Raw genomic sequence first — 57,671 nt, forward strand, 5'->3', positions numbered from 1 at the left:
TCTCCTCCTGACAAGGTCGCCGGGAGAAGATGCAGTCGATGTCCTAAGCCGAGGTCGCTCAGTAGTTGCTTTGCGTCGATCTTACTTGTCTCTTGAATGAGTTCGAGTTGTTCGAGCACCGTCAGATACGGGATTAGATGAGCTTGTTGAAACACGAAGCCTACTTCATGTAGCCGTATAAGACGACGTTGTTCTTCATCTAGTTCGAACACGTCGCGTTCGTTCATCAAGAAGGTGCCTTGATCCGGTTTTCGCAATAGACCGAGGATGTATAACAATGTACTCTTCCCGCTACCACTCGGACCGACGATGGCAACGCATTCCCCTGGCGATACATGTAACTCGATGTCATTCAATACGAGCTGACCGTCAAACTGATGTGACACATGGCTTAACCTCATGATGCTTTTCCTCCTATGATTTCAATTGCGTCGACTTGACGTAGTTTCCATAACGGTAACAACGCGCCAAGAACAGATAAGAAAATGAACATGGACCCGAATAGCGCGACATGACCGAAGTCGACGAGAAACGGTAACGATGATGGAATCAACGCATCGACGACGTACATGAACCCGATCGATGTGGCCACTGCGGCAGATACGATGACGATGACCTGAAAGAGCAGTGCCCGTCCGATGATTCGAGGAGAGAGACCGATTGCCTTCAGAATTCCGAGTTCAGGTAACTTTTGAAGCGTGAACAAATAAAAGAATGCGGTCAAAATAAACGTTCCGATCACGAGCAGAAAAGCACGCATCATCGTGAATGTGCTTTGCTCGGCACTATATCCAGGAACCGACTCAATCAAATCTTGTTGACTCATGACGAGCGGATTGGACATCGTGGATTCCGTTCCAATCTCAGCCGATACATATGGACGTTGTTCGGAGTAATCCAAATAATCGAACCACGTCTCGTTCGTCGTGTAAATCACTGGTCCATGACTATAGCGTCCATGCGATTCCCCAGCAATCGTAAAACGATAATCAGACACGAAGTCTGTCAAGGTTTCACCAGTTCCAAGATTATCTGAAAGACTGGGATCGAAAACGACCTCACCTTTTTTAAGAGCGGAAACAGGACCGATATTGCTATCTTTTGGAAGAGCGAATAGTGTCACTTCTTCTTTTTTTCCATTAAATGTGACCGTGAGCGGTCGAACACTCATCGTTTCATTTGAAGTATCCGCTGTGACGTCTATAAACGATCGTGTCAATTGACCTTCTGAGTCCGGATCAAGCTGGTACGTTGAAGCATTCAATTCGTGCAAGGCAGAACCGTTATCATATGCCAGACCGTCTGCTAGCCCTGTAATGAGTGTCGTCAACATGACAATCAATAATGTGATCACAAATAGCATCGAGAATTTTCTTTTTTGTCTCCACATCTCTTTCCAACCTAACTGCATAAAAAAACCTCCTTCAAGTGCTGATGAAGGAAGTGTACTTCAGTAATATGAACAGAATATGAACAGAATCAAAAATGTAGATGAATCGTGGTGCCAATTCCTTCACTCGATTCAAGTGTGATCTGACCGCCATGTAAGTCAAGGATATCTGAGGTGATGGCGAGACCGAGACCGGTTCCTCTGCTTGTCCGAGCCGTGTCGCCACGATAAAAACGGTCGAAGAGATGTTGTTTCGTTTCCTCGTTCATGCCAATCCCTTCATCAGTGAAGGATATAGTGACATGTGGTTCTAAAGTACATATGATTTGAATCGTACCCCCTTCGTGAGAAGCATGTATGGCGTTCACCAATACGTTATTCCATACTTGAGCGAGAAGGACCGGGTCGCTCGTCAATTCGACATCATTCGGAATATCTATGATGACAGCAATCCCTTTTTGATCGAGCAAGAAGGCGTTTATTTGAATGACTTCAGATACCGATTGGAGCACATTCACTTTCGTCTCAAGGATTGGTGGATTTTCATCCAGACGTGACAAAAGAAGGAGCTGTTTCGTCAATTGGGATAGACGTCTCGTCTCCTGTTCGATGACGCGCGCATATTCGTTTGATACACCGTCCGTTCCGTCAACTAATTTTTCAGCATAGCCGACAAGGGATGTCAGTGGGGACTGGAACTCATGAGAGACGTTCGATACAAAACGCCGTTGTCTCGCTTCGGTCTGATCGATTGTGTTGGACATGTCTTGAAACTGTCGTGCTAGCGTCCCAATCTCATCTTGTCGTTCTATAGGTAGATCTTCAGGCTCTTTACGCATAGCGACAGAAGTGGTCGCTTTTGTGAGTGTCTTTAACGGACGAACGAGTGAGCGTGTCGAAATAGCAATCAAGCCGAACGCTAGGAGCGTGACGAGGGCGAAAAACATTCCGACGAAAAGATGTAACTCCCGGATTTGGGCACTTAAGTCCGGGCGGATAAAGATAATGTCTCCGTTATCGAGTGCAAATCCATACGTGTTAGTCAATTCGTTATCAAATAAACCTAACAAGAAGAGGTGAAACGGAAAGTCTCGCATTCCTTGATAAGGAGTACCTTCTCGTACTGCTTCGATTACATTGTCAGAAATAGTTTCGTCACGAAACGCACCACCATAGCGCCGGAGTCCATCTGTCGAATCAATGACGACCAATTGATAACCTGCCGCTGCTAAAAACATATAAAATGCATCAGCATCCTCATCGGTGTGTTGTTCAAAATAGATTGACGCTCCATTAGCAACCGCTTCAGTCTTCTCGCTATAGGAGGGTTGCCACCATCTATAATAGGCTACGTTACTAAATAATAGTGAAACGGCTCCTGATAGGAGTAAAATCAAAAACATGGTGACGATGATTCGTGTATAGAGTGTCTTCATGCGTTCACCTCGAGTGAATATCCAACGCCTCGAATCGTACGAATAAACAGTTCAGGATGGTTGAACCGGTGACGAAGTCGTTTAATATGAACATCAACGGTCCTCTCATCCCCCTCGAAATCGAATCCCCAAACAAGTTCAATCAACTCCTCGCGACGATATACCCTCCCAGGGAAGGAGGCTAGTTGAAATAAAAGTTCAAACTCTTTTTTAGGAAGATAGAACAATTGCCCGTCAAGTTTCACCTCATATTCTCTTATATCCAAATGCAGTGGTCCTGTTTGAATCTTTGACGCGGACGAACGTTGATATCTCCGCGAAACGGCCTGTAAGCGGAATAGTAATTCCTCGGGGATGAACGGTTTTGTCACATAATCATCTGCCCCATGCTCGAAACCTTGGCGTTTATCTTCCCATTCATCGAGAGCCGTCAATAGGATAACTGGAATATCGAGTGTCCCCTTTAAGCGCTGACAAAGCTCTCGACCGTCCAATCCAGGAAGCATGACGTCTAGAATTGCTGCATCAATCGGACGGGTCGTGTATAGATGCTCACCTATTGTGCCATTTGTTGCGATTAAAACCTCGTGCCCTGCATTTTCAAACGTCTCCTTCACAAGTCGTAAAATAGCGGGATCGTCTTCGACGATGAGTATACGCATGTCAATCGTTCCTTTCAAAAAGTTACTGCAGGAAACGAGGTGACCTTTTTGGGGTCACCTCGAGTCGGATCAGCTCAACTGTTTCGTCATTTCTTGATGCAAGGAACGAAGCGCCCGGATGAATGCATCTTTGAAGTATTTGTCTTCTTGTGTCTCTAATGTTTGGATTGCTTTTTGGTCACCATTGCTCGCCTTGACGAGTAGGTTGACGACAGTTCCCCAACGTTTCACATGTTCTGGGCGGGGATGATTTAATGCGGTCGTAAGTGTGAACCAGTACGGCTGATCACGTCTTTGAAGTGTGGCAATCATCCGTTTTGCGAGGAGCGTATCTTCTTCAGAAGGAATTGTTGCTGTAGCGAACCAACCGAGCATCGAGGCGCTCATGGATTCGAATTCCTGTTTCATAGACGGTTCGATTGCTAAACGACCGAAGTCTGTCACGTTGACGAACACCAATCGGTCTTTAAGATCGACATGTGTGACCCAACCGGATATAGATTTCAGCTTCTCTCGCTCTTTTGACTGTGCTTTACACGTATAGCCCTGCTGTTTCCCGATGTAGATTCGGAATTGCCCCCGATCAATATGCTTGTCTACCTTGAATTCAATATCTTGTCCCACTTGAAACGGTTGATTTCGTTTATTCAATGTTTGTCCCTTTTTCAATTCTGGTCGTTTTGAGATATGCCGTAGCGCTTCTTGCTCAGTCCGGTCATCCAACGTCCACAGGTTGTGAGGGGTCACATTTTTAAACCGATGTCGTCGTACATAAATGTACTGGTCGAGCGCTTCAATCGCATCTGCAGAAGTGAGCTTTCCAGTCAAATAGTCATCAGCGATGTCACGTAAGGTGAGTGATTCGAGACGATCGATATGTCCGGCATATGGGACGGTTCCAACAACGAATAACGCGGTCGCGACCAACTCACTTTCACGAGGGGTCAACGGTCGTTTGGCCATGGTGCACTTCCTCTCTAGATTCATATGATTAGTATAACAAAAACACATTAGCCGTTGCGAATTCAACTATGATTTGGAAAAAAATGAGGAATGGAAAGGATTCCACTTACTTATCTCGAATAGTGACTTGTAGAGAATCAGACGAAGGATTGAAAGAGTGAGGTGAGACGATGAAGCTCTCTATCGAGCCAGGGGATTACGTTGTGTTGATTGAAGTCAATAAAGAAGTATTGAAGTGTTCCTCCTTTGAGGAAGTCGATCAGGCGGATCGCATTAGATATGAACTGGTTAGTCGGATGAGTGAACGTTTACCAGCTGAGGTCATCGTCCCATCCATCATCGATTATATTCGATTTGGTAGCGGATACATTGGGGACCACATCATCTGGGATGCTGAAACAGAGTCTTTTTTTTGTCAGCAGTTTGAAACCATTGATGGTTCTCCACTTGGAGAGGACTTAGAAGGATTTCGTCCTGACCCGAGTCGGGTTGAATTGGCGCGATATTATACGTACTTGACGATTGGACGAATTATTGAATTCGACATGCTACATCCGGATGAATCGAATTATTGGTAAGTTTTTCGGCAACTTTTTATTCAAAAAAAGGGAAATCTAATCCAAAGTTTGAGATAATGAAATCACTTTATCAGTTTGGAATGGAGCGGAAGGAATGAAGAAGATTGCCCTTTTGACAGCAGTTGCGCTTTTACTGCCTACGACGGTAGGTGCAGCCAAACCTGTCATCCTTGAGAAGCATGGTTATGTCGTCTCAGAACCTCGTATATCGAGTCAGTATTATGTTCAACAAATCGGAACCGATTTGGCCTGGAGTAAAACGAGAGGAGCCTCCGACATCGTCGTGGCACTGATCGACTCATCTGCCGACCGGAATCATATGGATTTGAAAAATGTTCCTCGTGTCGTCAACTCAATGAAAGGACCCTACAGCGCTGACATTCACGGGACGCATACTGCAGGCATTTTGGCCGGTAAACATAATCAGTTCGGTATTGCCGGACTCGCACCGAACGTACGATATCACTTTTACAATGTGTTCTACGGAAAGAATTCAAAGTACACTGATTCATGGACTGTCGCGAAAGCTGTGGATACGGCAGTCGCGAAAGGTGCAAATCTAATCAACCTGTCTCTTGGGGGGGATGATTATGACAGCCGATTGGCCACATCAATCAAGCGGGCAAGGGCGAAGGGTGTGATCATTGTCGCATCTTCTGGAAATGATGGGCAACGCAAAACGACCTTTCCAGCAAATATGAAAGAAGTAATTGCGGTCGGTGCGATCGATTCCCGGCATCGTATCGCCGACTTTAGTAATATGGATGCAAACGTCAAAATCGTTGCGCCAGGCGTCAACGTCTTGTCTTTAGGGGTCAACAATCGTTTTGTCTATATGGATGGAACGTCCATGGCAGCACCGATGGTCACTGCTAGCCTAGCTCTTGTCAAATCAATCAATCCTTATTTAACTCCGGGAGAGATCGAAGCTTTGATTGCAAAAATGCCTCGAGTGTCCGGAACAACACATACCGAACTAAATACGATGAAATTGCTTGAAGCGACAAGCCGTCCGATTCATATTTCTACACCTTCTGTTTGGAAAAGTCGATACGTCAAAGACGTGAAATTGAGTGTCATGAATCACTCGAATCTCAAATCATCGTTCACACTCTATCAAGGAAGTAAAAAAATTAAAACGTTCTCACCGAATCGTACGTTCACAATGTATTCGAGCGGAGACTGGTTACCGAGTGGACAATATCGGATTGTCGGACAAGTGACAGATGGGAAATATAAGCGCTACACGAGTCGAACAATTGACTATGTCAACACGTTAAAAACATCTGTTTCGGTCGAAGCGACAGATGAAAAGACCTTTACGTTACGGACGTCACGAAAAGGGATGGTCACGGTTCTTGATGTAGATGGAAATGTACTATATGAAGCCCTTCATATTGCCGGAACGTTCCCAGTACGAGGGGATACGACACGAGGCTTGACTGTCATCCTGAAACCGACCGATGTACGAGAAAAAGTCGTGACAACCACTTACGACGCTCCTGAGATTGAGGAGGAGCAGCCCGTCGTCGAAACACTGTAAAATTAAAAGCCGCCTACTCCTGAAGAGAGGCGGCTAATCTTATTTAGTCAATGGTGATGGCTTCTCCACACCAACGGATACTCGCTTCTAAGACATTTCCCTGGTCGTCGATATGCTCAAAACTAAGTTTACCATCTCGGATGATCTCACATAAACCGACTCGAACACGGTCACTCCATGTGCGACGCGTTTCATGCGTTTCATCGAACACTGGGATCGCGTCCGGGAAACGCTCTTCCAAGTGTGTTAAATTGTGATGGTCAAAATGATATGATCGTTTCGAGAGTTCGTTCGGTGCTTTAATGTCGAACGGTTCAAACCCTCGAACGAGACGATTATTCCGGTAGAAGGCGAACACGCCGTTGTTCGGGTGGAGCACTTTAATGTCATCGATTTCTATTACATAGGTTAGACGTTGAATCCAACCGTTTTTTGCATCCTGATGCATCAAAATCCCTCCTTATTCAATGAACACGCCTTATTTTATCGCTGACTGTTCGTAAAATCAAGTTTCGAATTTCAGTTGTCAAGCATTGAAATATCCGCTACAATAGTTGAAGTGACTATGAAGTCTGGACAATCGCGGGACGCAAGTCTTGAGGAAAGTCCATGCTCGCACAGCCTGTGATGGCTGTAGTGATCGTGCTACACGAAAAGATAAGTGTAGGCAACGCAAGTTGACGGCAGAAGAAACACCTAAGTCCTAGGATACGGTGTACGCTTCTTGAAAGTGCCACAGTGACGGAGTCTGATCGGAAACGTTCAGAGTGGAACGAGGTAAACCCCACGAGCGAGAAACCCAAACTATGGTAGGGGAACTTCCAGACCGGAATCGAACGGGACGGAGGGCGCACTTGTGCGTAGATAGATGATTGTCACTCCATCGTGCCAGGGAGACCGTTATGAGCACCGGAGTACAGAACATGGCTTACAGGACAACATAGTCTCAACTTACAACGACAAGGAGTTCAAGCACATATACTTGAACTCCTTTTTTCATGAACTTTTTATAACTTACAGATTAATGAATGATACCTTGTAGAAAGAAGGCGATAGGTAATGGCAAAACGTAAACTGATTGCGACAGCAGCGATGGGGATTGAGGCGCTCGTAGCAAAAGAAGTGAGAGATTTAGGGTACACGTGTGAAGTGGAAAATGGACGGGTCTATATCGATGCGGAGATGGAAGACATCCCTCGCCTCAATATGTGGTTGCGGACAGCGGACCGAGTCAAACTCGTCGTTGCAGAATTCAAAGCGACGACGTTCACCGAATTGTTTGACGGGGTCGTGGCATTACCATGGACGGAACTCATGCCATGGGATGCGGCGTTCACGGTTGACGGACGTTCTGTCAAGTCGAAACTGTTCTCGATTCGTGACTGCCAGAAGATCACGGAGAAGGCAATCGTCGAGGCGATGCAACGTGGTTACCACAAGGAAGGCGAGTGGTTGCCGAAGTCAGGCGCAAAATTTCCGATTGAAGTCGCACTATTAAAAGATGTGGCGACCATCACAATCGATACATCCGGTCCGCTTCACCGTCGTGGTTATCGAGAGCTTCATTCGCAAGCTCCACTCAAAGAGACGATGGCAGCGGCGATGATTCAATTGACGAACTGGCGTCCGGACATGCCGTTTTATGATGTATTCACCGGTTCAGGGACGCTTGCAATCGAAGCGGCGATGATCGGACGTAACATTGCTCCGGGTATCAACCGCGAATACTTCGCTCAGGACTGGGCATGTATCCCGAAGAAAGCCTGGTATGCGGCAATCAATGAAGCGAACGAGAAGGCAGAGTGGGATAAACCCCTAAAAATTTACGGGATCGATCTCGACCCACGGATGGTGAAGCTCGCGAAAGATAATGCTGAACTCGCAGACGTTCGTGATGCAATCACGTTCGTCCATAGTGACGCGGCCGCGTTGAAGCCGAAAGAAGAGTACGGTGTCATCATCGGCAACCCACCATATGGTGAGCGACTCCAATCTGAAGAAGAAATCATCGACTTGTACGAGCGAATCGGGGCACAATATGCGAAATACCCTGGATATAGTGTTTATATGTTGACGAGCTATGAAGACTTCGAGAAAGCGTACGGTCGCCCGGCGACGAAGCGTCGTAAATTGTACAACGGAAACATTGAGACACAATATTATCAATTCTTCGGTAAACGTCGTCCACGTCCGGATCGTGATACGAATCAAAAATCTGACTAATGTAGAGAATGACCGTTCCATCGAGCGGTCATTTTTCTAATTTCCTTCACTTACTCAATTGTTTCATCATTCGATGAACAGGTTATACATATCATATGTATAATAAAAAGGGGGACATGTGATGCAGACGTATACCGTCGAATATCAGTTACATGCGAAAGAACAGACCACCCGCACGGTAGATGTGGAAATGAACCGGGCGCCAAACTTGAATAATCAAGAAGAGCTAAATGCTGCCTACCAAATTGTTTCGGACGCGATTCGTGAGCCGATCACTAGTTTTGAGATTGTATCCATTACGTGAGCCCGAGGCAATCGCTTCGGGCTTTCTACATATGACTGAAGGAGTGAACAAATTGAATATTTTAGTAGTCGGAATTGGTGATGTGGCCCAAAAAGCATATCTGCCAGTGTATGCCGGATTAAAAGACGTCAACGTATACCTCGTTTCAAGGGATAAACAGAAGCTCGACGCTATGCTGTCAACGTATCGTTTCCAAGGTGGATACACTGACCTTAAGGAGGTGACGATGTCAGAGATGGATGCTGTCATGATTCATTCGACGACATCAGCACACTTTGAACAAGCCGAGTACTGTCTTCTTCAAAAGAAACATGTCTTCATTGATAAGCCGATCACGTTCATGCTTGAAGAGACGGAACGGCTTGTCATGTTAGCCAAAGAAAACGATGTTCATCTCGTCACCGGCTTCAATCGTCGATTTGCGACTGCGACACAAGCGTTGAAACAGATTGGACAAAAGAACATGGTGTTCATTCAAAAAAACCGAACTTATAAACCGGCGACGCTTCGTGAATTCGTCATCGAGGATTTTGTTCACGTCGTTGATACACTCCGCTATCTAACCGACCTTCGTCCGGTCGAACGGTTGCGTGTCACTCCGCGTTATGACGGAGACGTTTTGAAACAAGTGGTGATTCACTTCACTGCAGGTGGGATTGAAGCAATCGGTTGGATGAACCGTGATAACGGTTGCACCGAGGAAGTGATGGAGGTCATGTCTCCGAATGTGAAGCGTGTCAGCCGTGACGTCGAGCGGATTGTGGATTATGGACCCGACGGGGTAAGAGAATGGGTACTCGACCCGTGGGAGTCGAACTTGAAACGTCGCGGATTCATCCACATGGTCGAAGCGTTCATTCGGTTAGTAAACGGAGAACCGAATACGTCGGTCATTGCCGAGGATAGTCTTGAGACGCATCGACTGTGTGAAGAGATACTCACACATGTGCAGTGAATCGTCTGTTTCTGTCAGATTCAGAGCGGGTAAAAACTCGATAACCCGATAAAAGGAGGCGATTTTGTTGGATGTTCGTGAACTGATTATGCAAATCAATGACTATTTATGGTCGTACCTACTCATCTTTGTCTTGATTGCCGGAGGACTTTATTTTACGATTCGGATGGGATTCGTTCAATTTCGAATGCTACCTGAAATGTTTAAACTGCTATTTGTGAAAGGACTCAAGCATGAGAAAGGTCAGGTATCTTCCTTCCAGGCGTTCGCAATCGGGACGGCAGCTCGTGTCGGTACGGGAAACATCGCCGGTGTGTCGACCGCCATCGCATTAGGAGGTCCTGGCGCCGTGTTTTGGATGTGGCTCATCGCATTGATTGGAGCGGCATCAGCCTTCGTCGAGAGTACTCTCGCCCAAGTATATAAAGTGCATGATGGCAAAGCTTGGCGTGGCGGACCAGCATATTACATCGAGCGGGCATTAGGGGAGCGCTGGTTAGGGATCGTCTTTGCCATTTTGATTACCTTTGCATTTGGATTTGCTTTCAACTCGGTACAGGCGAATACGATTGCGCTCTCTGTGAACAATGTATTTGAGATTGATACGATATGGGTCGGGCTGATTTTAGCCGCCCTCACTGCAATTGTCATTTTCGGCGGAATTCGTTCGATCTCGACTTTGTCGGGAATTATTGTACCAATCATGGCGGGTGGTTATATCCTACTAGCGATTTGGGTCGTCCTCACGAATCTTGATGTAGTGCCACAAGTATTCTCGGCCATCTTCTCAGAAGGTGTCCTCAGTTTCCAACAACTGTTCGGTGGAGCGGTCGGAGCAGCTGTCCTTCAAGGGATTCGCCGTGGATTGTTCTCGAACGAGGCAGGGATGGGTTCAGCACCGAATGCCGCCGCTACGGCTGAAGTTAGCCATCCTGTCAAACAAGGATTGATTCAATCACTCAGTGTTTTTGTCGATACATTATTCATCTGTACGGCGACGGCGATGATTGTCTTGATTTCGGGTGTGGAAGGTTCTGAGGAGTTTCAAGGAATCGAGCTTGCCCAAGAGGCGCTCCTCATTGAGATCGGTCCGATAGCAACGACACTCATGACAGTTGCGATTCTTCTTTTTGCTTTTAGCTCGATCTTGGCCAACTACTACTATGGAGAGACGAATATTGAATTTATTTCTGAAAAAAAACGATATCTCATCACTTACCGGATTGCTGTTGTCGGTATGGTCATGTTTGGTTCGGTACGCTCGGCAGGACTTGTCTGGTCGATTGCGGACATCTTCATGGGGTTGATGGCACTTGTCAATATGTACGCGATTTTCCGATTAAGTACAGTTGCTAAGACGCTCCTCGATGATTATATACTCCAGAAGAAAGATGGCAAAGACCCAGAATTCTTAAAAGATGATGTAGATTTACCTGGCAAGGAGCATATTGAAGCGTGGGAAGCAAAAAAAGAAGAAATCAGTTGAACGATATATGGGAGTGCTTCCGATTCAGGGAGCATTTTCTCCATTCACTTATTATTATTTCAGATACCGTATTTATTTTAATTAAAGAAAGTAGAGAATTATTATGAAACAAGTAATCTTGACAATCGTCAAGCGATTTTTTGTAGAACGATTTTTTGATCAAGCTGCTATGTTAGCCTATTACTTCATTCTTTCTACATTCCCGTTCTTGTTGTTCGTGTTGGGGATTGTTGGACTTTTACCTTTTTCAAGTGGCGATGTGATTCAAGCATTGTCGCTCATTATGCCAGAAGCAAGTTATCGTCTATTAGAAGGAAATATCGAGGCGATTTTTGACAATTCAAAATTGAAATTGGCATCATTCAGTATCTTACCCGCACTTTGGATTTCATCGATTGCTGTCCAGTCATTAGTCCGGGCCTTGAACGATGCCTATCGGGCAGTCCGAAACAAGGCGTTTTGGAGAGGGATCTTACAGGATATTGCCATCACGTTAGCACTCATGTTTGTGCTTCCATTTTCTTTGCTCGTACCGGTGATTGAGACGGCGCTACGCGAGGTATCTTCGTATATCCTATTCATCGATGAGATTGTCACAACCTATGCTCAAATTTGGTTTTACTTTAGATGGATTATCGGAACGAGTCTTCTATTCATAGTATTCGTATTCGTCTATAAGTGGTTGCCAAGTGTTGTTGGTACTTTCAAGAATAGTTGGGCTGGAGCAGCATTTGCGACTCTCGGAATACTAGTTGTGTCAAATGTGTTCAGTTACTATTCACAGTTTGCGAACTACGAACAGTTTTATGGACAACTTGGAGCGTTCATCGTCTTATTGATTTGGTTTTATCTAGCAGCCTCTGTGATTTTACTCGGAGGCCTCTTAAATGCGACACTGATCGAGAGGGAAGAAAAACTTCGTTAGACTTGTAATTATTAGTTATCATTCAAAAGAATAGGGAATGGTAACGTAAGGTCACATCATCTAAGCGGAGGTGGGAAACATGAATATGCAACGGCTCGTTCACAATCGTCGTTTCATCGATCAATCATTGTTTTACCTCGCCTTACATCTGTGGAAGTGGATTTTACTATTACCTGTTTTATTCTATTTGAACGTATCGTTTCAGCAATCACCATTTTCGGAGTACTTGATGGTCAGTATCATCCTGTATCTCATGTTTCGAGTCATTCAATATGTCGTCGCCAGTCGTGCTTCTTTCATGGAGTTAGTGGAATTCGGATATGCGATCTTGTCACTCTTACTCGTCTTTTCGTTCTTGATGGAGATTGGGTCGCCGCCAGTCGCCATTGCATTGATTGGCATAGTATACTTGAGCCATCCTATGCTAGCGCTTCATCACTATCAGAATTTCTCAGAACGGAAATGGCTGAACAAGCAGTTCCAACTATTTAGCCCGATGTTACGGCAAGGAGAAGTGCCAGTTCACGTTCTAGTATTGACGGAAGATGAGATTGTAATTACTGTAGAGAGTGGTAAAGAGTTTACGTACCGTCATATATATTGGGGCGGTTTTTATGTAGAAAATCCTTCCTAAAAGGTGGTTACACAGTTGTTTAGCGGATTCGATAATGTGATTGTCATTCTATTTTGGATTGCGACATTCATTGCGTTCTTTAAAGGAGCGTATGATATGTGGCGTGAGTATCGATCAACGAAAGAAAAATCAGTGCTCTATTATTTGATCGCATTGATCATTACTTGGTTTTGGTTCAACCCATACGAACTGGTCGCGCTTCATCCGTTCGTATTGATGGCGTACTATTGGAATCGGAACAAATGGATGCGTAACGCGATGCTCGTATTAGTGCTCGTTCCATTCGTGATTCGTGTATGGTTAATAGCCGCTTCCATGTAAAAAACTCGGTCCCTTTAAGGGAACCGAGTTTTTGTTTGTGGTATTATTCTTTTTTCGCAGCTGCCAATTCAGCTTCCATTTCGCCGAATTCACGAGTGATGCGTTTTTGTTCTTTCTGGCTTGTAAAGTTACTGACAAGTACGATTGCCAACATACTTAAGAAGAAGCCAGGGACCATTTCGTAAAGGACAGTTGAGAGTCCAGTCACAATCCAAAGAATAACTGTGATGGCACCAACGAGGATACCAGCGAGGGCACCTTGACGTGTCATCTTCGTCCAATAGAGTGACAAGAGAATTGCTGGTCCGAAAGCTGAGCCGAATCCAGCCCATGCATATCCAACGAGTGTCAAGATTGTGCTAGATGGGTTGAGAGACATGAGTGTTGCTACGAACCCGACGACCAAGACACCGATACGACCGGCGCGTACCATTGTTTTTTCACTTGCTTCTTTGTTGAAGAACTTACGATAAAAGTCTTCTGTCAAAGCAGACGACGTAACGAGCAATTGTGACGATACGGTCGACATGACCGCTGCAAGAATCGCAGCTAATAAGAATCCAGTGATGAACGGGTGGAACAAGACTTCAGAGAATTGAATGAAGACTGTTTCTGGGTCACCAAGCGGATTTCCTTGACCGCGGAAGTATGCGATTCCGACGAAACCTGTCATGACGGCACCAATAATCGATACAGTCATCCAGCTCATTCCGATACGACGAGCTGTTTTCAAAGATTTCACATCACGAATGGCCATAAATCGGACGATGATGTGCGGCTGACCAAAGTAACCGAGTCCCCAGGCGAGGAGACCGATAATCCCAAGTGTTGTCGTACCTTTAAATAAATCAAACAAGTCGGCATTGATTGCTGTTGCAGAGTTGACAGCAGTGTCTACTCCACCGAGATCTGTTAATGCGACGAAAGGAACGAGCACGAGTGCCAAGAACATGATGACGCCTTGAGCGAAATCCGTCCAACTAACTGCTGTGAACCCACCGAAAAGGGTGTACAAGATGACGACACTGATTGTGACGATGACACCTGTCTGATAGTTCAATCCGAATGAGCTTTCAAACAACTTCCCGCCAGAAACGAGTCCGGCTGACGTGTAGAACGTGAAGAAGATGATGATGACGGATGCGGATAGGATCCGTAGCCAGTTCGAGTGATCTCGGAACCGATTCTCTAAAAAGTCTGGAATCGTAATCGAATCGTTCGCCATCTCTGTGAAGACGCGAAGTCGTGGAGCAACTAACAAGTAGTTCAAGTAAGCTCCGATGACCAATCCAACGGCTAACCAAATTGCTGATAGTCCAGTTGCATACATTGCACCTGGTAGTCCCATTAACATCCAACCACTCATATCCGAAGCCCCGGCTGACATGGCTGTAACTCCTGGCCCCATTTTACGGCCACCTAACATATAATCTGATGAATCGGTCGTTCGCTTATACGCGACGTATCCGATAAGAAGCATCATCACGAGATAAAGCGCGATTGATACCCATTCTTGCCATAGCATTGAATTACCTCCTATTAAGTTAAAAAAATCTATCTCATCAACTCGTTCGCGATTGTGTGAAGTCGTCACACAGTCAAATACAAAAGTTGAAAAGGCGAACTTGTGGTTTACCTTACAGAACCTTTGGAATGATTGCAAACTGTCATCTTTTCATAAAAACGGCTCTAAAGCCTATCATATCAACGGATAAGAGCAAATTTCTTTCATTAAAAAGTTTAAATATTCTGAATATTTGAAATGCTGCAGACTTGTTGTTGTAACATTAATGTAATATTAAATCATATCTTTTCAGAAAAAATAAAAAAGAGCATAGATTAAATGCTCTTTCTCATCATTATTGAAATGCTGTCTCTTCAACGAGTCGCATCGTCGGGAATGTCTGCCCAGATTTTGCTTGCATTGTGACTAAGATATACGTCTCTTCTTCATGTTGCATGATGAACACCATCGTATAACCGGATTCGTCGGTGTAACCTGTTTTAGTAGCCGTCACGTATTTCGAATAGTTAATGCTTCTTTCATTAACAGCGGATCCGAGATGATACCACCAACGCCGTTTGCCGTTTCCGTCAATGTCGTCAAATTCAGCTTTGTATTCATAAGTCCCGGCAATTTCAACAAGTTCAGGGTATGTACTGAATGCGAAGGCAATTTTAGCCATGTCGTTCGCCGTTGTATAATGATTCGGATCTGAGTATCCGTGTGCATTCATAAAGTGAGTGCCAGCTAATCCTAAAACTTTCGCACGGTCGTTCATTAATTGAACAAATGCTTCGGTAGACCCACTCGTATATTCCGCTAGACTATTCGCAGCATCATTTCCCGATTCGAGAAGAGTAGCATATAAAGCCTGGCGTACCGTCAATTTATCACCAATTGTGAGATGGGCGATGTGACTATCCCATGGAATGTCGAGTGTAGATGCTTGGATGGTGATAACTGATTGATCGAGCTCGTCTGCGACGGATGCTTTTTCGTAGGCGAGCAGTGCCGTCATCAGTTTGGTTGTGCTCGCTGGGAACACGCGATCGTCTGCGTTCTTATCGATTAAAATTTCCTGCTTCGTTACATTGATGAAGGTCAAAGCTCCAACGGAAATGTCATCGTTTGATAATATAGTTGATTCACTGGGATGCCATGACCCCATCTCAATATTCGGAAAGACCGGACCTTGTTTCATCGGTTCCATTTTCGGAGCGGCTGCCTCTGCAGGTGTTGGTGATTCCTTGTCTTGTTTAAATCCGACTAAGGTCGGGATCATTGCGATGATGCTGAGCAACACAACCGCTGCAATCATTCGTCGCATGATGTACGTTCTTCTTCGGTGTCTCCTTTTACGGGTCAACAAAAGTCCCTCCTTTTATCATTACTCATTAAACATAATAGAAAACGCTCTCTTTTTTCGCTATTAAAATAAAGAACTAGGTCAATGATTGATGAGGAAACAATGAAGATTTGGGTAAAGACGTAGAGATACTACTATGAGAGGAGAATTTACCATGCATCGTTATCCGTTCACGAATTCTATTTGGCGACAGCATGACACGGGGCCCTTGTATCCCTCGTTAAATGTTTCAGAATCAGCTGACGTCGTAGTCATTGGAGCCGGGATTACAGGACTTGTCTGTGCTTATGAGTTGCAGAAGCGAGGGAAGCAAGTGACGCTTTTAGAAGCGTTAGAGATTGGTCATGGTACCACTGGTCATACGACGGCCAAATGTTCTGTTCAACACGGGTCGATTTATCAAAAATTGATACGACACTTCGGTGAAACGGTTGCGCGTCTTTACTACGAATTCAATGCTGAAGCACTTGTCTATTTACAGAATCAAGTAAACGAAGGATTCGATTGCGATTTTTCTTTGGAACATTCGTACTTATATGCGACGGAACCAAATGACGAACTCGTAAAAGAACTCGATGCTTACCGCCGTCTAAAGATTGATGGGGGAGAAGCGACAGAGGAAGTGAATCATGCACTTCCATTTACAATCGAACAAGCTTTAGTAATTCGCAATCAAGCACAGTTTCATCCCGTCAAGTACTTACGTGAATTAGCTGAACGCTTTGTCCGACTCGGCGGAAATATCTATGAACAGACGAGGGCGATGGAAGTGAGTCAAGGTCCACGACCGATTGTCACGACTGCTACAGGAAGACGGGTTCAGGCAAATCAGGTCGTGATTGCGACCCATTATCCGTTCAATGACCTACGTGGGCTATACGTGTCTAAATTTTCAGTAGAGCGCTCCTATATCGTTGCTTGTGAAACGGATACAGATCCGCTGAAAGGGATGTATTTAAGTGTCGATCACAACAGTCGATCGTATCGGTCATATGTTGATAATGGAAAAACATATTTACTAATTGGTGGAGAAGGACATTTAGCGGGACAGGTGACGGACACCCGAAGTCGTTATGATCGTCTGGAGAGCGATGCCCAACATCATTTTGGAACGAATCGGGCGACGTATCGTTGGTCTTCTCAAGATCTCATCACATTAGATTCCCTCCCGTATGTAGGACAGATGTTTAAGCGGGAACCAGATATCTTCGTGGCGACAGGATTTTTAAAATGGGGGATGACTAACGGAATTGCAGCAGGGAATTTACTCGCAGACCAGCTCACCGGTCATCCGAATCGTTTTTCAGATCTGGTGTCTCCACTACGAAAAACTGTCAAACCGACAGATGTCGGCTCATTTGTCAAAACCAATCTCGATACGGCAACACAATTTGCAAAAGGGACGATGGAACGCGTACTCGAACGTCGGGGCGTTGAGGACCTGCAACTAGACGAAGGTGGAATCGTACAAGTGGACTATCAGACAAAAGGGGTGTATCGAGATTTAGACAACCGCTGCCATGTTGTCAATCTGACATGCACCCATCTCGGTTGTACGGTGAAATGGAACAATGCGGAACGGACATGGGACTGTCCATGTCATGGATCGCGGTTCGATACAAAAGGAGCCGTCCTGGAAGGACCTGCGACAAAACCACTTCCCTACAAGAAGCGAGAAGATTTGTAAACTAGTATAGGCAAAGGTTGACAGCTATAATAAAGTAGAAAGAGAACAGACCAACACATAGGGGTGAATGACTGATGGAACTAACAAAAGAATGGCGTGAGCATTTTAAACAATTGCGTGCGTTCGATGAAGCAATCTCTCTCTTATATTGGGATATGCGTACACAAATGCCGGAACAGTCGGCACCGCTCCGTGCGGAAACAATCGGATATTTATCGACCGAGGCGTTCAAACGACAAACGAGTGAGTCTTTCGCTTCTTTATTAGAACGCATGACTGAAAAAGGTGGACTGTCTGAAGTCGAATTGCGTTCACTTGAAGTTGCAAAAACGCAATATGAACGAAACGCAAAGATTCCTCATGATGAGTATCAAGCTTACGTGACGCTTGTATCTGAAGCGGAAACCGCTTGGGAGAAAGCGAAGAATCAAGATGATTGGGAGATGTTTGCTCCATATTTGAAAAAGATCATCGGATTCCAACAAAGATTTGCGGAATATTTCGGTTATGAGAAGCATCCGTACGATGCACTGCTTTATGACTTCGAACCCGGTATGACGGTTGAACTCTTAGACGAATTGTTCGCCTCGCTCCGAGATGAACTAGTTCCCCTCATTCAGCAGCTTTCAAAAGAATCACTTTCACTAGACTGGTCGATGCCGGCAGACGTTCAAGAGAAAATTTGTCACGACTGGATGAATGTTGTCGCCTACGACTTGTCGCGCGGGCGTCTCGATGCAACCGTGCATCCATTTGAGATCACAATCAACCGTCGTGACGTCCGAATCACGACGAAGTATGATGAAGCCGATTTTCGGAATGCGTTGTTCGGTACGATGCACGAAGCGGGACACGCGACGTATGAACAGCAAATCGACCCAACCCTCGATGAACTCGGTTTAGGAGGGGGTGCATCAATGGGAATCCATGAATCTCAGTCGCTCTTCTTTGAGAACTTCATTGGACGCAGCGAGGCCTTTTTACGGCGTGTCTATCCGCAACTCAAACAACTGCATCCAACATATGCTGATATCGACTTCGATACATTCTATCGTGGGGTGAATGAAGCCAAGCCATCCCTCATTCGAATCGAGGCAGACGAGTTGACGTACAGTCTCCACATCATCATCCGCTATGAACTTGAGAAAGCGCTCATTCAAGGAACATTATCCGTCGATGAGCTGCCAGCGGCGTGGAACGAAAAATATAAAGAGTATCTTGGTCTCGATGTGCCGTCGAATGCCAAAGGGGTCCTTCAAGACGTCCATTGGGCAGGTGGTTCATTCGGTTACTTCCCGAGCTATGCCCTCGGGTTGATTTATGCGGCGCAATTGACGGAGGCTTTGAAGTCCGACCTTCCTCAATTCGAGACACTGATTCAAGATGATGAGATTGAGCCGATAAAAGCATGGCTACAGGAGAATGTCCATCAATATGGAAAACGTCTGACGCCGAATGACCTTATTCGACAAGTGACCGGTCAAGAAATCTCGGTGCAACCTCTTGTTCGCTATTTGATGGACAAGTATCAGACTGTTTCCAAATGAAACGATTCGCACATCGTGGGGTGATGGCACTTCGACCTGAGAATACGATGTCGGCGTTCAGACTCGCGCTGGATACGGGGGCAGATGGAATCGAGACAGATGTTCATTTGACCAAAGATGGTGAGCTTGTTCTCATTCATGATGAGACACTGGAGCGAACGACGGACGGGAGCGGTATGGTGTCTTCATACACACTCAACGAACTGAGAAGATTTAACGCCGGAGTTCAATATTCTCAACAAGAGGTCATCCCGACACTACAAGAACTTCTCGAACTTGTGAGGGATGAATCAATCCGATTAAATCTTGAGGTGAAGACCGATGTCCTTCGCTACGAAGGGATTGAATCCCGCATCATCGATACAATCGAAGTGGCAGGAATCGACCCGTCTCGTATCCTTTTCTCTTCATTCAACCATGAGACGATACATCGGTTGAAGCAAATGCGTCCAGATATCGAGTGTGCGATTTTATTGGCACAACCCTTATATGACCTTGTCGGATATCTTAAATTTGTGGGAGCCGACTCGGTCCATCCACATATCAATCGCATCACAGATCAAGAAATCGAATGCTTAAAACAACATGATATTCCTGTAAGACCTTATACAATCAAGACAGCTAGTGAAATGAAGCGCTGCCTAGCTCTTCAAGTCGATGCCATTTTTGTGAATGATATCGAATGGGCAAATCAAACCTCTTAGTCGCAGACTAAGGGGTTTTACTTAATCGAGATTGGGAATCTAAAGTAGTGTAGAGGTTGCGCTTTCATTCCATAACATATCGGAGCACATTCAGTACAAAGTGTCCCCTTTACGTCACTGTCGGATTGTCTTAAGTTTAAGATGTCACCGAGCTACATAGCAATCAGATGTAGCACACCATGTAGCACTGCATCACACTTATTGTATGCAAGTCGTAGGTTACCGTAGAAAAAAGGAGGATATTTCACATGAAGAAGTTGATGTCTTTACTTGGTACACTAGCACTGGCTTTCGCGTTCATCTTACCGGTTAGCGCCGATGGACATGAAAATGCGATGGTCCGTGTGCTACATGCTTCACCTGATGCACCGGCAGTTGACGTGTATGTGGATGGGGAAGTCGCGGTCGAGGGAGCAGAATTCAAAGACCTCACTGACTACTTGACTCTTCCTGCTGGAGATTACAACGTTGAGATCAAGCCAGCAGGTGACGCAGAAACAGTCGTCGTCGCAGCAGACCTCTCAATCGAGGCAGGCAAGTTCTATACAGCCGCTGCGATCGGTCAACTTGAAAACATCGAAATCGCTGCAATGGAAGACGATGCGAACTTCGAAGACGGTAAATCAAAAGTTCGCGTTGCTCACTTCGCACCGGATGCTCCGGCAGTTGATGTAGCACCTAAAGGTGGAGACCCACTATTCTCAAACCTCGAGTTCAAAGCAGTAAGTGATTACGGCACACTCGATGCCGGTACGTATGACCTTGAAGTTCGTCCAGCGGGAGCGACTGATGTCGTCAAAGCTCTTGATGGTGTCGCACTCGAAAGTGGTATGAACTATACGGCATTCGCTATCGGACTCCTTGAAGGAGAACCAGCGTTTGAAGTGCTCCTCGCTGCAGATGGCGGAGAAATGGCGATGGCTCCTGAGACTGGACAAGGTGGTCTCGCTCAAACAGCATCAATGAACTGGTTGCTCGCAGCAGCGGTAGTTGGAGCTGCAGCGGCAGGATTCTACGTCTTTCGTCGTCAGAAGCAAGACGCTTAAGCTCATCTTTTTAGGAACCATCACATTTTTCCTATTGAGTGCTCAGGCCGATGCACCTGATCGATCATTCGTCATGCCGATGGCTGACTTCGCTAAACCAATCGTCTTGACGTCAAAACAGGTCGATCGTCAATCCTTTCATTCGAATAGTTTCGTCCCGTCCCGGCTTGTGATTCCATCAATCGATGTTGATGCATCGATTGAAGCAGTCGGGAAGGATGATGCTGGACGGATGGATACTCCGGCTGACGTGAATCAAGTCGGTTGGTATCAATACGGAGCCAAAGCAGGCGCAACGGGGAATGTCGTCCTATCTGGTCATCTAGATGATCTGAATGGTCCAGCTATCTTTGCGAATCTGGATCAACTTCCGATCGGAGAACTGATGACGCTCCAACGGAAAGACCAAGTCGCAACATATGAAGTCGTCAGTGTAAAACAATATCGCCTTGAACAAGTTCCGCTCGCTTCGATTTTTGCGGCCACTCAAGCAAAACGGATTCAACTGATTACTTGCGCGGGACCATACGATGAGAAGCTAGGATATCGTGACCGGATCGTTGTCACAGCACACTTGATTGAAACGAAATAAACAAAGGAGATGCGAATCAAAGATTCGCATCTCCTTTTAAAGTAAAACAGACCCCGCCCGTCAAGGGTGAGGTCTGTTTATAGTTTAAGCATCCATACGATCTAATAATTTTGAGAGTAAAATGAGTTCGTCATCTGAAAAATCAGTAAACACTTCTAACAAATATTCGATTTTCATGCTCTCTAGCGTCTCAAACAACTCACGACCGGCATCGGTCGCCTGAAGTTCAACGACACGGCGGTCACGCTCGCTACGCTCGCGAGAGATTAAGCCCTTTTTCGTTAACTCATCAGCGAGTGCTGTAATCATTGAAGCCGAAAATTGAAACTCGTTTGACAGTGCAGAGGCGATTTGAGGACTCTGTTGACAAAGAGAACGTAGAATGAAGAATTCATTGCGGGTCAAGTATTGTGAGAACATCGAACGGAGATTTTTTTTAACTCCGCGATAGTTCATTCGGATTCCACGTTCAGCATCAGCGACGAGCTGACGACGTGAAGTGGTCTGTACAGGTGTGGTCATCCTCTAAACTACCTCCTAGTTTAATATTATTCATATATACTTCAGAACATAGAAACATTCTACATTAAAAAGGTGTTGTCTGTAAAGTTATAGCGGCTCGTCTTTCACTCTAATTTGTTGAATGATGTCTTCGTAATGCTTTAGGTCCGGGTAGAAGCGTCTAAAGAAGAATTCGATTTGCGATTCATCTCCTTCTGCCAGAAGTTTTGCAAGCACGGCGTAAACAACTCCCATTCCTTGTCTTGGTAAAAGAGAAGAAGGAAGAAGCGTCGCACATTGGATGGCTTGCGTGAAATAAGTTGAGAGCGTATCACTTAAGTCTTTGAATGTTCGAATATCTGCGTAATGGAACATGCGTGTCAGTTCGACGATGGCCGAGAGGTCGGTTTCGAGTAGCCACTCACTCTTAAAGATGGCGTTATCCAACTTTTCAACGACTTTGTCATTCGCGATATAATAATTCAAATTATCACGTGTAATCGCCACTTTCTCAGGAGACTCAAGAATCTGTTCCACCGTTTCTTGTTCGAATGTCCTTAATTGTTTCCGGATGTTCACGAACTCAGAATCAGCAATTTCCAACAGACCGGCGACACGGCTGAAGCTGCGTTTAATCTCAGGCGGGACAGCGTTGGGATTTTTGTATCCAAGGTCATGCTCAATCTCAGCCCAAGCATGTTGCAAAATCGAGCGGACTTGAATCTCTGCCTCTTTTTCCGCAAAGCGACGATATTCGCCAAGTGCGAGTCGTTTGTCACTCAACTCCACGACGTAATGTACAGAAAGATAACCAAATTCATTGGAGTCAAGCAATGTCGATTTATCAATCGATTGTTCTCGATCGATGGTGAACTCATCTTCTAAAATTTGGGCAACAGTCCTCACATCATCATGAAAGTACGTAACAATACGAATTCCTGCCAAATCCTGTACATCACGTAAGGACCGATATTGGTAAGGTTTTCGGGATAGCTTCGCAAATAGACTATCTGCTTCTTTGGCACGGGCAACGATTGAATGAAACTGAATACCGGCTTCTGTCAATAGTTCGCTGAGGAGTGCTTTCAGCTTCGTCGCAAATGCTTCATAGTCTTCCTTTTCATTCAAATATTCGAGCATGATTGTATTTAGATCTTGTTTAGGCACGAAAATCACTCCTTTTCTCTATCAATAGTATATCATCTCAAACGAGAAACGATATGGTAGCATACGTATGATGAGAGGTTTGGAAGGAGATGATATATATGCATGTCTTTCAATCTGCAGAGAAAGAGAAGATTGAAATCATCGCAGGCTTATTGCAACAGGCAGGATATCGGATATCCCGTATCCGAGAAGTCGAGAATCAGTTCACGGTAACCGCTCGATTAGAAGGGCGAACAGGGATTGAGGATGAATGTGAGCGAATTCAGGGAATCGTACAACACTTTGATATCGAAGTGTGGACAATCCACGAATAAACCATAGGGTTCATGTTTATCACCTCACTTTTGGGGAATAGTAAAAATAGTAAAATTATGAGTGTGAACGTCTAGGAGGATGGGGCATGATAGAAACAAGAGTAGTGAATGATATGACGACAGTCGACCATGAAGTAAATGAAATGGTTTCAGGAGGTTGTGTGAACGAACACATCTATTTGTTCGCAAAAGACGAGGAATTGACAGTTCGATTGGCTGCAGAGGCGGGTGTTCAATCGTATCGTATCCCTGAGAAGGGAATGTTTGAGTCGCTTCTCTCCAAATTTACAAGCAATTCAGATGATCGAATGGAACAGATGGAGAGCCTTGGGTTAACAAAAGAGATGGTAGATTCACTCGAACGTGAGATTCAGGACGGTAAAATTGTTTTAGTTTGCGATAAATGACGATGGACCGGTACCCCGGTCCATTTTTATTTTGTTTGGTAGTATGCATTCACAATGCGACGTAATGATTGATGATCGAGTCGAAGTGGTGAAAATCCTGCATCCCGAAGCAACTGCTTCGTATTTTCATCATAGAACTTAATATTGCGATTCAAGTACGGATTGAATACTTTGACCATATCGTTAAAAGACTGTTCGATGGAACTGAGTGTGGATGTCGGTGTCTCAGAAATCATCAAATGTGGGAAAGATAATGACTCTTTCATAAAATCGAGCATCGTCTCATTTCGTGGGGGCGTATCATTCGTCACGTTATAGATGGTACCCGCTTTCGCATGCTCAATGGCTGCTAAGAGCACATCTGTCACATAATCGACCGGAACGAGGTTCGAAGTACCTGTTGCAGATCCAATCAGGCGAAGGGACTCAAAGTCGTGACCCCGGCGCACAAGTTTGCGTTTGAATAGCTCGAGGGCGCGCATGTATCCATACATCGTAAATTTTGAATCAGCCTCACCTGTCTTTGAGTCGCCGACGATGATCGCCGGTCGGAAGATGGAAACCTCAAGCGCTTCACGCGAGTCCCAGACCGCCCGTTCGGCGTGCGCCTTGCTCTCTTCGTATGGGTTTAAAAATGATTGCGACACATCGTACAAAGTCTCACCACCGATTTCTTTTGCGCCGAGCGTATAGGCCGTACTCACATGGAAGAAGCGGCGGCAATTGAGCGCCTTAGCCAATCGCAGGGCCTCTTTCGTCCCGGTCAAATTGGTTTCAAACAGAGCTTCACGTAGTTCTTCATCAAATTTGACGAGTGCCGCCATGTGTAGAAATAAATCAACCTTTCTTCTGTGAGAGTCGATGAAGCGTTCATCAGCACCGAGTGAATGCGCCGTCAAATCCCCTTGCAATACATCTATCATCTCACGTTCCTCAGTCGTGAACTGAGCGTTTACCTTTTCTGGCGTTCGTGCGAGCATACAGATGCGATGCCCACGACCAATCAACTCTTTGGCGAGACGTCCTCCTAAAAATCCAGTTCCACCAGTCATAAATATATACAATCGCGTTCTCCCTTTCTGTGACATTCTGCATCCATCATATCAAGTCTCGGCTGATGTAGCCACTTTGCCTCTTTTGAAATTTCATGTTTAGAAAAAAACGAAGTCGGTTATGAACTATAGAGAAGCGTACGAACGGTGCGTAAAGACAGCTTGCCTGTCAAATCCATTGAAGTGAGGTTTTTTTGAATCATGGCAAATCTATTCGGAACAGACAAGGATGACGCAAAGAAGAAGCAACAAGACATTGAGAAAACGGTACAAGAGAAAAATGTTACCCAAATCCATCTATACTTTTCAGATGTACTCGGTGATTTGAAACTCTTGACGCTTTCGGCAAAATTGTTGCCAGAAGTATTTGAAGGAAAAACAATGTTTGATGGCTCCTCCATCAATGGGTTCTCTTCCATCAAAAACTCTGACTTATTCTTGAGACCGGATTTAGATCGTCCACGGTATGAACAAGATGGTGATGAGAATATTTTGGCATTCTTCTGCGATGTTTGCACACCAGAAGGCGAACGATACGAATATGATCCCCGGAACGTATTGAAAGATGCGCTCGAACGTGCCGCCAAAGACGGCTATTCGGTATTCGTCGGTGCAGAGCCAGAATTCTTTATTTTTGACGAAAACGGCGAGTTTTATGATGAAGCTGGTTACTTCTCGACACGTTCAGAAGACAAAGGCTATGAAGTACGTCAACATATTGCGAATCGGTTGAGTGAAGTCGGATTTAATATTGAAGCGGTCCACCATGAAGTCGCCCCGGCACAACATGAGATTGGCATCAAATATGACGATGCACTCCATACTGCGGATAATATCCAGTTCTTCAAAGAAATCGTCAAGATTGCTGCGAAAGAAAAAGGGGCATCTGTTTCGTTCTTACCAAAACCGTTACGTGACGTGAACGGTTCGGGAATGCATCTTAATATCTCGGTATGGAAGAATGATGAATCCGGTAACCCGACAAACAATGCGTTCGACGAAGTTGATGCGGACTATGGCCTCTCAAAAACAGCTCGTCATTTTATCGAGGGAATTTTAAAGCACGCCCGCGCCACTGCCATCTTTACAAACCCGCTCCCTGAGTCGTACGAGCGTCTCGTTCCTGGATTTGAGGCTCCAGTCAATATTTGCTGGAGTCCATCGAACCGCAGTTCGATGATTCGTATCCCGGCTTCTCGTGGAAGTGCGACACGTGTCGAAGTGCGTAATCCTGACCCGAGTGCGAACCCATACTTGGCACTTGCTGCGCTCATTTATGCTGGACTCGAGGGAATCGAACAGCAACTTGTTCCGTCTTCTCCGAATGAAGACGACTTGTTCGAATATTCAGCAAAACAGATTGAGAGCCAAGGAATCGCATCACTCCCGGCGACGTTCCATGAATCGATTCAATCCCTGAAGCAAGACAACTTTCATGACTACTTTAATCACAATATGGTCGATCGTTACTTGTCACTCATTCAAGTACGAAAATAAAAACAAGCCAGCCGCTCTTCAGCGGCTGGCTTGTTTCATGATTAATGAATACCACGCATGTACACTTTGATTTTTGGTGCGAGCGCGAATAGGATCAAACTTAAGACGATGGCAGCACCACCGATGATTCCGAAGTATAGCATTTCATTCTCTGGTGAGTAAAATTTGACGAGCTGTGCGTTAATTCCTTGTGCAGCAGCATTTGACAAGAACCAGAGTGACATCGTTTGAGCAGAAAATGCGGCTGGGGCGAGTTTTGTCGTAGCTGACAAACCGACCGGTGATAAACTGAGTTCACCCAAGACGACGATAAAGTAACTCAAGACGAGCCAGAGCGGGTTGACGAGGGCATCTGGACCGCTGAAATAAGCAGGAAGTAAGATGACCAAGAAACTGATTCCCGCAAACAAAATCCCAAATGCGAACTTCGTCGGGATGCTCGGCTCGCGATCTCCTAGACGTACCCATAACCAAGCGAAGATCGGTGCGAGTAAGATGATGAAGAGCGGGTTCAATGATTGGAACCAAGCCGGTGACAATGTGAAACCGAAGAACTCAAGGTCAGTCCGTGTGTCCGCATAACTTGCGAGGATTGTTGCCCCCTGCTCTTGAATTGCCCAGAACATGACGGAAGCGATAAAGAGCGGGATATAAGCAATAATCCGAGACCGCTCGACTTCTGTTGTTTTTGGACTGCGATACATCATAATGAAATACAATGTCGGAATCGCAATTCCGAATACTCCGACAAGCGAGATGAAGGTATTGATCGTGAACCAACCAAGTGGAATCAAAATCGCAAGTAGGATAGCGATTGCGATAGTGGCGATACTGACGATTCGAATTGTTTTCTTCTTCTCTTCAGGCGTCAACGGGTTTGGAACATATGACCCGGCTAGACCGAGATTTGTCTTACGGGTCAGGACGAAGACGACAAGACCGACGAACATTCCAATCGCGGCAAGGGCGAAGCCCCAATGGAAACCATAGTCTTTTTGTACTTGTCCGACGATGAGTGGTGAAATAAACGCCCCTAAGTTAATTCCCATGTAGAAGATACTAAATCCAGCGTCACGGCGGCGGTCCGTCTCGCTATACATATCTCCAACAATGCTTGATACGTTTGGTTTTAATAAACCAGTACCGATGACAATTAACGCCATCGAAATGAACAAGAAGACGACACTTCCCGGAATTGAGAGGACGATGTGTCCGAGCATGATGAACACACCACCGTAAAAGACTGCACGTGACGTCCCGAATATACGGTCTGCGAGCCATCCCCCGATGACTCCTGACATATAGACGAGCGCACCATAGACGGACATGATCGATAGCGCGACGTTACGGTCGAGCCCGAGTCCTCCTTCAGAAACCTCATAGTACATATAGAATACGAGGATGGCACGCATTCCATAGTATGAGAAACGTTCCCAAAATTCTGTGAAAAACAATGTGAACAATCCTTTCGGTTGTCCTAAAAAACCTTTTTGTGGAACACTATCCACAATTGTCTGTTTATCGATCCTTTCCATGAAAGATCCCTCCTTAACCGTTTTATCATAAAAAGGATTATTATGATTGTAAAGTGAAATTGAAAGATAATTTCAAATTTTAATAAATATGAAAAGAAATAAAAGACCACGTCTCATAAAAATAGAGAGTGGTCAATGAGTGATTAAGCAGTCTTTTGTTTTGCTTCGGTTGATTGGACGTAGCGTCCGAGTTGCCAGTAAATAATGCCTGATAAGCAACTCGCACCACCAATCAAGATTAGAGCGATGTGCCCGGCACGATTATCAAAAAAGACACTTGCGATGATCGGTGCCGTGACTCCACCGATCAGCCACTGAACACTGGCAGCGCCGTTGTAGGCGCCGCGCATATTCTCCGGAGCAATCAAGGCGATGAACGTTTGTTGAACAGGGGACATGATCATCTCACCTAACGTGTAAAAGGCATAAACGGCGAGTAAAATACCTACGAGAGGAACATATGGCGTATCAAGTGCAAACAAAGTTCTTGGCACAATCGCCAATAAGATCATGCCGATACCAAATACGGTCGCTCCGGCCAACATGACTTTACCAAACGGTCTATTCCCAAGTTTTGATGCGATCGGGAACTGGAAGAGTACGACCATGATTCCGTTCAATGCTAAAAGATAAGGGAACGGATTTTGTTGTGCGGTATACGTCGGAAGCGATTCTTTTAAAAAGAGTGGCAGCATGCTCTCGACGACTGAAAATCCCATCGATATGAATATACCTGCAAAGATGAAAATAAGAAAAACGCGATCGTTGTAAAATACGCGCAACACTTCTCGGTTACTCGGGGTTTCATCTTCTGTAAATTCCGGCAATGATTCTCTGATAAAGTATCCGAGTGTGAGCGCATATAAGGCAAAGACGAACGCTGCTGTAAAGAAGATGAGCTCACGGTCGATGAACAGCACCGCGCTCCCGAGAAGCGGTCCGAATGCAGCACCGATATTATGCCCCATCCGTAAGAGTCCGAATGCTTCGTTCATATGCTCAGGCTCTGTGACGTCAGCGACCATCGCGCTTGCCGCAGGGTGGAAGAGTGAGTTCGTCAACCCGAGCATTGCATTCAATAAAAGGAGCGGCCAAAACGAGTCAGCGAAGGCGAACCCGACGAGAGCGAGTGCGTCCCCTATGATGGCGATCATCATGATTGGTTTTCGACCATATAGGTCAGCAAGCCGTCCCCCGATCATCGAACCGAGGAGGGCCATGATGGGACCCGTCGCCATGATGATTCCGACTTGAAGGTAGCTTTCTAACTGATCACTATAATAAAGGACTAAGAATGGGGCGATCATGAACATCATGATTCCCGTGATCGTCTCCCCTAAGAAACGAATCCAAATGTTGCGGTCGAGCCGCTTGAGTGTTTGAAACATACAGGTCACCTGCTTTATTTAATTTATGATACACAAAAGGGACGTCATATGCATAAAGGCATACGACGTCCCACGTTGTTTATGCATGCCTAGATAGGCAGGCATCTTAGATATGAATCAATCGAAGAGGTGCCTGCCAATCAGTATGAACTTGAGTGAATGCTTTCGAAGATACTACTGACATAGGAACCTCTCCTTTCTTTTAATTATTAATCTTCTTTTCAACTGTATGACACATTTGTTTAATATGTCAACAATTTCATGGGGAGAATCAAAGTAACTCGTTCAAATTTTTCCGATTCAGTCGATAATCGATGAGTCGTGACAAGACGACTTGAATCATGGCCGTGATTGGGACACTCACGAACATTCCGACCAGTCCGAATAGACTGCCTCCGATGATGATTGACGTGATGACCCAAAACGGGGTAATGCCGACACTATCCCCGAGAATCTTCGGTCCGAGCCACAATCCATCAAACTGTTGCAACAAGAAGATGAACAGGAGCACGAGCAGTGCCGTGAACGGATCATAGAAATAGGTGATGATGAACGCAGGAATCATCCCGAGGAGCGGTCCGACGTAGGGAATAAAGTTTAAGACGCCGACGATGATCCCGAGGAGTAGCGCATATGGGGCTCCGATGATCAAGAGCCCGATGACTGCCAATACTCCAATGATCAGACAGTCGAGCGACTTGCCGATAATGTATCGTTTAAAGATGTAATCCATCTCTTGAAAGATATCGATCGTCGTCTTCGCAGTACCAACGGGTAATAGCGCGTAGAGAAGACGCTTGAACATGCGGGCAAAGACTTCTTTGTCCTTCAAGAGATAGATGGAGATCACAATCCCGATTAAGAAGTTAATCAGTGTCATCGTGAAGCTTGATACATAACTGACGGACGAGAGGACGGCCAATTCAACCCATCCTGAATAACGTTCCTCGAAGCGGGCAAAATCAATCGCCTGAGCAATTGTCGCGTTATAATCTCTCAAGTAATTGTTCACTTCACCTAAAAACACGTCGATTTGACGAATATATACCGGTAACTCATCGATGAGTGATGACAGACTCGAGTAAATCCGCGGGAACAACGTGACGACCGAAATCGCCAAGATGCCGATGAACGTGATATAGACGATAAGTAGTCCCTGATACCGCTTCAAGTGGAACCGTTCTTCAATATAGGAGAGAACGGTGTTGAGTAACAAGGCGATGGCAATCCCCATGATGATTGGGGTCAGTAACTGGAACGTGTACTGTAAGACACGTGAGATGGTATCCGGTTCACTGATGACACGCCATAAGACGAGTAAAATCAGCCCGATTACACTCAGTTTCCAAATAAGTTGACGATTAAGCTCCAATGCTCTATCCCCTCATACAAATATAATTTTTCTACTCTTTTACTATGAATGTTTTTTGAAAAGGATTCAATAGATGTTAACCTTGAAAATCTTACAACATAGGAAGTATACTGACGAGACAGAACGGGTTTGTTTACGGTGAAATGTCGAGCATCATCAACTTCATCCACTTCATCCACTCGATTCTATTCATCCAATACAGTCATTCGGAATCCGATTGGCAGCCAAGTTAAAACGTACCTAAAAAATAATCGTGTCGCCTTGGCGACACGATTTATGCGTTGTGGAGCAAGCGTTTCAGTTCAGCGATGCGGTCATTCCGAGGAATAAACGTTCGAATTTCCTTTTCACTGAAGCCGACCTGGATCCGATGATGATCGAAGAGGATCGGACTTTTTAAGATTTGGGGATTCGAGGCGACAAAACTGTATAGTTCCCGTATCGACATCTCGTCGAGCTTCTCTGCAGCTTGTTTATAGACACTCTTTTGGACCGACAACAAGTCGGTCGTCCCATTCTCGGTCAGGCTTAACATCTCTTTAAATTCGCCAAAGGACAAACCTTGGTCGGTCAATTTCTTTTCGATGAAGGGGATGTTTTGTTCCCGCAACCAATCGATCGTTTTTCTAGAAGAACTACAGCTCGTATGCGTGAATACCGTGACCGTCACGACAACCACTTCTCCTTTACATCAGTTTGGTTCTAACTATTATCTCTTTTTATACGTTGTGTTTCAGGATTATGTTTCAAATCACATACAGTTTCTTTTTGATTGAAGAAGACTTCGTGCGGGTACAGTTCTCATGAACAACACGCTAAGGAGGAATGAAGATGTTTGATTATACTGTACAGTCTGACCGTACCGTTGAGGACGTCATCGACCGTCTTGGAGAAGCCCTCAAAGAGGAGTCATTTGGTGTATTATGGGACTTTGATTTGAGCGACACGTTAGAGAAAAAGGGCCAAGGGATTGATGGGAAGTATCGCATCTTAGAGGTATGCAATCCGAAAGCGGCAAAAGAAGTTCTATCCGAACGGTTAGAGGGAGGTTATTTCCTTCCATGTAAGATTGCGGTGTTCGAAAAAGACGACCATACACGAATCGGCATGCCGAAACCGACAGCATTGATTCGACTCATCGATGACGAATCGTTACAAGCCGTCGCAGCAGACGTCGAATCTAGATTGCAACGTGCGATCGACCAAAGCAAGTAATGATTCTACCTTCCGCTCATGAAACATGGGCGGAATTTTTTTCGTATAGAACAGTTAGATAATGGTAAAATTGGATAGTACGATGACTGGAGGGGATTTTGTGTTCAAGCGAGGTATTGCGATGCTTGTAGGAGCATCACTATTAAGCGCATGCGGAACATCTGACATAGAAGTGATTCAATTAGATTACATAGAAGACCAATGGAATGTCGAAAGTTATTCAAAAGAAGGGGAAATCGTTCCGATTCACGAAACGAAAGAAGTGCTTGCGGCATGTGAAGGAGAACGAACGACCGAGCTTAAGGGGGACGTCACCGTATATCAAACGGTGATTGCAGGAAGAGAAGAACTCGTGTCTAGCCTTAATCCTTATATGATGAAAGTGGTCACATATTTAGAAGGGGACGAGCGCTATGTCGTTTGTCGAGAAAGCTATACGAATCAATTGATGGCTGAAACGGTCGACGCGTTCCCATCCTTTGTGGGGACATCTGAAGGCATCAGAGTTCCTCGATTACCTAGCGTTGATCAAACGCCGTCATCTTTAAAGGACAAGTTAGCGGAAGCAGACGTGCTAGACTTTGATGGGAAACAGATTACCCTGTTCCCGCATACGTTACTAGAGGTCACCCCGGCACTATACGGCAATCTTGAAATTGAACTTGATGGTAAAGTGATCAGACATCCAATCGCCCAGTTTGAACCGATTGGAATCGAGATGCCGAATCAACAGATTGCCATTGGATATGATAAAAAATCGTTTCGTCCATACATTCTCTACTCATATGACGGTCATTATTTTATGCCACATCCTATTGAGTTTGTAGGGCTGAAGGACCCCGAGTCAAAAGAAAATACTGTCTTTTCTGAATTAAGTATCCAGTCCATCGCGGAATCTCATGAACTCAATGAGAAAGAGTCTATTCCCTTATATGAATTCACGTATATTAAAAAAGGACAGCAAGTGACTGAAACGATGTCGGCACGTTTCGTGCCCGGTACGTTGCTGAAGGAAGATGAAGAGCCTACCCCGATGTTCGAGGATTGGATGCCTGCATTTGAAGAAGGACTAAGAGTCATTGCACATCGTGAAACGTTTGACGGAAAAACACTAAGTCATCCTGACTTTCTCGAGGCAACGAAAAAAGAATCCAAAGAAGTCGTGAAGATACTAGAGGAAGCGGAATCGGTCAACCGTTCAGGAGAGTCTTTGGACTTTCGATACTTAACGTTAATCGATGGATTGAAAGGTCAAGAATTCGAAATCAGTTATACACAACGTTCCAAAAAAGTCGATATTTATCTGACAGATCCGCTTCGTGATCAAACGTTTAAACTATCAAGCGAAGGGGCGGAAGCGTTCTTAGATATCTTTCCGCGGATGAGGGAGTCGTTATGAAACGAATCGTATTCATATTGTGTATGGTTGGCTTATTAGTAGGTTGTGGTACTCGAGAAACGGATGTCGTGAAGCTAGACTATATGCCAAAGCAATGGGTTGTGAGAGATTTGTATTCGGGTCGTATGGATGCCAAGTCGGAGACGTGGGCGAGTCATATCCTCGGTGCATGCACAGGCGAGCCGATCACACAAATTGAAGGGGATGTGACGGTCTTTAATTCATATGCTTTGAATCGAAAAGCGATGATATCTGACTACGATCCAAACAACTATAAATTAGTGACCTTCCTAAAAGGAAAAGAGAACTATACCATTTGCTATGATGGAGATTATACAAGAATGAAGTTAGGAAAGATTGATGAGCTCCCGGATTTTCTTGATTTGACATCCGGTGTGGAGGTTCCGCACGTCCCTTTGATCAAAGTGGGTACGAAAGAGGAGGAAAAAGTCGCAGAGCAGAGTGATCCTTCAGAATATCTTGGAATGCCGATTAACCTATTCGAAGAGACCATGGTTCACGTGACCACCCCATTAAATGGAACAATCGGATTAACAATCGGAGAACAACAAGGCCTCTTTCCACTCTCATTCATTGAGCCGTATAATGCTCAAATGGGAACCGCGAAGATTGCGCTTGGCTATAATGACAAATTGAAACAAGCCTATTTTTATTTCGAGGCAACAAACGGAACGACATCACTCCAACCGTTTGTTGTTTGGGATGAGGATGAATTTGGACATGAACCCATCCAGTTCGAAGGATTACAAGTCGAGCGGGTACTTCAATCAGACACACTCGATCCAGGTGTAAAGACGCCTCTTTACACATTCTCATACATGAAAAATGGAAAGCGTGTGAAAGAGGATGTCAGCTTGACGTACACGAAAGGCGAGTTTGCCACGAAAAAATCCATTGAGGAAGATATCAATGCAAATATCATTGCTAACCCTTCCGTACCGCGCGGCCCATTCTTCTTTCTCCATAAAACACCGTTGGATGGGGCGGCTACATTGGATTATCCGGACACATTGCGTGCGGCAGGCATCGACATGTCTGATTTGATGAACGCATTTGAGGAGGCAGAACCAGTGGATCGAGCTGGGGAAATGGGGGACTATCCGCTTCTCACCATCATCGACGGATGGAAAGGACAAGAGTTTCAGTTAAGCTTCAAGAAACGGTCTAAAAAAGTGGATGTCTATGTGACAGATGAAACACGAGACCAGACGTTCAAACTGACAAGTGCCGGTGTAGAAACCTTCTTCTCTTACTTTCCAGATTTAAAGAAATAAAGGCGCCTTTTGGCGTCTTTATAAATGGTAAATACTTCAAACTCAAGATATTGACCTTCTGTACAAAAAGCGTGAGATGGGACGCCATTCGTTACGTTACACTTTAATTCACGATTTCGTACGAATATCCTATTGAAAAGAAAGGTCGGTATTGAGAATGAGTACTTTGAACCAGAAAGATGTGACTTCAGTCGACGTGCTTCGGTCCATCGAGACGAACATGGCAATGATCCGATTCGATCGCCAACGCCGTGTTGTCGATGTGAATGATACGTTCGCGAAAGCGATGAAATACAAACGAGAAGAGATGATCGGGATGCAGCATCATCTCTTCTGTCCTTCATCTTTTGTGAATAGCCCGGAGTATCCTGCATTTTGGGAGAAATTATGGAACGGATTCAGTTTCTCGGATAAGGTGGAGCGCGAGAATGCGAAAGGGGAGACGATTTGGCTCGAGGCAACATATATGCCGATCCTTGATGGGGACGAGGTCATTGGTGTCGTAAAAATTGCATCAGATATCACCAAACGTCAACAGGTGATTGAAGAGTATGCGTATCGTTTCAAATCAATGACCGATGTGCTCGATGATCGGGCGAAGACGGGGTTGAACGATACGAGCGAATTGAATGAAACGATTGAAAAGCTTGCGAAAGATGCTGCTGACAATCTCAACGCCCTGCAAAATTTACGACGTCAAGCAGATGATATCGCCAAGATTGCTTTGTCTATAAAAGAAATTGCGGCTCAAACGAATCTATTATCCCTTAATGCCGCCATCGAGGCAGCACGGGCCGGGGAGCATGGTCTCGGGTTCAATGTCGTGGCAACGGAGGTGCGGAATCTTTCCCGTATGGTCGAACGTGCCGTCGTAGATGTCAATTCGAATACGGAAGGGATGAACCTTGAACTTCAAAAAATTGTAGAAGGTGTCACTGCGTCTAATCGAGAAATTCAATCGAGTGCCAAAACGATGGAACAGACGATGGAGCGCTTCCAGTCGTTCGAACAGGCCGCTGCCGAGTTACATGATACGGCCGACACGTTCACTTCCAACCTGTAAACCGATTGACCCTAGGACGGGTCGGTCGGCTTTTTTAGTTGTAACGTATGTCCGTATTGTTTCAACCAACCCTTCGCACCATCCATTTCTGGATAAACGGTACGCAACGTCTTCCAAAATGAAGCGGAGTGGTCGAAGTGCACGAGATGTGTCCACTCATGTGCGATGACGTAGTCCATAATCTCTATCGGCGCCAACATGAGTCGGACGTTGATGGAGATGGTCCCGTTCGAGCTACAAGATCCCCAACGTGTCTTTTGATGGGCAATTCGAACGTTCGTTGCTCGGACATCTAGACGTTCTTCATATAATGGTGCCCGTTCACTCACATAGTGTAAGGCGCGTTCGCGTAACCATGTCTCATACTTCTGCCAGAGCGTAGTTTCGTCCCAAGCGTTCGGCACCAAAAATGAAGTACCGTCATGTCTGATTGTCTTCTTATCATCTTTTCTAGTCGGATAGACCTTCCCGTGGAGGATGAGTCCTTCATCGAGAACGGACGTTTGTTTCGGGAGATTCTGCAATGTATCACGAATCCATGAATCATGCTCTTCTAATATGTGGTCGACGAGATGTTTCGGCAAACGTTCCGGGATGCGGAGCTCGATACCGTCCGGAGTGACGTGAAATGCGGCTCTTTTCCTTCGTTTGTTTCGAATGATGTTGACGTGCATAGGCGATCTCCTTTCATTTCTCGATTGAGTATAACGAAGTCGATGACAATCCGCCATGCTTTTTTACTACGTAGTCGAATCAACTTTGATACAGTAAGAGAAGGAGGGATGAACATGAAATCGATTTTACAACAACAACTCGTACGTAAAGGCACAAATTCAGTGAAGTGGGATGGCTTAGAGCGATGGTTCCATCTGTCGGAAGATGTCTTGCCATTATGGGTAGCGGATATCGATATCCGTACTGCACCATCTATTTCAGAGGCGCTTGCTTCAACAGCTGCACAAGGAGAATTTGGTTACACTTTATTCGCGAGAGAGGCACAAGAAGCCGTCCGTTCTTGGTATGATCGTCGCCACGATTTGAATGTTGACCCGAAACACATCATGTTTTCAAGCGGGGTCGTTCCGGCGTTGACGCACATCGTCGAGGCGTTGACAGAAGTGGGGGATGGGGTCGTCATCCAGTCACCTGTCTATCCACCGTTCCATGAGCTAGTCGTCGGTTCGAAACGTCAAGTGTTCGATGCGCCTTTGACAGAGAAAAACGGGCGTTACGAGATGGATTTTTTCGCACTCGAGGAGGCGATGAAACAAGCGTCTCTATTCTTGCTTTGTTCTCCGCATAATCCGGTCGGACGTGTTTGGACAAAAGCAGAATTGACGAAAGTGGTAGAACTGGCGAATCAGTACGATGTCATCGTCGTTGCGGATGAGATTCATGCTGATTTGACATTTCCATCTCACAAACATACTGCCATCGGCTCGCTCGACCCACGTGTCATCACGGTGAGTGCACCATCGAAAGCATTCAATATTGCCGGGCTCTTCGCATCCTATATCATCTGTACAGTCGATGATTGGCGTAAACAGATCATCAAAGTACAAAACAAACATCATGTCCTACCTACACCGTTTGCGAACACAGCTATTATCGCGGCGTATACTGATAGACGTGCGGAACGCTGGCTCGATCAGTTACGGGAAGAGCTCGAGCAACAAATGAATGAGGTGATTGATTCGATTGAAACGAATCTACCAATGCTCCACACAACACGTCCCGAGGCGAGTTATTTACTTTGGATCGACTTTTCGGAGCTCCCGATGACCGTAGAAGAGCGAAAGTCTTGGCTCCACGGAGATGTCCGCGTTTTCTTGTCACCAGGCGGTCCGTTCGGTCCTCACGGAGAAATGTTCGAGCGTATGAATATTGGTACACGTCGTGAACTTTTAGATGAAGCGATTGCACGGCTACATGTACACATGTACAAATGAAACGAAAAGCGTTTGTCTAAAACGAGAATCGGGAAAAATTCACAATGAGATGATGAGAGAAAGTGAGTGGATAGCATGGAGAAAATCAATTGGAAGAAAAAGATGGAAGAGCAGTTAAGGCGTAGTGGATTCACCTTGGAAGTCGAAAATATGTCCAATATCCGCTTAACTGAGATTCATGCGAGTTCTTCTCCCCTAATCTCCTATCCCCTACGCATTCGTCTATATGAACGGATGGGATGGCTCATGTGTACGGTTGACTCGCCAACGCTTGACCGGAATGTAGATCACCCACTTTTCGAGCGGATGGTAACTGCCGTTTTCGAACGGATTGTCCGACATTTATATAACGGGTATGGGTTTCATGTATTGACATTCATCGGTGATACAGGAAATTATATCGCGCCGAAAGATTCAGAAACGGGAGAAGTCGTCCGACTCGTCGCTCACCTTTGGAATGACCGCTCGTATATTCATCTCGACACGTTCGAGGAGTATCCGGCCTTATACGTGACCCCGCCATGGGCCCATCAGGCATACGCAATCGAAAGCACAGATGATGAATGGGTCATCTATTCAGGAAGAAGCGGACGACCATCAACCGATTATCGAGCGAATGGTGTCGAATTGAAACCGCATCGTTTGGCGGACGGGGAACTGTTCTTCCCAGTCGACCGGATTTCAAAAGACAAAGGGACACTTGCCCTTGCCGAGTGGCTACGGCTAGAACGGAGAGAAGTCGAGGACTTTATGATGTCGTTCATGCAGACGATTCAAAAGTTTGACCCGTCATTCGGATTCGCGTGGGGCGGGACAGAAACGTTTTTTCATGGGGTACCAGTGGAGCCTTATGCGCAAGTACTCAGACTCGAGAATCGCAAACGCCGCTATCGCGTCATGAATAATACGGAGAAACGGTTGTTCGCCGTATCGGACGACGCGAACGAATGTCTGAAAGAAGTGAGTCAGACATTAAGAACGATCACGCTACCAGAACGACGTGTGTCAGCACTTGGACAACTTGTCATGGGAATTTGGCAGCAGTTCGAGCCTGATGAAGAAACCTATATTCAAGAAGTTGCTTATCGAGATATCTCTAAATTTCAGATGGAAGAGAAAATTGGTCATGCTCTTGCGAATCAACAACCGATTCGCTGGATCGACAAGAATCATCCACATCAACACGTGATTGAATATGCTCATTTACGGATTACGTTTCCGAATCGACCACCAGGTCTTGTTACTGTCGAACCTGCTGACTCTGGTTATGAGAGAGGTGCCTTATGAGAATCGTTGACGCACGGGCCATGCCTATCGACCACGAAGATGTAATAGCGGTCACGTCATCTTCTGTCTACTATCGAGAAAAAGTAGGTCGCACGACTTTTTCTCTTTTTCGTTTTGATGAAGAGAACGCTGAGGTTACACAGTTAAATCGTCATCCGTATGAAGACTACGGCTATGCAAAACTCTTCGTGGATAAGGACATCGTGTATTTTTTGAATGAGATACCAGATGGGCAAGGTGTGATCAGGACAGAGTTGATTGCGTTTTCTTATGAGGAGGGGACCGAGGAAGTTCTAACAATGTTTGAAAAACGAGGAAATAGTACGTTGTTTTGGGTACTTGATAACCGTTACTTCCTCTTTTTGACGGCGTTTGAATCATCTGAATCTGATGAGGCGTGGTTATACGATCGAGTGACGGGTCAACGTGAACGCATTCGGGATGAACGACTCGTCGGCAAAACAGAACGTTTTCGTGAGTTGTACTTGTTCACTACTAATTTTAATGGTGTGCCATATATTGTGTGTAACGCGAGACTTGATGAATTTGACTATTATGACGCGCTCGATAACGGACGAATCTCTCCAGATGATCCGATTGACCACTCCGAGGCACTTCTCATATGCACGCTAGACGAAGCGGTCGAGGCTATCTGGGACCAACAAGATGAATTGCCTTTTGATGATATTCTTCGCTTACATGGAGAAGGGGATACAGTTCAATATCTTGGGGATAACGATGGTATCCTTCGATTTTCTGCATTTGTCGATGCATTGAACGAGGAAGTCATTTATGACTTGACGGCACCAGATGTGTTACATGAAGTGTCAGTCGTCGATTGGGGCGCCTATGAACCGCTCGACTTCACATATGACGACATCGGTTCAACGATTTTTATAAAAGTTGATGAAAGTGATATGCATACAGAGGTCATTGATATCACCACAGGGGCACGCTATATCGATGTGAACCCTTTTGAACGTGTCATCAGTCAACGCTATCTCGTCCATGAGTATACAGATGGACTCACAAGCGGGGTCATCCTCTTTGATTTGGAATTAGAAGAGCGTTTTGCATACGAAAATGCTTACTTTATAGTCATTGATGATACGATTTTAATTTTGTCAATGTCTAGCATTTAAATATAAACACCACCTATAAATTAGGTGGTGTTTATATTTGGATATATAGTTAACATAACATATTATTGTAAACCTAATACCGCGTGTTTTTTGCGTTCGTCACCGATATGGGCATAAACTTGGGTCGTTGCTACCGATTCATGTCCGAGAAGTTGTTGAATCGTCAACACGTCAATCCCACTCATTGCAAGTCTTGTCGCGAATGTATGTCGAAGTTTATGTGGTGTCACTTGTTTGTGGGTCAAAAAGGGAAGGTACGGCTTTAACCGATCGATGTGGCCTTTCAGCACATGTTGAACCGTCCGCACAGCAATACGTCTCCCTTTATCATTTTGAAATACCGCTCCATCATTCGATACGTGTCTATACTCAGTAAGGAGGGGATGGAGTGGGCTGGCGATCGGGATGACACGTTCTTTATTCCCTTTTCCGATCACACGGATCGTTTCCGTCTCGAAGTTGATATCGGACCAATTGAGTCCGACGAGCTCGGACACGCGCATCCCCGTCAGTCCGAGCAGTTGGATAATCAAAAAGTCGCGCGTGCGATTCGTTTCATAATAACTCGCTTCGCGGTTCGTCATCCCGACGTTGCTTCGTACGAGCGTGGAGAAGTCGAGCCATTCCGACTCTGTCAAATAGACTGGATTCCGTTTGCCTCGTTTCGGACGTTCCACAGCTTGGAATGGGTTCACTGCTGCCTGGTTTGTCTCAATCAAATAATTGAACAGGGATTGTAATGTCGATAGTTTTCTATTAATGACACTCGGTGCGTTCTCGAGGTCGAGGGCTAAATAGGTCGCATACGCTTCTGCCCCAGCATGGTCAATCTCGATGAATGCCGTTAAATCAATTGTTTCAGGGTCTAGTTCAGTCCCGCTTGCATGCTCGACCCACCGAAAGAAGTCCAATACATCATAAACGTAGCGTTGTGCCGTTTGTTTTGAATAGTGTTTGGCTGCTAGATGGTGAAAAAAATATTGAATAAATGTCGGTAGTCGATGCAGACCATTCAACTCGAATCGTTTCGTAGTCGTAGGTGTCGATCGCTGTCCAAGTTGACGAAAAATACTCATTGAAATCTCCTTTCTTCAGTTTAATCTGACTTGATTTTTACCGTTTTGCTTACCTTCTCGAAGATAATCATCCGCCTCTTTCACTATCTCTTCAATCGTATCAAAACCACTGCGAACCGCGAGTCCGAACGTCATCGTGACACGAAGTCGTTCGCCTGCGTAATCGAGATACGTTGTCTCGATATGTCGTCTTAACTGTTCGATTGTCTCGTAAAAGTCGTCGGACGGGTCGGATAGGAAGATCAGGAACTCTTCTCCCCCCCAACGGACCGTAATCCCGTCGACATCGGATAGGGTCGAGGCAACCTGTTGGATGACACGATCTCCACAGTCGTGACCATATGTTTCATTGAAAGATTTGAATCGATCGATATCACCGAGCGCGAGCGCGTATGGTACACCGTCCCGAGTGGTCTGCTCGATTGCTTCGGAGATTCGTTCATGACCGACTTTACGATTCAATAGCCCGGTCAACCCATCGGTCGAGGCGAGGATTTGCAACCGCTCGTTCGACAGTTCGAGTTCATCCGTCACTGCCACGACAGCGGACTCGAAGATGAAGGAGAGCCCTGCAATCATCATAACGGTCGATAGGATACAAAAGAGTCCAAGCGCTTGTTCTACGTGTATCGGTAGGGTCTCGATGCCGTCAGATACATAGATGAATAGAAGGCTATAAATCAGCATCGCAAGGGCCGTGGTTAAAATTCGTTGGCCCCTTGAGACACTCGGCATGAAAAAGACACCGTAGGCCATCATGAGAATAAAGTAATGCATATTGATCTCCCATCCGAGGATGACCGTCGAGATGATGGCGTTATAGATGACCTCGACGAAGAGCCCAGTGAAGAAAATACCATACCACCGTTTATGTACGAAATAAAACGAGATTGTATAATAGACGACGCTCAATCCGTTTGAAATGAAAAGTGAGTTTACTTCTAGTCGCCAAAATAAAATACAAAATAGGAAGTGGACCAACCAAGCGAGCACATTTCCGTAAAAAGCGATGCGCTCATTATACAGTGTTCCACGACTAACTTCATAAGCTGTCCTCATCTTACACCTCCTACTTTTCAGTATATCGAAAGAAGAATCATATTTGTATAAAAGTCATAAAAACACTATATAAATATTGCCTATACTCGGTATCTAACCTTGCGTGAAATAGATATTTCACGCAATGTTCTTGATTTGTACTTTCGTTTGCTTATCGGTCAGTTAATCATTAAATCATTTTTATCGCAAAATAAAAGGTATACAATAATTTGTTATGTAAACCATATTGATTTGTCTTGAGATTGAAATGATGAACCATTATACTTTATGATGAAAATAAGACTTGAAACCGTTAGGAAGGTAACGTTACACTGTAAACGTAAACTAAAGGGGGATTTTGGATGGATGATCAGCGTTTGAAACAACTTTTGTCTGAAGCGAAAACCATCGCGGTCGTCGGCGTGTCCGACAACCCAAACAAGACGGCCAACCAGATTGCGGAGTATTTACTCCGTGTCGGCTATACCGTCATCCCTGTCAACCCGATGCTCGAAAAATGGAACGGCCGCAAGGTGTATCCTTCCGTCGAGAGCATCCCGGGTAGAATTGATATCGTCGACGTGTTCCGTCGCAACGAATTTTTAGCAGGTGTCGCGGAAGATGCGGTACGACATGGAGATGTCGGGCTCGTCTTCAATCAGCTCGGGCTCTCAAGTACTGAGGCAGAGCAGATCGTACGCGATGCTGGACTCGATTATATCGAGAATCGTTGCCTGTACGTGGAGCATGCTCGTCTACTCGGATAAGACCTACCTCCTTGGTAGGTCTCCTTTTTTTCAGCAACAGCTGTCGAGGGAGGCTTGCCAGAATCGATGAACAGCTATACAATAGGAAAGAAAAACGAACGTGTGTTCGAAATTGAGGTGACTGCTATGTCAACAGATCTATTTAATTACAATGAAGACGCCATCCAGGTGCTCGAAGGACTCACGGCTGTACGGAAACGACCGGGGATGTACATCGGGTCAACCGACCATCGCGGGCTTCACCATCTCGTCTATGAGATTGTCGACAACGCGATCGATGAGGCGCTCGCTGGTTTTGGCGGTCAAATCGATGTGACGATCCACAAGGATGATGCGATCACGGTTCGTGACCACGGACGAGGTATGCCGACAGGGATGCACGCTTCAGGAAAGCCGACACCCGAAGTCATCTTCACGGTTCTACATGCCGGCGGTAAGTTCGGTCAAGGTGGTTATAAGACGTCAGGCGGACTCCATGGAGTCGGTGCCTCGGTCGTCAACGCTCTCTCGAGCAAGGTCATCGTGACGATTTATCGAGACGGTAAAGTGTTTGAGCAGACATTCGCTGACGGCGGTGTGCCTCAAACGACTCTGATTGAAACAGGAAAGACACGCCAGACCGGGACGAGCGTCTATTTCAAACCGGATGTAACCATCTTCTCGACAACGACTTACAATTATGACACACTCGCCGAACGTCTACGTGAATCGGCTTTCCTTTTAAAAGGGTTGACGATCACGCTCACAGACGAGCGTGCTGACAACCAAGAAACGTTCCATTACGAGGAGGGGATTGCAGAGTTCATTCAATATTTGAACGACGATAAGGCAACGCTCCATCCAATCGTCTACTTCGAAGGGACGGAAAACGAGATTGAAATCGAACTCGCGTTCCAGTTCACGGACGCCTACTCAGAGAATGTCCTCTCCTTCGTTAACAACGTCCGAACCCGGGATGGTGGGACACATGAAATCGGTGCTAAGACGGCAATGACCCGAATCATGAACGAGTATGCGCGGAAGAACGGCTTGCTCAAAGAGAAGGACAAGAATCTAGACGGCAGTGATGTCCGCGAAGGGCTCACGCTCATCGTATCGGTCCGAATCCCTGAGGAGTTCCTCCAGTTCGAGGGACAAACAAAGTCTAAACTCGGTTCACCAGAAGCCCGTGCGAGCGCGGACAGCGTCATGGCGAAGCAGTTGACGATCTTCTTAGAAGAGAACCCACAGATGGCGACGATGCTCATCAAAAAGGCGATTCGTGCGGCCCAGGCACGCGAGGCGGCTCGAAAAGCCCGTGAAGAGGCCCGTAACGGCAAGAAAAAGAAACGTTCGAGCATTTTGAACGGAAAATTGACACCGGCGACCTCGAAAAATGCAGCAAAGAATGAGCTCTTCCTCGTCGAGGGGGATTCGGCTGGTGGTTCAGCTAAACAAGGGCGCGATCGTACGTTCCAAGCCATCCTCCCGCTACGCGGGAAGGTCATCAATTCGGAGAAGTCGAAACTCCAGGACATCATGAAGAATGAAGAAATCAATACAATCATTCATGCGATCGGCGCCGGAGTCGGACACGATTTCGAGTTGGACGACTGTAATTTTGATAAGGTCATCATTATGACGGATGCCGATACGGACGGTGCACACATCCAAGTGCTCCTCCTTACATTCTTCTTCCGTTATATGCGACCGCTCGTCGAGGCGGGTCGCGTGTTCGTCGCCTTACCACCGCTCTATCGTATCTCAAAAGGGAAAGGCAAGTCCGAACAGTTCGATTATGCCTGGGACGAAGAAGCGCTCGAGAAGCTCGTCAAGGTGTATAAGAAAGGCTACATCCTCCAACGCTATAAAGGTCTCGGTGAGATGAACGCGGACCAGCTTTGGGAGACGACGATGAATCCGGACACGCGTACGCTTATCCGGGTCACAGTCGACGATGCTGCCGTCGCGGACAAGCGTGTCTCGGTCTTGATGGGTGACAACGTCACGCACCGGCGTGAGTGGATCGAAGAGAACGTCGCCTTCGGACTCCAGGAAGATGATTCGATCATCGCCAATGAACATGTGACTAAAGCGATTGAGGAAGTGATGTAACGATGTCGACGATTCAACACATTTTAAACCTATCTCTCGAACAGGTCGTTGGTGACCGGTTCGGGCGTTATTCGAAATATATCATTCAAGACCGTGCCTTGCCGGACGCGCGAGACGGGCTCAAGCCTGTACAGCGCCGGATTCTATATGCGATGCACCATGAAGGGAATACGAACGACAAACCGTACCGGAAGTCTGCGAAGACGGTCGGGAACGTCATCGGGAACTATCACCCGCATGGTGACTCGTCCGTCTATGAGGCGATGGTACGTCTCTCTCAGGACTGGAAACTCCGTTATCCACTCATCGACATGCATGGGAACAACGGGTCGATGGATGGTGATCCGGCAGCGGCCATGCGTTACACGGAAGCGCGTCTCTCTAAGATTGCGGGGGTCATGCTGACGTCGATCGCGAAGAATACGGTCGACTATACGCCGAACTTTGACGACTCGACGGAAGAGCCGCTCGTCTTGCCGTCACTCCTCCCGAACTTGCTCATGAACGGGACGACAGGAATTTCAGCCGGTTATGCGACGGAAATCCCGCCACATAACTTGACGGAAGTCCTCAACCTCGCCATCGCGCGCTTGAAAGGACAGGTCGATACGGCGAAAGACGCGCTCGAGTACGTCACAGGTCCTGACTTCCCGACCGGAGGGACGGTCATGGGGAAAGACGGCATCCTAAAGGCGTTCGAGACCGGTAAAGGGAAGGTCATCATCCGGGCAAAGTCCGAGATTGAGAAATTAAAAGGTGGCCGTGAACAGATTACGATCACAGAACTCCCGTATGAAGTGAACAAGGCGAACCTCGTCAAAAAGATGGAAGAGCTCCGCCTCGATAAAAAGGTCGAAGGCGTCGCGGAAGTCCGTGACGAGACGGATCGGACAGGCCTTCGGGTCGTCATCGAATTGAAGAAAGAAGCGGACGCGGAAGGTGTCCTTCACTTCTTCTTGAAGCATACGGACCTGCAGCTCGCTTATAACTACAACATGGTCTCCATCGTGCACCGGACCCCGAAACAGATGGGCATCATCCCAATCATCGACGCCTATTTGAAGCACGTCGAAGAAGTCGTGACACGCCGGACGACGTTCGAGCTTGAACAGGCGAAGAAACGCGCCGAAATCGTCGACGCCTTGGAACAAGCCATCTCCGTCCTCGATGAGACGCTTGAATTGATCCGTTCCGCCAAAGACAAAGCGGACGCGAAGAAGAAACTGATGGAGCGGTTCTCATTCACGGAACGCCAGGCCGAAGCCGTCGTCATGCTCCAATTGTATCGACTCACGAACACGGACATCGTCGAGTTGCAAAAAGAAGCGAAGGTGCTCCAAAAAGAGATTGCTCGCCTTTCGAACATCCTTGAGGTGGACGCGACGAAACGGAAACTGATCGTGAAAGAACTTACGGCGTTACGTGATGAGTTCGGGGATGCCCGTCGTTCAATCATCGAGTCAGAAGTCGAGGAATTGAAACTGAAGACGGAAGTCATGATCGCTGTCGAAGAGACGATGGTCTTCGTCAGCCGCGACGGGTATGTCAAGCGTGCCTCGATGCGCTCGTACGGGGCGTCGAGTGACGTCTTGCCAGAGATGAAAGAGAAGGATCGTCTTCTTCTGACGACACAGGCGATGACAACGGACCATTTGCTCGTATGGACGAACAAAGGAAGCTACCTCCTCATTCCGATCCACCAGATCCCAGAATCAAAGTGGAAGGATGCTGGGCAACATGTCGCCAACCTCGTTCCAATCGAAGGGGAGCAGGTCATCTCGGCAGACGTCGTCTCGACGTTCGAAACAGATGCCCATTGCCTCTTCGTGACGAAAGACGGGATGGTCAAGCGTACGCCGTTACGTGACTATGACGCGCAGCGGAAATCGAAACCGCTCATGGCCTTGAAACTGAAAAGTGACGATGAGGTCGTCTTTGCCGGAATTAGCGACGGTCCTGGACAGTTGTTCCTCGTCTCAGAGCGTGGATATGGACTCTGGTTCAAAGAAGAAGATGTTCCGGTCGTCGGACAGCGGGCGGCGGGCGTAAAAGCCATGAATTTGAAAGACGGTGACGTCGTCTCCGATGCCTTCTCATTCTTCACACCACCTCTTTTCGTCCTCGTTACACAACGGGGAGCGGTCAAGAAGATGAAACTCGAAGACCAGTTCGACTGTACGAACCGCAACCTTCGCGGAACGATGCTCATTCGTGAGGTCAAATCGAAACCGCATCAAATCCGTCGTGCGCTCCCGGTACATGGGGATGAGACGCTTCATATCGTCGGTAAAGAAAAAGTGAAAGAAGTGAGCACCAAAACCCTTACGCTACTCGATCGCTATGCCAATGGGTCATTCGTCTTTGACGAAGATTCGTTCGGCGAGATTGAAGATGTGTATCTCGATTAATCAAATTAGGTCTGTGGGTCGGCGACTATGCCACTCACAGACTTTTTTTGTGAATTCATTGCGCCTGACTGTTTCAAGGGAATGTAAAAACCAAAAAGGAAGAATGCCTCGATTTGCCGAAAGAACATATAAGACAAAAGATAGGGGGATCTATATGTCTCAATGGCTGACGTGGGCAAAACGGATTCAGGCGCTGTCTCAGGCCGGTCTTACGTTCACACATGATCAATTTGACCGAGAACGGTATGAAGAGTTGCAGGAAATCGCAAGAGAAATGTTCGAACGTCATTCCGACTTATCGAATGATGCCATCTTACAACTGACGCATGTGAACGGTTATCCGACACCGAAGCTTGATGTACGTGGTGTGGTCTTTAAAGATGATCGACTATTGCTCGTCAAGGAGCGGTCAGACGGATTATGGACCTTACCAGGTGGATTCTGTGAAGTAAATCGTTCTCCTGCGACGAATATCATTAAAGAAGTGGAAGAAGAGGCTGGTTTGGATGTGATTCCTGTGCGTCTACTCGCGTTGTTCGATATGCACGAACATCCCCATCCGCCACTTTCCGAGCATTACTATAAACTCTTTATCGAGTGTGCGCTGATCGGTGACGGAGAGGGGGTTGCTGGCATTGAGACGAGCGACGTCGGTTTCTTTGAGCGTGACCATTTACCGGAACTCTCTCTTGCCCGAAATACGATTGAACAGATTCATATGTGCTTCGATGCGCATTGGCAAGAAGAAGACTGGACCACTCTATTTGATTAGGAGGTTTTTTCGATGAAAGTAAGACGATACGGACATATCCATCAACTAACTTTTTACGCTCCCGTTCTGCCGATCAACGTTCAACTGTTTGAACATGACCTCGGTCTCGTCTTGATTGATACGGCGCTGAAGCGGAACGCGACCGATATCCTGTCATATATCGCTGAGCTCGACAAGCCGCTCCTGGCGATATTGTTGACGCATGCCCACGAAGACCATGTCGGCGGGGTAGACATCATCAAAGCGGAACATCCGCTCGCCGAGCTCTTCATCTCCCGCCGTGATGCCCGTCTTTTGTCAGGAGACCGATCGCTTGATGAGGGAGAACAGAGGAAAATTCGGGGGTCGTTACCGACGCTCCGTTCCACACCGGACACGTTACTCGAACCTGGTGAACGGCTATTCGGTCTACGTGTCCTTGATGCAGCGGGTCATACGCCAGGGTCTGTCGCCTATTATGACGAGACAAATCGGGTGCTATTCGCAGGAGATGCGTTTCAATCGCAAGGAGGGACGGCGGTGGCGGGGGATGTTCGTCCATTGTTCCCACTTCCCGGACTTGCGACGTGGAACCGGACCGTTGCTGTCGAGAGCGCAGAACGGTTAGTGGATTTGGCACCACTCCTCACATTCATCGGACACGGTGCACCATTAAAAGGAACGCACCGCCTCTATTTGGCGCTGAAGCGGGCAGAACGGAAGCGGGCAAGAAAATTTATCTGATGACGGGAGGGGTAAGGCATGCAGCTACAAGAAATCCCAATCAAACAATTTGATCAAGCCAAGCAGATGCTTGAGATACAACGAAATGCCTATGCTGTGGAAGCGGAATTGCTAGGGTTTGATGAGATACCGGCTCGATATGAGACAATCGACGTGATACAAAACTTACCAGGTACGAGCTACGGATTGTACATCGAGGAGCGGTTGATTGGATTCGTGACTTACGAGGCATCAGAAAAAACCGTAGAAATCACAAAACTGTGCATTGATCCGACATATTTTCGATCGAGGCTGGCCACGACGTTACTTGATCATGTACTAAGCGTTCATGAAGGTCGACTTGTTTATGTGCATACCGGTAAACATAATGGACCGGCAAAACGTCTTTACACGAAGCTCGGATTCGAACCGAGTGCTGAATTTGAACCAGAACCGGGTGTCACATTGATCCGATTTACGCATACGTCTTAACAATCAATCTCATCTCACTATCATAAGTATACTAATATAATGAGATGAGTTCTTATTTTTACTGATAATATATGTTATGTAAACTAATAAAAAGAGAGCAAAAAAATTGCTCTACATTACAGTTCCCTATCCTTAAAAAATCTTATACCAGTTCAAAGTCAATTCGATTTGTGGATTCGCGTATTGTTTAATCGAGTCGACTCCTCCAAGTTGAAATCCCTCTCTTTCATAGAAACGACAAGCGATGAGATTATCGTTCTGCGCTTCGAGTGATAAGCCGATCAGCCGTTTCTCTTTTGCCCACTGTTCGGCTGTTTCAAGTAACATTTGTCCGATCCCACGCTTACGATGTGTTTGACGGACCGCGATATTTTCAATGTATGCAAATCGATTCCAATCCTTCACGAGTCGGATTTGTCCGACACATTCATCTGCATCCATCGCCAAAAACAGGATGCGATTGTCATGTCCGATATATTGTTTCCAGTCTAATCGATCGTCCGGAAATGTTATCTCCGTGACTTCCTTATCTAATTCTTCGACATATGTCCATTTTCCATTCATATATCTTGGCATGATTCGACCGATGATTGGAAATGGATCATTTGCGTCATTTACTCGATTGATGTCTTCCTCAATTAACTCTTTTATTTGTATAGGATTCATTCCCTGCACCTCTTTCCCCATTTACACCTCTTCGTTTGTTCAGTTCCTTTTCTTCTGATTTTATGGCATTTTATCATCTGTTTCATAAATAACTCTTTTCTGTATTAATCAAATGAATTTTGCATTCAGAAGAATGATAGCGCTTTATGAATAAACGTTTCAAATATTATATGAAACTGTATAAACTGGGCTTCACAGTTGCTAGACCGCTGAAGTCATGCTATTTTTAGACAGATGAAACATCTAAGGAGGAATTCTTGTGAAACGAACGACAAAAGGTTTGGCCTCAACATTATTTTTAGCAATCCCGCTTGCCGCTTGTGGTGATGATAGCACGAATCAAGCAGACATGACACCGTGGGAAGAGATTCAGGAAGAAGGGACATTGACAGTCGGGACTGCCGGCACCCTCTACCCCGCTTCTTTCCGTGAAGAAGAGAGCGACACGTTGACAGGTTTTGACGTCGAACTCATGAAAGAAGTCGCTAAACGTCTCGACCTCGAGATCGAGTTCAAAGAAATGGCGTTTGACAATATGTTGACGGGCGTTCAAAACGGACAAATTGACGTCGCAGCAAACGATATCTCCGTCACCGAAGACCGTAAAGAAAAATTTGCTTTCTCGAAACCGTATAAGTATACGTACGGGACTGCCATCGTTCGTAAGAGCGACCTATCTGGAATTGAATCACTCGAAGACTTGAAAGGCAAAAGAGCTGCTGGCGAAGCGACGACTGTCTTCATGGACGTAGCACGTGAATATGGAGCAGAAGAAGTGATTTATGACAACGCGACGAACGACCAGTATTTGCGTGACGTCTCGACAGGACGTACCGATGTCATCTTGAACGATTACTATCTTCAGACGCTTGCTCTTGCTTTCTTCCCTGAGTTTGATATTACAATTCACCCGGATATCGCCTACAACCCACAAGAAGTCGCATTCTTGATGGATAATGAAAAAGACGAGCTCCAAGAGAACATCGACCGTGTCATGGATGAGATGCTTGAAGACGGTACGGTCAAAGAGCTATCTGAGCAATTCTATAACGGTGCGGATGTCTCGGTTGAGCCCGACGTAGACGCAACAATCGTCGAAACGAAGTAAGGTCGACATGTCGTTCTCAGATATCAAGTGGGACGCTATCTTTGACGTAGACCTAGCCATAGAATCGTTCCCTTATTTATTGGGTGGGCTCCCGAATACGATTTGGATCTCATTCGTCAGTATGTTTTTCGGTCTCGTGCTCGGTCTCGTTTTGGCATTAGGAAAGTTGTCTCCGACGCGTCTCCTTCGCTATCCATCAACATTTTATATCTCGTTCATGCGTGGCGTGCCCATCTTGATTATCTTGTTCATCCTTTATTCGGGTTTCCCGTTCATCGGGATTGAATTCGCCGCTTTGACGGCAGCGATTCTCGGGTTCAGTTTGAACTCTGCCGCCTATATCGCTGAGATCATCCGCTCTTCGATTCGCGCGGTCGATTCAGGACAAGTTGAGGCGGCACGTTCGCTCGGGATGGGAAGATGGTTGACATTGAAAGGTGTCGTCTTGCCGCAGGCGACACGGATCGCCCTCCCCCCGCTTTCGAACGTCTTTCTCGATTTAATCAAAGCGAGTTCACTCGCCGCAATGATCACAGTACCTGAGATTTTTAACAAGGCCAAGATTGTCGGTGGACGAGAGTTCGACTACATGACGGTCTATATCGTCGTGGCATTGATTTACTGGGCGATCTGTACGTTCATGTCATTTTTTCAGGAATGGCTCGAACGTCATTTTGAACGATACTTAGATTCTCCGAAACGTTGACTGACTGGCTCTGCCGGTCGGTCTTTTTTAGTGAAATGGATTTTTGATACATCTCATGAAGTGATTATGCTATGATTTTCTTAATTATCAGAAAAATAATAGGGGGATTTTGAATGAACCATCCATGGGTTTCACATTTGAATAATCAAATCATAGGTCAAGCGAAAGCCATCAAGCTCGCTTCGATTGCGTTACTATCGGGAGGCCACGTCTTACTTGAAGATCGTCCCGGTACGGGGAAGACGACACTCGCCCGTAGCTTGGCAAGCTCCATCTCGGCTACGTTTCAACGTGTACAGTGTACTCCGGACACATTACCAAGCGATATTTTAGGGATGGAATTGTTCAATCCGACGACAGGAACGTTTGAACGTCGGACGGGACCGATCTTCACTTCGATTTTACTCGTCGATGAGATCAACCGGACGACACCACGTACACAATCTGCGTTGCTCGAGGCCATGCAGGAACGTCAAGTGACACTCGGGGAAGTGTCACTCAAGTTACCTGATCCTTTCTTCATGATCGCCACACAAAACCCGTTTGACGGTCAAGGAACGTTCCCGCTTCCGCAAGCTCAATTGGACCGTTTCTTATTCAAGTTGACACTCGCCCCGCTTTCGAGAGATTCCGAGCGGCGCTTGATTCGCAATGAGCACCTCGCTACCGAATCCTTCTCACTGCAACCAGACGAACTGTTGAACATGCAGCAAGAAGTACGAGATGTCCGATTCCACGAGGCGATGGAAGATTACTTGCTTGATTTGATGGAGTCACTTCGTCACCATCGCGACGTCGAGGTCGGACCAAGTCCACGAGCGACGCTTGCGTACACAATGGCAGCCCGTGCGCATGCCTATATGGAAGGTCGAGACTATGTCTCTCCGGAAGATATTCGGGCACTCGCGCTTCCGATTTTAGGGCACCGGATCGTCTTGACGGTCGAAGCGTCGCTAAAGACGAATCCGTCAAAGTTGATCAAATCTGTACTCGAGACCATCCCGGTCCCTTCAGAGGTGTAACATGCAGTTAGTCAGCCCACGCTATCTCGAGTCCGGCTATATGTGGCTCTTGTTCGTCGTCGGGGTCTTCACGGCACTTTATGGCAACGTCTTGATTGCGAGTCTATTGATCGGCTTCAGTCTATATGCACTGATCATGCCTTCCTTCATGTTTCGTTTGGCCGAACAGATTCATGTCGACCTCACAGAAGAACTGAAATTATTTCCGAACGACGAGGCCGTCTATGTATTGAAACTCGTATCGACGGCAAAAGTACCGCTTGGCGTCGTCCGCCTATCCGGCTATTTACATCCGACCGTGGAATCGGAAGGACATGCGTTCTGGCGGCAGGAAAATTTTGTTGAGACAAATGCGACCGTCGACTTCACGATTCCGCTCCATGCGAAGAAGCGGGGCCCGGTTCGTCTCGAAGCGATCGGTTTGGAAATCCGGGACCCGTTGCGCATGTTTTCTCTCTACAAAGAGGACTCACTCCCACGCATCGGCTATGTCTTCCCTGAGTTTTCGCCTTATCCGATTCCAAAACGCCCGCCTACTCTCCCTGGTGAGGAGATGGTTCGTCATAGTGCCTATCGCGACCCGGAAACGTTCCAGTCGGTCACCCCATATCACGGACAACCGATGCGACAGCTGTATTGGTCCGCCTATGCAAAGACGGGCGAACTGCTCGCCCGTACTGAACAACCGGTACAAACGAATGAATATGTCATCGTCCTCGACTTGTTGACGAAGGATGGGCGGGCCCTCACCTATCAGATGGAACGCCTCATTTCACAAGCGGCCGCATTATGTCGTGATTTTGAGAAAGAAAACGCGAGTTACGGGCTGATTGTCCCGACCCTCACGAAAGATGGGGTCACGTATGACCTACAACCAGGAAGTGGCGAGGTGCATTTCCGGAAGATCATGACGACGTTCGCCTGTCTGTCTGAGAGTGACTTTCCACTTGCTCGCTCCTTGTTTGAGCGAAAAGTAGCTAAGTATAGCGGGAATCAATCGATTTTACGGTTAGGGGGTGACGGTCAATGAGATGGCTATGGTGGGTCTTTTCAGCATTTTATATTGGACATGTGTTTCCACTACTCTTTTTATTGACGCTTCGTCTCCCTCGGAACATACAACTCATCGTCCAGACAGTCATGAGTATCGGTGCCCTTTACTTCTCGTATGAGATGAGTATCCTGCTATTGGTCTTCACATACGTCCATGCATTCATTCGGACGTTAGATTGGACCGACCGCTATGCGATGGCAAGTGTACTATTCTTGGTGGCGGACTGGTTATTCCCTCCGGCATCGCAACCGCTTGCAATGGTGCTCTTTCCATTCATCTTTTTGATTTGGCAACGGAACTTGTATTATCGGCGTGACTATAAACGAATGGTGACGATGCTTGTCCTCGGTTTAGGCATCGGTTTAGCTGTTTCCCTCGTCATTCGTACAATCAAAGAGCTGTTGTTCGGAAATGTCGTCGCCTGGATCAGTCCGTTCTTTCTGTGGATTGGGGGGTGGTTTGACGGAATCGTACTCGATCCGAATGACCGCGTGAACCGGTTCCTCGTCCCAGATAACCCGAACCTAGATGCGGAGACGGTGGCGCAGGAGACATTGCTCGATTCGGCATCGGGTAACTCGTTGTTCTATATCGGGGTCTTCGTTGTCATCTTATTGATCGGGGTAGGATTGTTCTTCTATTTACAGAAACGAAAAGACATCCAGGAAGATGGAATGATCCCGAGGAGTATTTACCATCCGACGCTTTCGGATAAGCGGATCGTCCGCTCCCCTCGTCAGATTCACCTTCTTGAAACGGGACGAAAGTTGGAACAGCAGCATCCGCGTCTTCGTGAAGAGACAGTATCCGACTGGTTACAACGAATTGAGTTCACGAACCATACACTCTACGCTGAATGGCTAGAAGCTGCTGAGTATGGTGACAAAGAAGCCCCACAAGACATCAATGATTCATTCGAACATCTTGTCGCACAATTGAAAAGGCGTTAAAAAAACATCCGGACATGAGGAAATCCTCTGCCGGATGTTTTTGCACTAAAGAATCGGACTGAGGAGACGGGACACACTCTCCTTAAAGCGAATCAAGCGAGTCCTTGACTCATATCGTTCAATCGTCAAGCGCTCGGCATTCGATTCGTCTCGTTCGAACGCATCGATGACGGATTGTGCGACATCTCGATCAAAGACGAGCGCTGAGATTTCAAAATTGAGACGGAAGCTTCTAGCATCGATATTCGTCGTCCCAATTGAGGCGACTTCTCCATCGATGACGAGCGTCTTCGCATGGAGGAACCCTTCCTCGTACGTAAAGACCTCTGCCCCATAACGCACAAGCTCTGCCGCGTTCGCATAAGTCGCCCAATAGACAAACATATGGTCGGGCTTGTTCGGAATCATCAGTTTGATTTTGGTACCTGTCATGAGCGCGATGCGACAGGCATCGAGGAAACTCGCATCTGGAATGAAGTAAGGCGTCTGGATATAAATACATTCTTTCGATTGCGTGATCATTTTGACGAGCATATTCTTTAAATGCTCCGTCGACGAGTTCGGACCCGATGTCACGATTTGAACGGGGGACGCGTGATGAGTGATCCCTTCCGACGGCCAAATGAAGTCGTCTTTTTGTGCCTTCGTTCGCGTCGGGACAGAGCGATTCCAATCCAAGATAAAGCGATCTAACAACTCTTTGACAGCATCACCGGAGATCCGTAAATGGACGTCCCGCCAATAACCGAAATGTTCATCCTTGCCGAGATATTCATCCCCGACATTGAATCCCCCGATATAGCCGAGTTCACCGTCGATGGTACAAAGCTTTCGGTGATTTCGATTATTGACGCGGAAATTGATGCCGAGTTTTGACGGGAAGAAGGATTTGACTTCCCCACCGTGAGAGAGTAAGTCCTTGAAGTGCTTGTGTCTAAGTCCCCTCGATCCGACAGCATCATAAAGGAGTCGGATGCGTACCCCTTGTTTCGCCTTCTCCGTTAACAGGCGGATTAATGCCTGCCCGAGTGGATCGTTTTGGATGATGTAATATTGAATATTGACTTCTTTCGTCGCTCGTTCGATGTCTTGAAACAGCTGATCAAATTTTTCAGTTCCGTCGTGCAGGACGCTGATATCGTTGTGAAAAGACATCAACGCATTCGTTGACACGAGATTCAGACGAGCGAGCCGCCGATATTTCAAAAGGAGCGGGTGATCGAACGGTGCGAGAGAACGGTCGAGTTGATCGAGTTGTTCTTCGACATGGTGATGATACGCTTCGCGTTTTTCTTCTTCCACTTCATAAAAATTATGAGATTTGATCAGTCGGCCAAAGAAGATATAAACGAAGAAGCCGATCAGTGGTAAGAAGAAAAGGACGAGTAGCCACGCCCATGTCGTCCCGATGTCTCGTCTCTCGAAAAAGATGATGGTGATGGCGAACGTGAGATTAAGTAGTAAGATGAGCCATGTCAATATGACGATGATGAGTCCGATAGTCACTTCCATCGTATCCCTCCCTTTCTTTCAATTCTTACCCGAAATCGGGCAATGTTAGCAAATGTTTTTCGTGATTTGGGTATACATTTAATGAAGAAGTGAAGAAACGGGGGGAGCATATGGAAGACATGATGATTGGATTCAGCCTACTTGTCCTCATCGGGGCACTTTCGCAGTTACTCGCTTGGCGTTTTGACTTCCCAGCCATCTTGATTATGACGGTTGCCGGGATTTTGGTCGGACCGATTTTCGGTTGGTTAGAACCAGGTCAGATATTAGGGGACCTATATAGCCCGCTCATCTCGATCGCGGTGGCGCTCATCCTGTTTGAAGGAAGCCTCAGTCTTGAATTCAGAGAGATTGATGATTTGCGAAAATCGATTTTTCGTCTCGTCACGGTCGGTGTGTTCGTTTCCTTTATTTTGACGTCGGTGTTACTGATTATGGTCGGCGATTTTCATTGGTTGCCGGCGTTCACGCTCGGTGCGATCTTCGTCGTGACCGGACCAACCGTCATCATCCCGTTACTACGGCAAGCCAACTTATCCGCACGTCCGGCCAAAGTCTTGAAATGGGAAGGCATCATTGTCGACCCGCTCGGCGCCTTGATGGGATTATTCGTCGTCCGAGTCGGTTTCATCTTCTATCAAAATGACGGGCTCGCGAGCCACTTGCCATTCTTTTGGTCCTGTATCGTCGCCGTTGCCTTCGGGATCACTGTCGGACATCTATTGATTCGTTTGTTCGGGAATGAGAAAGTCCCTGAATATTTAAGAACAACCCTCACGTTCTCCGGGGTCCTTCTCGTATATTCAATCAGCGAATGGGTCATGAGCGAAGTCGGGCTATTGGCTGTGACGGCCA

The 57,671-nt window shown here is 46.3% G+C and carries 56 protein-coding genes and 1 other RNA gene (2 of these 57 running past the window's edge); 37 read left to right on the top strand and 20 right to left on the bottom strand.

The features are described from left to right. The 5 genes from KNO96_RS01785 to KNO96_RS01805 form a co-directional block, all read right to left on the bottom strand. Positions 1-401 carry the 5' portion of an ABC transporter ATP-binding protein gene (locus KNO96_RS01785; protein WP_214701974.1) on the bottom strand. It extends 280 nt beyond the left edge of the window, so 401 of the gene's 681 nt are visible here — the first part of the coding sequence; it begins with the start codon at positions 399-401; the stop codon falls past the left edge of the window. Next, positions 398-1,411 (bottom strand): ABC transporter permease, encoded by a 1,014-nt coding sequence (locus KNO96_RS01790; RefSeq protein ID WP_214701975.1) that lies wholly within the window; start codon positions 1,409-1,411, stop codon positions 398-400. The genes KNO96_RS01785 and KNO96_RS01790 overlap by 4 nt, the downstream gene beginning before the upstream one ends. 68 nt (positions 1,412-1,479) lie before the next feature. Continuing rightward, on the bottom strand, positions 1,480-2,826 hold the full coding sequence (locus KNO96_RS01795) for a sensor histidine kinase (protein WP_214701976.1): 1,347 nt from the start codon (positions 2,824-2,826) through the stop codon (positions 1,480-1,482). Then, the gene (locus KNO96_RS01800; RefSeq protein WP_214698663.1) at positions 2,823-3,488 is read right to left on the bottom strand and encodes a response regulator transcription factor; all 666 of its coding nucleotides are present in this window, start codon (positions 3,486-3,488) and stop codon (positions 2,823-2,825) included. The genes KNO96_RS01795 and KNO96_RS01800 overlap by 4 nt, the downstream gene beginning before the upstream one ends. Before the next feature lie 69 nt (positions 3,489-3,557). Beyond that, on the bottom strand, positions 3,558-4,451 hold the full coding sequence (locus tag KNO96_RS01805; protein ID WP_026825922.1) for a hypothetical protein: 894 nt from the start codon (positions 4,449-4,451) through the stop codon (positions 3,558-3,560). A 170-nt stretch (positions 4,452-4,621) separates the two neighbouring features. Between KNO96_RS01805 and KNO96_RS01810 the strand changes: the two genes are divergently transcribed. Both KNO96_RS01810 and KNO96_RS01815 read left to right on the top strand, forming a co-directional pair. Then, positions 4,622-5,029: a type III PLP-dependent enzyme domain-containing protein gene (locus KNO96_RS01810; RefSeq protein WP_214701977.1), complete on the top strand. Its 408-nt coding sequence runs from the start codon at positions 4,622-4,624 to the stop codon at positions 5,027-5,029. A gap of 94 nt (positions 5,030-5,123) precedes the next feature. Next, on the top strand, positions 5,124-6,572 hold the full coding sequence (locus KNO96_RS01815) for a S8 family peptidase (protein ID WP_214701979.1): 1,449 nt from the start codon (positions 5,124-5,126) through the stop codon (positions 6,570-6,572). A gap of 43 nt (positions 6,573-6,615) precedes the next feature. Here the strand turns inward: KNO96_RS01815 and KNO96_RS01820 are convergent, their stop codons facing one another. Beyond that, positions 6,616-7,020, bottom strand: coding sequence for a hypothetical protein (locus KNO96_RS01820; protein ID WP_214698660.1), 405 nt, complete (start codon positions 7,018-7,020; stop codon positions 6,616-6,618). A gap of 120 nt (positions 7,021-7,140) precedes the next feature. On the opposite strand from KNO96_RS01820, the gene rnpB reads away from it, so the two are divergent. The 8 genes from rnpB to KNO96_RS01860 all read left to right on the top strand — a co-directional run bounded on the left by rnpB (position 7,141) and on the right by KNO96_RS01860 (position 13,420). Continuing rightward, positions 7,141-7,508: RNase P RNA component class B (gene rnpB, locus KNO96_RS01825), an RNA gene on the top strand. 123 nt (positions 7,509-7,631) lie between these two features. After that, positions 7,632-8,795: a THUMP domain-containing class I SAM-dependent RNA methyltransferase gene (locus KNO96_RS01830; protein ID WP_214701981.1), complete on the top strand. Its 1,164-nt coding sequence runs from the start codon at positions 7,632-7,634 to the stop codon at positions 8,793-8,795. 121 nt (positions 8,796-8,916) lie between these two features. Further along, entirely contained in the window at positions 8,917-9,099 is a 183-nt protein-coding gene (locus KNO96_RS01835; protein ID WP_251125019.1) for a hypothetical protein, read from the top strand. A 43-nt stretch (positions 9,100-9,142) separates the two neighbouring features. Next, complete coding sequence (locus KNO96_RS01840) at positions 9,143-10,054, top strand: Gfo/Idh/MocA family protein (RefSeq protein WP_353047894.1); 912 nt, start codon at positions 9,143-9,145, stop codon at positions 10,052-10,054. A gap of 67 nt (positions 10,055-10,121) precedes the next feature. Beyond that, positions 10,122-11,540, top strand: a complete 1,419-nt coding sequence (locus KNO96_RS01845; protein WP_251125018.1) for an alanine/glycine:cation symporter family protein — start codon at positions 10,122-10,124, stop codon at positions 11,538-11,540. Positions 11,541-11,643: 103 nt separating this feature from the next. Beyond that, positions 11,644-12,465, top strand: a complete 822-nt coding sequence (locus KNO96_RS01850) for a YihY/virulence factor BrkB family protein (RefSeq protein WP_214698655.1) — start codon at positions 11,644-11,646, stop codon at positions 12,463-12,465. Between the two features lie 79 nt (positions 12,466-12,544). Further along, the gene (locus KNO96_RS01855; RefSeq protein WP_026825931.1) at positions 12,545-13,099 is read left to right on the top strand and encodes a hypothetical protein; all 555 of its coding nucleotides are present in this window, start codon (positions 12,545-12,547) and stop codon (positions 13,097-13,099) included. 15 nt (positions 13,100-13,114) lie between these two features. After that, positions 13,115-13,420 carry a hypothetical protein gene (locus tag KNO96_RS01860; RefSeq protein WP_026825932.1) on the top strand — a complete coding sequence of 102 codons (306 nt, stop codon included), beginning with the start codon at positions 13,115-13,117 and terminating at the stop codon, positions 13,418-13,420. Between the two features lie 43 nt (positions 13,421-13,463). Here the strand turns inward: KNO96_RS01860 and putP are convergent, their stop codons facing one another. After that, positions 13,464-14,945, bottom strand: a complete 1,482-nt coding sequence (putP, locus tag KNO96_RS01865; RefSeq protein ID WP_026825933.1) for a sodium/proline symporter PutP — start codon at positions 14,943-14,945, stop codon at positions 13,464-13,466. Positions 14,946-15,279: 334 nt separating this feature from the next. Next, the gene (locus tag KNO96_RS01870; RefSeq protein WP_051545973.1) at positions 15,280-16,251 is read right to left on the bottom strand and encodes a D-alanyl-D-alanine carboxypeptidase family protein; all 972 of its coding nucleotides are present in this window, start codon (positions 16,249-16,251) and stop codon (positions 15,280-15,282) included. A 193-nt stretch (positions 16,252-16,444) separates the two neighbouring features. Between KNO96_RS01870 and KNO96_RS01875 the strand changes: the two genes are divergently transcribed. The 5 genes from KNO96_RS01875 to KNO96_RS01895 all read left to right on the top strand — a co-directional run bounded on the left by KNO96_RS01875 (position 16,445) and on the right by KNO96_RS01895 (position 21,866). Further along, complete coding sequence (locus KNO96_RS01875; RefSeq protein ID WP_214701985.1) at positions 16,445-17,977, top strand: FAD-dependent oxidoreductase; 1,533 nt, start codon at positions 16,445-16,447, stop codon at positions 17,975-17,977. 74 nt (positions 17,978-18,051) lie between these two features. Continuing rightward, a complete protein-coding gene (locus KNO96_RS01880; protein ID WP_214701986.1) occupies positions 18,052-19,524 on the top strand; it encodes a carboxypeptidase M32 in 1,473 nt (490 codons plus the stop codon). Next, complete coding sequence (locus tag KNO96_RS01885) at positions 19,521-20,228, top strand: glycerophosphodiester phosphodiesterase (protein ID WP_214701987.1); 708 nt, start codon at positions 19,521-19,523, stop codon at positions 20,226-20,228. Before KNO96_RS01880 ends, KNO96_RS01885 begins: the two co-directional genes overlap by 4 nt. Positions 20,229-20,476: 248 nt before the next feature. Continuing rightward, positions 20,477-21,274: a DUF4397 domain-containing protein gene (locus tag KNO96_RS01890; protein WP_026825938.1), complete on the top strand. Its 798-nt coding sequence runs from the start codon at positions 20,477-20,479 to the stop codon at positions 21,272-21,274. Then, positions 21,219-21,866: a class F sortase gene (locus KNO96_RS01895; RefSeq protein ID WP_251125017.1), complete on the top strand. Its 648-nt coding sequence runs from the start codon at positions 21,219-21,221 to the stop codon at positions 21,864-21,866. The genes KNO96_RS01890 and KNO96_RS01895 overlap by 56 nt, the downstream gene beginning before the upstream one ends. Positions 21,867-21,950: 84 nt before the next feature. On the opposite strand, the gene KNO96_RS01900 is transcribed toward KNO96_RS01895, so the two are convergent. Together KNO96_RS01900 and KNO96_RS01905 are read right to left on the bottom strand one after the other, a co-directional pair. Then, positions 21,951-22,388 carry a MarR family winged helix-turn-helix transcriptional regulator gene (locus KNO96_RS01900; protein ID WP_026825940.1) on the bottom strand — a complete coding sequence of 146 codons (438 nt, stop codon included), beginning with the start codon at positions 22,386-22,388 and terminating at the stop codon, positions 21,951-21,953. Positions 22,389-22,475: 87 nt separating this feature from the next. Then, complete coding sequence (locus tag KNO96_RS01905) at positions 22,476-23,534, bottom strand: GTP pyrophosphokinase (RefSeq protein ID WP_026825941.1); 1,059 nt, start codon at positions 23,532-23,534, stop codon at positions 22,476-22,478. 98 nt (positions 23,535-23,632) lie between these two features. On the opposite strand from KNO96_RS01905, the gene KNO96_RS01910 reads away from it, so the two are divergent. After that, positions 23,633-23,848, top strand: a complete 216-nt coding sequence (locus KNO96_RS01910) for a hypothetical protein (protein ID WP_214701988.1) — start codon at positions 23,633-23,635, stop codon at positions 23,846-23,848. 86 nt (positions 23,849-23,934) lie between these two features. Continuing rightward, a complete protein-coding gene (locus KNO96_RS01915) occupies positions 23,935-24,255 on the top strand; it encodes a YflT domain-containing protein (RefSeq protein ID WP_026825943.1) in 321 nt (106 codons plus the stop codon). A gap of 26 nt (positions 24,256-24,281) precedes the next feature. Here KNO96_RS01915 and KNO96_RS01920 read toward each other — a convergent pair whose 3' ends face one another. Then, on the bottom strand, positions 24,282-25,319 hold the full coding sequence (locus KNO96_RS01920) for an SDR family oxidoreductase (protein WP_214701989.1): 1,038 nt from the start codon (positions 25,317-25,319) through the stop codon (positions 24,282-24,284). A 189-nt stretch (positions 25,320-25,508) separates the two neighbouring features. On the opposite strand from KNO96_RS01920, the gene KNO96_RS01925 reads away from it, so the two are divergent. Beyond that, positions 25,509-26,804, top strand: a complete 1,296-nt coding sequence (locus KNO96_RS01925) for a glutamine synthetase family protein (protein WP_026825945.1) — start codon at positions 25,509-25,511, stop codon at positions 26,802-26,804. A 41-nt stretch (positions 26,805-26,845) separates the two neighbouring features. On the opposite strand, the gene KNO96_RS01930 is transcribed toward KNO96_RS01925, so the two are convergent. The 4 genes from KNO96_RS01930 to KNO96_RS01945 form a co-directional block, all read right to left on the bottom strand. Next, the gene (locus KNO96_RS01930; protein WP_026825946.1) at positions 26,846-28,339 is read right to left on the bottom strand and encodes a peptide MFS transporter; all 1,494 of its coding nucleotides are present in this window, start codon (positions 28,337-28,339) and stop codon (positions 26,846-26,848) included. Between the two features lie 143 nt (positions 28,340-28,482). Beyond that, on the bottom strand, positions 28,483-29,727 hold the full coding sequence (locus KNO96_RS01935) for an MDR family MFS transporter (protein WP_214701990.1): 1,245 nt from the start codon (positions 29,725-29,727) through the stop codon (positions 28,483-28,485). Between the two features lie 271 nt (positions 29,728-29,998). Further along, positions 29,999-31,099, bottom strand: coding sequence for an AI-2E family transporter (locus KNO96_RS01940; RefSeq protein ID WP_214701991.1), 1,101 nt, complete (start codon positions 31,097-31,099; stop codon positions 29,999-30,001). A 274-nt stretch (positions 31,100-31,373) separates the two neighbouring features. Beyond that, the gene (locus KNO96_RS01945) at positions 31,374-31,769 is read right to left on the bottom strand and encodes a Spx/MgsR family RNA polymerase-binding regulatory protein (protein ID WP_214701992.1); all 396 of its coding nucleotides are present in this window, start codon (positions 31,767-31,769) and stop codon (positions 31,374-31,376) included. 161 nt (positions 31,770-31,930) lie between these two features. Between KNO96_RS01945 and KNO96_RS01950 the strand changes: the two genes are divergently transcribed. The 4 genes from KNO96_RS01950 (at position 31,931) to KNO96_RS01965 (ending at position 36,071) form a co-directional block, all read left to right on the top strand. Beyond that, positions 31,931-32,314, top strand: a complete 384-nt coding sequence (locus KNO96_RS01950; protein WP_214701993.1) for a DUF302 domain-containing protein — start codon at positions 31,931-31,933, stop codon at positions 32,312-32,314. Between the two features lie 100 nt (positions 32,315-32,414). Then, on the top strand, positions 32,415-33,713 hold the full coding sequence (locus tag KNO96_RS01955) for a hypothetical protein (RefSeq protein WP_214701995.1): 1,299 nt from the start codon (positions 32,415-32,417) through the stop codon (positions 33,711-33,713). Then, on the top strand, positions 33,710-35,008 hold the full coding sequence (locus KNO96_RS01960) for a hypothetical protein (protein WP_214701997.1): 1,299 nt from the start codon (positions 33,710-33,712) through the stop codon (positions 35,006-35,008). Before KNO96_RS01955 ends, KNO96_RS01960 begins: the two co-directional genes overlap by 4 nt. 157 nt (positions 35,009-35,165) lie before the next feature. After that, the gene (locus KNO96_RS01965) at positions 35,166-36,071 is read left to right on the top strand and encodes a methyl-accepting chemotaxis protein (RefSeq protein ID WP_214701999.1); all 906 of its coding nucleotides are present in this window, start codon (positions 35,166-35,168) and stop codon (positions 36,069-36,071) included. A gap of 11 nt (positions 36,072-36,082) precedes the next feature. Here KNO96_RS01965 and KNO96_RS01970 read toward each other — a convergent pair whose 3' ends face one another. Beyond that, on the bottom strand, positions 36,083-36,745 hold the full coding sequence (locus KNO96_RS01970; RefSeq protein WP_214702001.1) for a M48 family metallopeptidase: 663 nt from the start codon (positions 36,743-36,745) through the stop codon (positions 36,083-36,085). Between the two features lie 114 nt (positions 36,746-36,859). Between KNO96_RS01970 and KNO96_RS01975 the strand changes: the two genes are divergently transcribed. The 3 genes from KNO96_RS01975 (at position 36,860) to KNO96_RS01985 (ending at position 40,449) form a co-directional block, all read left to right on the top strand. Continuing rightward, positions 36,860-38,020 (top strand): MalY/PatB family protein, encoded by a 1,161-nt coding sequence (locus KNO96_RS01975; protein ID WP_214702003.1) that lies wholly within the window; start codon positions 36,860-36,862, stop codon positions 38,018-38,020. 75 nt (positions 38,021-38,095) lie between these two features. After that, a complete protein-coding gene (locus tag KNO96_RS01980) occupies positions 38,096-39,307 on the top strand; it encodes a hypothetical protein (RefSeq protein WP_026825956.1) in 1,212 nt (403 codons plus the stop codon). After that, positions 39,304-40,449 carry a hypothetical protein gene (locus KNO96_RS01985; protein WP_214702004.1) on the top strand — a complete coding sequence of 382 codons (1,146 nt, stop codon included), beginning with the start codon at positions 39,304-39,306 and terminating at the stop codon, positions 40,447-40,449. Before KNO96_RS01980 ends, KNO96_RS01985 begins: the two co-directional genes overlap by 4 nt. Before the next feature lie 62 nt (positions 40,450-40,511). On the opposite strand, the gene KNO96_RS01990 is transcribed toward KNO96_RS01985, so the two are convergent. Both KNO96_RS01990 and KNO96_RS01995 read right to left on the bottom strand, forming a co-directional pair. Further along, on the bottom strand, positions 40,512-41,525 hold the full coding sequence (locus tag KNO96_RS01990) for a tyrosine-type recombinase/integrase (RefSeq protein ID WP_214702005.1): 1,014 nt from the start codon (positions 41,523-41,525) through the stop codon (positions 40,512-40,514). A gap of 15 nt (positions 41,526-41,540) precedes the next feature. Next, entirely contained in the window at positions 41,541-42,584 is a 1,044-nt protein-coding gene (locus KNO96_RS01995; protein WP_214702006.1) for a GGDEF domain-containing protein, read from the bottom strand. 341 nt (positions 42,585-42,925) lie between these two features. On the opposite strand from KNO96_RS01995, the gene KNO96_RS02000 reads away from it, so the two are divergent. From KNO96_RS02000 to KNO96_RS02025, 6 genes are all read left to right on the top strand, one after another. Beyond that, positions 42,926-43,330: a CoA-binding protein gene (locus tag KNO96_RS02000; protein ID WP_214698617.1), complete on the top strand. Its 405-nt coding sequence runs from the start codon at positions 42,926-42,928 to the stop codon at positions 43,328-43,330. Positions 43,331-43,456: 126 nt separating this feature from the next. Next, positions 43,457-45,424: a DNA topoisomerase IV subunit B gene (gene parE / locus KNO96_RS02005; protein WP_214702848.1), complete on the top strand. Its 1,968-nt coding sequence runs from the start codon at positions 43,457-43,459 to the stop codon at positions 45,422-45,424. A gap of 2 nt (positions 45,425-45,426) precedes the next feature. Beyond that, positions 45,427-47,832, top strand: a complete 2,406-nt coding sequence (parC, locus tag KNO96_RS02010) for a DNA topoisomerase IV subunit A (RefSeq protein WP_214702007.1) — start codon at positions 45,427-45,429, stop codon at positions 47,830-47,832. A gap of 154 nt (positions 47,833-47,986) precedes the next feature. Then, the gene (locus tag KNO96_RS02015; RefSeq protein ID WP_026825962.1) at positions 47,987-48,604 is read left to right on the top strand and encodes an NUDIX hydrolase; all 618 of its coding nucleotides are present in this window, start codon (positions 47,987-47,989) and stop codon (positions 48,602-48,604) included. A gap of 12 nt (positions 48,605-48,616) precedes the next feature. Next, positions 48,617-49,327, top strand: a complete 711-nt coding sequence (locus KNO96_RS02020) for an MBL fold metallo-hydrolase (RefSeq protein WP_214702008.1) — start codon at positions 48,617-48,619, stop codon at positions 49,325-49,327. Between the two features lie 18 nt (positions 49,328-49,345). Beyond that, a complete protein-coding gene (locus tag KNO96_RS02025; RefSeq protein WP_214702009.1) occupies positions 49,346-49,798 on the top strand; it encodes a GNAT family N-acetyltransferase in 453 nt (150 codons plus the stop codon). A gap of 132 nt (positions 49,799-49,930) precedes the next feature. Here the strand turns inward: KNO96_RS02025 and KNO96_RS02030 are convergent, their stop codons facing one another. Beyond that, positions 49,931-50,464 (bottom strand): GNAT family N-acetyltransferase, encoded by a 534-nt coding sequence (locus tag KNO96_RS02030; RefSeq protein ID WP_214702010.1) that lies wholly within the window; start codon positions 50,462-50,464, stop codon positions 49,931-49,933. Between the two features lie 259 nt (positions 50,465-50,723). Here KNO96_RS02030 and KNO96_RS02035 point away from each other — a divergent pair, with 259 nt between their 5' ends. From KNO96_RS02035 to KNO96_RS02055, 5 genes are all read left to right on the top strand, one after another. Then, positions 50,724-51,572 carry a transporter substrate-binding domain-containing protein gene (locus KNO96_RS02035; protein WP_214702012.1) on the top strand — a complete coding sequence of 283 codons (849 nt, stop codon included), beginning with the start codon at positions 50,724-50,726 and terminating at the stop codon, positions 51,570-51,572. Positions 51,573-51,579: 7 nt separating this feature from the next. Then, positions 51,580-52,278: an amino acid ABC transporter permease gene (locus KNO96_RS02040; protein ID WP_026825966.1), complete on the top strand. Its 699-nt coding sequence runs from the start codon at positions 51,580-51,582 to the stop codon at positions 52,276-52,278. A 113-nt stretch (positions 52,279-52,391) separates the two neighbouring features. Then, complete coding sequence (locus KNO96_RS02045) at positions 52,392-53,300, top strand: AAA family ATPase (protein WP_026825967.1); 909 nt, start codon at positions 52,392-52,394, stop codon at positions 53,298-53,300. Between the two features lies 1 nt (position 53,301). Further along, a complete protein-coding gene (locus tag KNO96_RS02050; RefSeq protein WP_214702014.1) occupies positions 53,302-54,330 on the top strand; it encodes a DUF58 domain-containing protein in 1,029 nt (342 codons plus the stop codon). Further along, the gene (locus KNO96_RS02055) at positions 54,327-55,304 is read left to right on the top strand and encodes a hypothetical protein (RefSeq protein WP_214702016.1); all 978 of its coding nucleotides are present in this window, start codon (positions 54,327-54,329) and stop codon (positions 55,302-55,304) included. Before KNO96_RS02050 ends, KNO96_RS02055 begins: the two co-directional genes overlap by 4 nt. A gap of 45 nt (positions 55,305-55,349) precedes the next feature. On the opposite strand, the gene cls is transcribed toward KNO96_RS02055, so the two are convergent. After that, a complete protein-coding gene (gene cls / locus KNO96_RS02060; RefSeq protein ID WP_214702018.1) occupies positions 55,350-56,816 on the bottom strand; it encodes a cardiolipin synthase in 1,467 nt (488 codons plus the stop codon). Positions 56,817-56,926: 110 nt separating this feature from the next. Between cls and KNO96_RS02065 the strand changes: the two genes are divergently transcribed. Beyond that, on the top strand, positions 56,927-57,671 hold the 5' portion of the coding sequence (locus tag KNO96_RS02065; protein ID WP_214702019.1) for a cation:proton antiporter. The gene runs 476 nt beyond the window's last position; 745 of the gene's 1,221 nt are visible here — the first part of the coding sequence; it begins with the start codon at positions 56,927-56,929; the stop codon falls past the right edge of the window.

The sequence above is a fragment of the Exiguobacterium sp. s89 genome, assembly GCF_018617735.1.
GTDB lineage: Bacteria > Bacillota > Bacilli > Exiguobacteriales > Exiguobacteriaceae > Exiguobacterium > Exiguobacterium marinum.

What these genes read in the sequence shown, in the direction of transcription:
- KNO96_RS01790 (WP_214701975.1), bottom strand. Translation starts at nt 1,411, where the DNA reads ATGCAGTTAGGTTGGAAAGAGATGTGGAGACAAAAAAGAAAATTCTCG.
- KNO96_RS01795 (WP_214701976.1), bottom strand. Translation starts at nt 2,826, where the DNA reads ATGAAGACACTCTATACACGAATCATCGTCACCATGTTTTTGATTTTA.
- KNO96_RS01800 (WP_214698663.1), bottom strand. Translation starts at nt 3,488, where the DNA reads ATGCGTATACTCATCGTCGAAGACGATCCCGCTATTTTACGACTTGTG.
- KNO96_RS01805 (WP_026825922.1), bottom strand. Translation starts at nt 4,451, where the DNA reads ATGGCCAAACGACCGTTGACCCCTCGTGAAAGTGAGTTGGTCGCGACC.
- KNO96_RS01810 (WP_214701977.1), top strand. Translation starts at nt 4,622, where the DNA reads ATGAAGCTCTCTATCGAGCCAGGGGATTACGTTGTGTTGATTGAAGTC.
- KNO96_RS01815 (WP_214701979.1), top strand. Translation starts at nt 5,124, where the DNA reads ATGAAGAAGATTGCCCTTTTGACAGCAGTTGCGCTTTTACTGCCTACG.
- KNO96_RS01820 (WP_214698660.1), bottom strand. Translation starts at nt 7,020, where the DNA reads ATGCATCAGGATGCAAAAAACGGTTGGATTCAACGTCTAACCTATGTA.
- KNO96_RS01830 (WP_214701981.1), top strand. Translation starts at nt 7,632, where the DNA reads ATGGCAAAACGTAAACTGATTGCGACAGCAGCGATGGGGATTGAGGCG.
- KNO96_RS01835 (WP_251125019.1), top strand. Translation starts at nt 8,917, where the DNA reads ATGCAGACGTATACCGTCGAATATCAGTTACATGCGAAAGAACAGACC.
- KNO96_RS01850 (WP_214698655.1), top strand. Translation starts at nt 11,644, where the DNA reads ATGAAACAAGTAATCTTGACAATCGTCAAGCGATTTTTTGTAGAACGA.
- KNO96_RS01855 (WP_026825931.1), top strand. Translation starts at nt 12,545, where the DNA reads ATGAATATGCAACGGCTCGTTCACAATCGTCGTTTCATCGATCAATCA.
- putP (WP_026825933.1), bottom strand. Translation starts at nt 14,945, where the DNA reads ATGCTATGGCAAGAATGGGTATCAATCGCGCTTTATCTCGTGATGATG.
- KNO96_RS01870 (WP_051545973.1), bottom strand. Translation starts at nt 16,251, where the DNA reads ATGCGACGAATGATTGCAGCGGTTGTGTTGCTCAGCATCATCGCAATG.
- KNO96_RS01875 (WP_214701985.1), top strand. Translation starts at nt 16,445, where the DNA reads ATGCATCGTTATCCGTTCACGAATTCTATTTGGCGACAGCATGACACG.
- KNO96_RS01880 (WP_214701986.1), top strand. Translation starts at nt 18,052, where the DNA reads ATGGAACTAACAAAAGAATGGCGTGAGCATTTTAAACAATTGCGTGCG.
- KNO96_RS01885 (WP_214701987.1), top strand. Translation starts at nt 19,521, where the DNA reads ATGAAACGATTCGCACATCGTGGGGTGATGGCACTTCGACCTGAGAAT.
- KNO96_RS01890 (WP_026825938.1), top strand. Translation starts at nt 20,477, where the DNA reads ATGAAGAAGTTGATGTCTTTACTTGGTACACTAGCACTGGCTTTCGCG.
- KNO96_RS01900 (WP_026825940.1), bottom strand. Translation starts at nt 22,388, where the DNA reads ATGACCACACCTGTACAGACCACTTCACGTCGTCAGCTCGTCGCTGAT.
- KNO96_RS01910 (WP_214701988.1), top strand. Translation starts at nt 23,633, where the DNA reads ATGCATGTCTTTCAATCTGCAGAGAAAGAGAAGATTGAAATCATCGCA.
- KNO96_RS01915 (WP_026825943.1), top strand. Translation starts at nt 23,935, where the DNA reads ATGATAGAAACAAGAGTAGTGAATGATATGACGACAGTCGACCATGAA.
- KNO96_RS01925 (WP_026825945.1), top strand. Translation starts at nt 25,509, where the DNA reads ATGGCAAATCTATTCGGAACAGACAAGGATGACGCAAAGAAGAAGCAA.
- KNO96_RS01930 (WP_026825946.1), bottom strand. Translation starts at nt 28,339, where the DNA reads ATGGAAAGGATCGATAAACAGACAATTGTGGATAGTGTTCCACAAAAA.
- KNO96_RS01935 (WP_214701990.1), bottom strand. Translation starts at nt 29,727, where the DNA reads ATGTTTCAAACACTCAAGCGGCTCGACCGCAACATTTGGATTCGTTTC.
- KNO96_RS01950 (WP_214701993.1), top strand. Translation starts at nt 31,931, where the DNA reads ATGTTTGATTATACTGTACAGTCTGACCGTACCGTTGAGGACGTCATC.
- KNO96_RS01960 (WP_214701997.1), top strand. Translation starts at nt 33,710, where the DNA reads ATGAAACGAATCGTATTCATATTGTGTATGGTTGGCTTATTAGTAGGT.
- KNO96_RS01965 (WP_214701999.1), top strand. Translation starts at nt 35,166, where the DNA reads ATGAGTACTTTGAACCAGAAAGATGTGACTTCAGTCGACGTGCTTCGG.
- KNO96_RS01970 (WP_214702001.1), bottom strand. Translation starts at nt 36,745, where the DNA reads ATGCACGTCAACATCATTCGAAACAAACGAAGGAAAAGAGCCGCATTT.
- KNO96_RS01975 (WP_214702003.1), top strand. Translation starts at nt 36,860, where the DNA reads ATGAAATCGATTTTACAACAACAACTCGTACGTAAAGGCACAAATTCA.
- KNO96_RS01980 (WP_026825956.1), top strand. Translation starts at nt 38,096, where the DNA reads ATGGAGAAAATCAATTGGAAGAAAAAGATGGAAGAGCAGTTAAGGCGT.
- KNO96_RS01985 (WP_214702004.1), top strand. Translation starts at nt 39,304, where the DNA reads ATGAGAATCGTTGACGCACGGGCCATGCCTATCGACCACGAAGATGTA.
- KNO96_RS01990 (WP_214702005.1), bottom strand. Translation starts at nt 41,525, where the DNA reads ATGAGTATTTTTCGTCAACTTGGACAGCGATCGACACCTACGACTACG.
- KNO96_RS01995 (WP_214702006.1), bottom strand. Translation starts at nt 42,584, where the DNA reads ATGAGGACAGCTTATGAAGTTAGTCGTGGAACACTGTATAATGAGCGC.
- KNO96_RS02000 (WP_214698617.1), top strand. Translation starts at nt 42,926, where the DNA reads ATGGATGATCAGCGTTTGAAACAACTTTTGTCTGAAGCGAAAACCATC.
- parE (WP_214702848.1), top strand. Translation starts at nt 43,457, where the DNA reads ATGTCAACAGATCTATTTAATTACAATGAAGACGCCATCCAGGTGCTC.
- parC (WP_214702007.1), top strand. Translation starts at nt 45,427, where the DNA reads ATGTCGACGATTCAACACATTTTAAACCTATCTCTCGAACAGGTCGTT.
- KNO96_RS02015 (WP_026825962.1), top strand. Translation starts at nt 47,987, where the DNA reads ATGTCTCAATGGCTGACGTGGGCAAAACGGATTCAGGCGCTGTCTCAG.
- KNO96_RS02020 (WP_214702008.1), top strand. Translation starts at nt 48,617, where the DNA reads ATGAAAGTAAGACGATACGGACATATCCATCAACTAACTTTTTACGCT.
- KNO96_RS02025 (WP_214702009.1), top strand. Translation starts at nt 49,346, where the DNA reads ATGCAGCTACAAGAAATCCCAATCAAACAATTTGATCAAGCCAAGCAG.
- KNO96_RS02030 (WP_214702010.1), bottom strand. Translation starts at nt 50,464, where the DNA reads ATGAATCCTATACAAATAAAAGAGTTAATTGAGGAAGACATCAATCGA.
- KNO96_RS02040 (WP_026825966.1), top strand. Translation starts at nt 51,580, where the DNA reads ATGTCGTTCTCAGATATCAAGTGGGACGCTATCTTTGACGTAGACCTA.
- KNO96_RS02045 (WP_026825967.1), top strand. Translation starts at nt 52,392, where the DNA reads ATGAACCATCCATGGGTTTCACATTTGAATAATCAAATCATAGGTCAA.
- KNO96_RS02050 (WP_214702014.1), top strand. Translation starts at nt 53,302, where the DNA reads ATGCAGTTAGTCAGCCCACGCTATCTCGAGTCCGGCTATATGTGGCTC.
- KNO96_RS02055 (WP_214702016.1), top strand. Translation starts at nt 54,327, where the DNA reads ATGAGATGGCTATGGTGGGTCTTTTCAGCATTTTATATTGGACATGTG.
- cls (WP_214702018.1), bottom strand. Translation starts at nt 56,816, where the DNA reads ATGGAAGTGACTATCGGACTCATCATCGTCATATTGACATGGCTCATC.